Origin of the sequence: Paenibacillus sp. NEAU-GSW1 (assembly GCF_009737085.1) — a bacterium.
Classification (GTDB): domain Bacteria; phylum Bacillota; class Bacilli; order Paenibacillales; family Paenibacillaceae; genus Pristimantibacillus.
Genome location: NZ_WOVL01000001.1, coordinates 173015 through 230685, shown reverse-complemented (window position 1 = coordinate 230685; position 57671 = coordinate 173015). Strand labels below are relative to the sequence as shown.

The following is a 57671-nucleotide window of genomic DNA, read 5'->3' as shown; positions in this document are numbered from 1 at the left end:
ATTGCAGCTTCTCGCGCTGCAGGACGACATCTCCGACGACGATAACTGCAGGCGGTTGAAAGCCAGCTTCTTTTACGATCCGCTCAATCGACTCCAGCGTGCCGACAATGGTCCGCTGCTCCACCCGCGTTCCCCAGCGGATAAGAGCAACAGGCGTATCCGGCCTCTTGCCGTGGCGAATAAGCTGCTCGGCAATATAGCCGATTTTGGCTACGCCCATTAGAAAAATAAGAGTGCCCGTCGCGTTCGTCACTTTATCCCAATGAATCGAACGGTCCAGCTTGTCCGGACTCTCATGTCCGGTCACAATCGACAAGGAGGAAGCCAAATCACGGTGCGTTACCGGTATGCCTGCATAAGCCGGAACTGCAATTGCCGACGTAATGCCAGGAACAATTTCATATTCGATGCCGTTATCGCGGAGCAATTCAGCTTCCTCGCCAACCCGTCCAAAAATCGTCGGATCGCCGCCCTTAAGCCTTGTGACCGTCTTTCCTTCAAGCGCCAAGTCGACAAGCAGCTGATTGATTTCCTCCTGCTTCATCGTATGGCGGTCAGGCAGCTTGCCGACATATATTTTTTGCGCATCCGGTTTCAAATATCGGAGCAGCCTCGGGCTCGCCAGCCGGTCATAGACGACGACATCGCAGCGCTTCAAGCATTCCAGACCGCGTACGGTAATAAGCTTTGGATCGCCCGGACCCGCACCTACCAAATAGACGACACCCTTATCGCCTGACTTTCCTCTACCTGTATCCATCGCTATCCCCCGATTTCCGCCAAAATCCGATCCGCTCCTCTTGCCGACAAAGCTGCCGCGACATCTAATCCGAGCTTCTCTGGATCTGTCCCCTTTAGCATTTCTTTCAGCAATACCGATCCGTCCGGCGAGCCGACCATGCCCGTTAACTCGAGCGAAACTTCTCCGTTCTCGACTTTTTGAACCGTTGCGTAGGCGCCAATCGGAATTTGACAGCCGCCGTTCAACGCGCCAAGAAAGCTCCGCTCCGCTCGAACAGCCAGTTCCGTCTCTTCATCGTTAAATAATGCCAGAAGCTCGCGAACGCCCGCATCGTCCTCGCGGCATTCTATGCCAAGCGCTCCTTGGCCGACTGCCGGAATGGACACATCGACCGGTATCGTCGCCGAAATCCGATCCTGCCAGCCCATCCGGGTCATCCCGGCGGCGGCAAGCACAATCGCATCAAAGCCTTCCGTATCGAGCTTGCGGATACGCGAATCGATATTGCCGCGAATCGACTCCAGCTGCAAGTCAGGCCTTGCATTTTTCAGCTGGCAGGAACGGCGCAAGCTGCTCGTGCCGATCTTAGCGCCATGAGGCAAATCGTCCAAGGACCCGCCATCCTTCATAATAAGGCAGTCCCGCGGATCGACGCGTTTCGGAATTGCGCCGTTCATCAAGCCTTCCGGCAGTTCATAAGGCATGTCCTTCATGCTGTGCACCGCCAAATCGATATCGCCTTCAATAAGCGCTTGTTCGATTTCTTTCACAAACAGTCCTTTGCCGCCAACCTTGGACAACGTAACATCGAGAATACGGTCGCCCTTCGTAACAATTTTGCGGACTTCAAAAGAATAGCCGAGGCCATGCTTATCGCTTATACGTTTCAGCTCATCAATGACTTGCCCCGTCTGCGTGAGCGCAAGCGCGCTTTGTCTGGTGCCGACTACAATCGTCCGATGTTTAGTGTTCATAGTTCCCATTTGTCAATTGTTCATCCTTCCGTAATCAGCTTGCGAAGGCGGGCAAGCCATGCTTCGTCGTCTTCTTCCATCTTGAAATGAGGCGCCTCCGCTGCAGCCAGCCGAAGCAGCGTTTCTCGTTCTGCCGCATCCTTAATCACTGATTTGGTCCGCTCCCGAAGCCTTCTGAGCCGTTCGGCAGCTTTCCCGTATTCCGGTCCGTATCGTTCCTCAAGCTCCCGCTTGATGCGCATAGACAGAGCCGGGCTGGCGCCTAAAGCGGAAACGGCGATCAGCAAATCTCCTCGCCTGACAACGGACGGGCTGACAAAGCTTGAGCGGCTCGCATCATCCGCCGTATTGACCCAAGCGCCAATCCGCCTTCCATCCTCCGCAACCTTCCCATTTAATTCCGGACTGTCCGCCGCTGCAAATACAAGCCTGGCACCGGCGATGTCCTCTATGATGTATTCCCGTTCCAACGTTCTGATCATTGCCTCATTAGCCAATGCGCGCAAGCGAGGCGTCAGCATAGGGCTTATCAAGAGAACATCGTCCGCTCCAGCCTCAAGAAGCGACAACGTTTTTCTCTCGGCCACTCGACCGCCGCCGACAACAACAACCCGCTCGCCGCGAAGCTGAAGCATTACCGGAAAAAAGCCGTTCATCAGGAAAGCCTCCTTTTCCTTAGGCTCAATGGAAAGCGGATAATGTATTGGATAATAAATTAAGAATAAGAACGAGAAATGCAGCCAAATGCAAGCGCGCCAATTGTGTTCCAGGACGGTTCAAAATCGCCCGCTGCACAACATAGATAATGTACATAATCAGCGCCGCAAAGGACGAAAGCACCTTCCAGTCAAGCAGCAGCGACATTTCCCCTTCGACGAGCAGCATCGTTACCGCCACCGACAACGACATCGCAAGCAGCGGGACGCCGATTATAATCGCTCTGTCCGAGTAGCGTTCGATCGTCTCCAGGCTCGGGAAACGGCGAATATATTTAGTCCACCGTTTCCCCTTCAATTGCTTATGAAGAAACAAATACATGCCTGCAAATATGGACCCGACTGTCAACGAGGCATATGCGCACAAAATAAGACTAATATGTACGAAAAGCATTTCCCTCATCGTAGCCGACAGCGCAAAGCCCGCTTTATCGCCCGGGTTGCTGTATAAATTAAGCGCCAGAACGGCAAACCCGACAAGATTGACTAGAAAAACAATAAATTCGATTTTAAAGAAACGGCTTATTACAAGCGAAATCGTGACGAGCAGCCATGAGAATCCCAACCAATATTCAAAGGCCGATATCGCCGTCACTTCCAAATGAGTCGCTACTCGAATGACAAGAAACGCAGTTTGCAATATCCATACAAAAATAAGGAGCCCTGCTCCAATCCGTTTCGCTCTCCGGTTCGCGTCCATGAAATCGGAGAAATAAAACAGAAGGCTCAGGGCGTACATATAAATTATTGTGTCATACAACCAGTTTTGCGTTCCCATAAACGCCTCCACTTGCCTAACATCTAGTAACGGATGAGCGTCGGCGCACTTGCTCGCGAAAGCGATTTGGCTTTCGCAGCTTCCGCCACGGAATTGGAATCCGAAGCCGCATTCTTCTCGGCTTGCTTCACATGAGCAAGCTGTTCCTCAAGCGCAAACAGCTTCACAAACATTTCCATCGCTTCGTCTGAATGCTTCTCGCCCGCCATCTCTTTGATTCGCAATATCGGATCCTGCATCATTTGATTGACAATGCTTTTAGTCAGCTTGCTTATGACTTTAAGCTCATGCTCATCCAGGTCGGGAAGTTTATTTCGCATGCTGTGCATCGTTTCCTCGTGAATATCAGCCGCCTTCGTCTGAAGAGCGCGGATAAGCGGAACGACGCCCAGCGTCCGATACCATTGCGCAAATGCCTCGATTTCTTGCTCAATCATCGATTCGATTTTGGCAGCCTCCTTTCGGCGCTGTTCCAAATTGCTTTCGACAATGCCTTCAAGATCATCGATATCGTACAAAAAGACGTTTTCCACTGCGGCAATAGAAGGATCTAAATCGCGCGGAACGGCAATGTCTATCATAAACAACGGCTTCGATTTGCGCCGTTTCATCGCTGCGGCGACCATATGGCGGTCAAGCACATAGCCCTCAGCGCCAGTCGAGCTAATAATGATATCCGCTTCATGAAGCATGTCGCCCGCTTCGTCCATCGAGCAAGCAATGCCATTGAATTTATCGGCTAACTGCGCGGCGCGCTCGAACGTACGGTTTACGACGATCACTTTGCTCGCTCCGTTCGCATACAGATGCTTAGCCGTCAATTCGCCAGTCTCTCCGGCGCCGATAATCATAACCGTCTTCTTATTGAAATGGCCAAAAATCCGTTTTCCCAATTCAACCGCTGCATAACTGACCGATACGGCCGACTCGCCGATCGTCGTTTCGGTATGCGCGTGCTTCGCCATTGTAATCGATTGTTTAAACAGCATGTTAAACAGGGTGCCTGTCGTCTTCAATTGCTGAGCGAGCGCGAAAGCGTCCTTCACCTGCCCTAAAATTTGCGTTTCGCCAATGACCATCGAGTCGAGTCCGCTCGTTACGCGCATCAAATGCTCAATCGCCTTCTCATCCTCGTACATATAAAGATGATTCGTAAACTGCTGTCTAGGCAGCTTGAACCATTGCTCCATGAAACTGCGGATGTAATGCCCGCACAAATGATGCCGATCGACTACCGCATACAATTCGGTCCGATTGCAGGTCGCCACAATGACACATTCCATAATGCTGCTGGTCTGCTTCAACTGGGCCAATGCTTGCGGAAGCTCTTTCTCCGCAATTGCGAATCGTTCCCTCACTTCGACGGGAGCGGTCTTATAGTTCAATCCGACTACGATAATGTGCATGCGCGATCACCTGCCTTTCTTAGTAGTTATTGAGAAAAACTCTTATCGAAGTCCTTCGATGAGGTTCGACCGCGGAAGTTTTTATAAACTGAACTTTTTGAATTTCTATTTAAAATTTTTGTTAAGATCAAAAGACTTACTTTATCGTTTCAACGTTTGTCAACTGTTATTATAGCATAGTTCGACAAGCTGTATGTCCTCATTTATGAATAATGTTTGAAAAACTGCTAACCATTATTCCCTATCTAGACAAAGAAATAACCATGGACCGAGGTCTATGGTTATTTCTAATATCAATCATTTGCGAACTTGTTACACAAGCTCGATTTGTTTCATTGTCGGTTCTTCGACTTTCAATTCGCCCATGCCGCGCACAAGTTTCTTTGCATGCGTAGTCGTCGGCTTCAGCACTGCAATCATATAGTCGATTGCAAGCTGCGGATCCACGGTTTCACCGCAGGTGTAGCAATCAAGAGCGGCAAATCCTCTCTCAGGATACGTGTGAATCGAGAGATGACTCTCCGACAGCAGCACGAGTACCGTTGCTCCTTGAGGCTCAAATTGCTTCGATTGCACGGACAGTACGGTAGCGCCGCAAGCTTCAGCAGCCTCCACCATTTGGGCTTGCAAAAATTCAGCGTTGTTCAGTAGATCAAAATCTACTCCCCAAGTATCAACAGCAACGTGTCTTCCGAAAGTTGAGTATTCCATCTTCCGGCTCCCCCTTCCTAGGAATAAAATGTTTAAAAATTTCATCCGCTAGGACCTACGTCATTCACTTCCCGAGGGAATAATCTCTCGCAACATAACCATGTCCTGAGTGAATCCTGGTTCCTATTTTGTTACAAAACGAGCTGGCCATATTAAACGGCTTAGTCGTTTGTGCGTGGAGCAATGTTTTCAACGAGATTAAAAATAACATCTATCGTCTAGAAATGCAACTCTTTTTTTTTACAGGGATTGAATTGGCTTTGCTGCCATCGCTCCCGTATTCAACGTATGACCATTGCTCCTAATTGGTACCGAATTATTTGGCTTGTCCCGCCTAGATTTTAAGCGAAATGATGAAAAAAAAGAAGCCGCAAACAGCGGCTTCCCTCGTCGATTCTCTCGATCAGGCTTCCAGTACGAACAGCTTGCGCGTTTGCTCCGACAACCGCTCGTCGATTGCTGCGATTTGATCGCGATCGCTCGCTTGGTTGCGCAAATCAAGCAATTCGTTTATCGCACTGTGTACAAGCGATATTTCGCGTTCGATCAGCCTGCTGCGGAATACCCGCTCCAGCTGCCCGACTGTATCCTTGTACTCGAACACGACTCTCGTGCTCGTTCCTGTCGTTTCCAAAATGCGTCGAACGCTGCCGTTCATATAGTGATAGATCATCGTATATTGACTATAAATGCGATTGACGATTGCATCGCCATGAAAAGCGGATACTGCTTTGCGCATGGCATTGGTCAGCTTAGGGTGAACAAGGCGGCAGTTAAGCACACACACGTAACGGTCTTGTTGACGCTCAAACGTCAACCTCACCTCTTCCCTCCCTGCTACATCTTCGAGAACCAGCTCCTGATTGCCGTTTTCAAGCACCATTACTTGTTGTCTGACTTGTTGATCTTCAAAAAAACGGACAAATTGAGACATCTCATCATTCGATAACTGCAGTTTGGCATTTACATACTCCGTGGCTAGCCGCTGAGCCATAAAAATCTCCTCAATTCTTTGAATTGCACGCGTTTTTACTCTTTGCTTGAAATAAAGGAAAGTATATCATTTCACTCTTATACTTAGTCCTATATTTTTCGCGAAACCCGTTGTCCTTTAACATGGACAGAAAAATGGTTTCTTCTTATTGCTTTAAGTATATTATACGTGATCAGAGCATTTTATTCCTGCCGGTCAGCCTCGATATTCTCGCATATTTCTGAAAAAACCGCAAAAAAGGACGAAGAGCTTAACCTTTTTCACTGAATCCTCTTCATATTGCTAGAAGTTGCTGCGCTTTCTGCCTTATGTGCCAATCGCATCCGTAATGACGCTCCACAGCTCGTCTCGGCCAAGCCCCGTTTCCGAGGAAAATTTGACGAACTTGTCGCGCGGATCAGCCTCAAGCGTCTCTTTAATGAGACGAATATGCTTGTCCCATTTGCCTTTCGGCACTTTGTCCGCTTTCGTCACAACGATACAGGTCGGGACATTATAATGTTTTAGCCAATGATACATAAGAACATCGTCCTTGGACGGCGCATGGCGAATATCGATGATGAGAAGCTGCAGCTTGAGCTGCTCGCGGTCTTTAATATACGTTTCGATCATTTGGCCGAAAGCTTCGCGCTGCGTTTTGGACACTTTGGCATAGCCGTAGCCCGGAAAATCGACGAAATAGACGCTGTCGTTAACCCGATAATAGTTAAGCTGCTGCGTTTTGCCCGGCTGCGAGCTCGTTCTCGCCAAATTTTTGCGCATAATCATTTTGTTGATCAGCGACGATTTCCCGACATTGGAACGCCCTGCCAGAGCAATCTCTGGCAAGGCGTCATCGGGATACTGATGAGGCTTTACTGCGCTTATAACAAATTCTGCTTGTGTAATTTTCATAATACTGGCGTTCCTGCTTTCTCTTCGGTAATGACCGGCAGCAGCGCGTGCTGAAGCACTTCATCCATATGGCTTACCGGGACGAATTCGAGCTCGCTGCGGACGCTGTCCGGAATGTCGCGAAGGTCGCGTTCGTTATCCTTCGGCAGAAGCACCTTCTTAATGCCGGCGCGATGCGCGGCAAGCGACTTCTCCTTTAGACCGCCGATCGGCAGCACGCGGCCGCGAAGCGTAATTTCCCCCGTCATCGCGACTTCCTTCGATACAAGGCGATTGGTCAATGCCGAGATCAGCGCCGTTGCCATCGTAATGCCGGCAGACGGGCCATCCTTCGGAATCGCTCCCTCCGGAATATGGATATGAATATCGTTCTTTTCATGGAAGCTCGGATCGATCTGCAGTTCCAGCGCCTTTGAGCGAGTGAAGCTGAAAGCAGCTTGCGCCGACTCCTTCATCACGTCGCCAAGCTTGCCGGTAAGCGTTAATTTGCCGCTGCCCGGCATTACGGTAACCTCAATCACAAGCGTGTCGCCGCCGACCTCGGTCCAGGCGAGTCCGGTTACAGCGCCGACCTGATCGACGCTTTCGGCCATGCCGTAACGGAATTTCGCAGGTCCGAGCCATTCCTTCAACAGATCCGAATCAACGACAAGCTTCGAACCAGCTGCCATTGCCGGTTCATCTGCTTCCGCTTCATCCGGACGGGAATCGCCAAATGACGCTTCCAGCGCATGCAGGGTCGGATCGTCTTCCACAATCGGATCGCTTCCCGCTTCTTCGGAAGCTGCAGAAGCTGCGCCCGCTCCCGCCGAAACAATATGCTTCGCGGCTTTCCTGCTTATCGCCGCGATTTGCTGCTCCAAATTGCGCACTCCCGATTCGCGCGTATATTCGCGAACGAGCTGCAGCAGCACGTCGTCGCTGACCTGCAGCTGCTCCTCCGCAAGGCCGTGCTCTCTTTTTTGCTTCGGCAGCAAATAGCGGCTTGCGATTTGCAGCTTTTCCAGTTCCGTATAGCCCGGAATGTACAGCACTTCCATTCGGTCAAGCAATGGACGCGGTATGTTGTGCATTGCGTTTGCAGTCGTAATAAACATAACATTGGATAAGTCAAAAGGCACTTCGACAAAATGGTCGCTGAACGTATTGTTTTGCTCCGGATCAAGCACCTCTAAAAGCGCAGAAGCCGGGTCGCCGCGAAAATCCATCGCCATCTTGTCGATTTCATCCAGCAAAAATACCGGATTGAGCGAACCGGCCGTCTTCATCCCTTGAATAATCCGTCCCGGCATCGCGCCGACATAAGTGCGGCGATGTCCGCGAATTTCCGCCTCGTCACGTACGCCGCCAAGCGAGATGCGCACAAATTTACGTTCAAGCGATTTGGCGATCGAGCGGGCAAGCGACGTTTTGCCGACGCCTGGAGGTCCGACCAAGCACAAAATCGGCCCTTTCATTTTGCGGACAAGCTGTTGAACGGCCAAATACTCGAGCACGCGTTCCTTCGGCTTTTCAAGACCGTAATGGTCATTGTTCAAAATTTGCTCCGCTTTGTCGAGACTGAGATCGTCTTCGGTCAGCTTGTTCCACGGCAACGCCAGCAGCCAGTCAATATAATTGCGAATGACGCCGCCTTCAGCCGACGTTGCAGGCATTTTCTCCAGACGGTCGATTTCCTTCTCGACCTTCTCTTTGACCTGCTCAGGCACGCCTGCTTCCGCAAGCTGATTGCGCAGCTCCTCGACTTCGCCGGCTCTGCCTTCCTTCTCGCCAAGCTCCTTCTGAATCGCCTTCATTTGCTCGCGCAAATAATATTCCTTCTGCGTCTTCTCCATCTGCTTCTTGACGCGCTGGTTGATCTTCCGCTCCAGCTCCAGCACTTCGCGTTCATTGTTCAGCAGATCGAGCAGCCGTTCCAGACGGGCGCGAACGTCGACGGTTTCCAAAATATCCTGTTTATCTTTAATCTTCAAAGACAAATGGCTTGTGATGACATCGGCAAGCCTGCCCGGATCGTCAATATCCGATACGGCAGCCAGCGTTTCCGGCGTAACCTTCTTCGAAAGCGTAATATAATGCTCGAACTGGCTGAGCACGGAGCGCATAAGCGCATCGACTTCCGGATCGTCTGTTTCCTGCTCGGGAAGCTCCTTGACAGACACCTCGTAAAACTCGTCGTTCGAAACGTAGTCAACGATTTCGGCGCGCGTTACGCCTTCGACGAGAACGCGGATCGTGCCGTTCGGAAGCTTGAGCATTTGACGGACTTTAGCAATCGTGCCAATGCGGTAAATGTCGTCTTCTGTCGGCTCTTCAATATTCACTTCGGATTGCGAACATAGCAGAATCATATGATCGTCGATCATTGCTTTCTCTAACGCTCGGACCGATTTATCCCTGCCCACATCCAGGTGGAGCACCATGCTTGGATATACGAGCAGCCCTCTTAAAGGGAGCAGGGGAAGCCGACGGTGTTTCGTTTTTCCGGATCCCACACCAGCACCTCCAAAAATTATGTCTACCCTATTTTACCACATCGGAAAGTTGTATGCATTTTTCGTCATTCCGCCGAATCTGCCTGCAAATAGGGAACTCCCGCCGAAGGAATGTAGCGTTCGGAAGCGATATGCGCCTCCACCTCGCCAATGACCGTTTCGCCAATCGGAAAAACGAGGCCGAACACTTCGTCCACACGGTCGACCGGAATGACCTTTAGTCCTTCAAGGCCGGCAAAGATCGCCTGCCAATTCTCGCGCGGTATAATTACTGTGTTGGCTCCTGCCTGGAATGCCGCTTCGACTTTCGCCAGTACGCCGCCAACCGGCTTCACATTGCCATGAATGCCGACCTCGCCGGTCATCGCCAGCTTGTTGTCTATCGGATACTCCTTGATCGCCGAAGCGATTGCCGTCGCCATTGCTATGCCGGCTGACGGGCCGTCAATCGGCGTGCCTCCCGGGAAGTTGATATGCAAATCATAATCCTGCGGGTTTAAGCCATAACGGCGGAGCATCGTAATGACGTTCTCGACCGATCCTTTCGCCATGCTTTTGCGGCGCAGCGTGCGCGATCCGCCTCCCAGCTCCTCTTCGTCGACTACGCCGGTAATCGTAAATTGGCCGCGGCCTTGCGCAACCGGAATGGCGCTCACTTCAATCTCAAGCAGCGTGCCCATATTCGGACCGTATACCGCAAGTCCGTTTACGAAACCGATTTGCGGCTCTGTCGGCACTTTGCGGTCGGGACGCGGAGGAATTTGGCTGCTGTTGACCACCCATTCGATGTCGGCCGCCGTAATCGCATCGCGTTTTTCCGATAAGGCTACGCCAGCGGCAAGTTGAATAACATTCACCGCTTCGCGGCCGTTCGTCGCATACCGCTGCACGACCTCAACAGCGTCCGGGCATGGTCCAAAGCCAATTTTTTTAATCGCGTTCTGGGCGATTTGCGCGATTTCCGACGGCAGCAGCGGCCGGAAGTATACCTCCATGCAACGCGAGCGGATCGCCGGCGGAATTTCATTTGGCGAACGCGTTGTCGCGCCAACCAGACGGAAATCGGCAGGCAAGCCGTTTTGGAAAATGTCGTGAATATACATCGGTATATTCGCATCCTCCGAATTGTAATACGCGCTCTCCAAGAAAACCTTGCGGTCCTCCAGTACTTTTAAAAGCTTATTCATTTGAACCGGATGCAATTCCCCGATTTCGTCGATAAACAGCATGCCGCCATGCGCTTTCGTTACAGCGCCCGGCTTAGGCTGCGGGATTCCGGCAACGCCCATTGCGCCCGCCCCTTGATAAATCGGGTCATGCACCGAACCGATTAGCGGGTCAGCGATACCGCGCTCGTCAAAACGGGCGGTCGTCGCGTCGATTTCCGTAAACTTCGCTTCCTGCAGAAACGGCGAAGCCGGATTTTTTTTCGCTTCCTCCAGCACGACGCGCGCCGCTGCGGTCTTGCCGACCCCTGGCGGTCCGTAAATAATAACATGCTGCGGGTTGGCGCTGCAGAGCGCCGCTTTCAACGCGCGCAAGCCGTCGGACTGCCCGACAATATCCTGCATCGCTTGCGGCCGCGTTTTCTCAGCCAGCGGCTTCGTTAACGAGACAGAGCGCAGCTTGCGTAGTTTATCCATTTCCTTGCGCGATTCCCGGTCGACCGCAGAACGGTTCGTCTTCTGATTGCGCAGCAAATTCCAGAAATACAGTCCGATTACGACTGCAAAAAATACTTGAATCAACATCAAAACAATACTTAAATTCATCGGTTATCCGCTCCTCATATAAAGCTTCCACGCGCACAGGCGGCAATAGAGTTCGTACTTGCTAGTATTGCCTCCTCGAACTGGTAATAACCGCGGGCGGCATTTATTTCTGTGCTCCTTTACTGTGCCGATACGCCAAGCGCTCTGCCAAGCGGCTGAATAACGGATTCCAGCAATGTTACAGGCGTAACGATCGGCCATTTGAACATATTGGCTCCAAAGATGTAACCGGTCCAGATTGTCATTGCCGAATACAGCACGAACTCGCGAACTAGGCGCTTTCGTTTTCGGAGTAATAATTTTGCTCCGGCGTACAGCACAGCGGCAATGGATGTGAAAAACACGGCATTGAGCAGAATTGATTGGTTCATTTTTTTCCCTCCCGCAGCTTTTCAACATCAATCGGTTGATTGCTGAGACCCATCTGAGTCAAATGAATTCTAACTTGCGGCTTGATTGTAATTCTTGCGAATTCAGCATCCCAATCCTTTTTCCACTTGCGCCATTGCCTTGGAAAGGTTTGATGCGCGTACGCGGCAAAGTTCACGACATCCGCATTCCATTTTTGCGTTGCCCGCCAGCCGGCATTAACCGCCTTCATAATATCTTGCTCGGCCATCTGTTCCATTTTGCGCACATTATCCGGTTTATACAGCTCTTTGACACCGCTGCAGCCGGTTTGCACCATTGAAGCTTGCGCTTCGATTTTAATATCGTAAACGAGGCCGTTCTCTCCTTTTTTTGCTTTCACATCCGTTTTAGAGCTGTTGATATTCATTGACATAAACTTTTTATCATTATCGGGACAAGCAACAGTTAACGTCGTCTTCTCCAAGGTGTCCCGCAGAAATGCAACGCCAAGCGCCTCTTTTCGGGACAGCCAGCCTACCATTTTATCTCCTTTAAATACGGCCAGCCTTCCCAGCTTCAGCTTAGACGGATGACTGGTTTCCTGAAACGCCTTCATCGAGGTCGTCTCGGGACTCCCCGAAATGAACACTTCCGGCATCAGCCCCGCGCCTGAATCGCTCGCGAGATTCATCGTCATTTCATAAAGCTTAACCTGCGGCAGTACCGACGTATATTCCGACTCCAAATTGTTTAACTGTTTAATGCCGTCTCCGGGAATGCGCTGCAGCTGCATCATTTGCTCCAATACTTTTCGCGATTTCCCCGGGGTTACAAGCATGACGACAGTCTCCCGAGCGTCAGCCATCCGGAAGTATACGTCCAAAATTTCATTTATTCCTCTTCTCGCCGTCTCCTCGCTTAAGATAATGACCCTGTTATGGGCAAAATACAGCTTTCGCGGGCTTTCAGAATAGCTTTTTAACGTCGCTTCGCGTACCGTGCGTCCTCTTGTCGAATAAACGATGACCGGCGAATCGCCCGATCCCCCTCCCGCAGTGCCTAATCCAGAAGAAAGGGTAGACGGAATGACGACCTGGTACGTATTGATCCATTCCTCCTCTTCACGATCGATAGAAGTCGCAGACGTGATCGCCAGTTCGTTCAGTTCAACGCGGCTCCAGCAACCGGAAAGCAAGGGCAAGAAGACAAGTGCGCCAATGACAAGTGCTGCAGCTTTGTAAAATTTCATGACGTCTTGGACTCTCCTTTATGCTCTTTCTTTTGTTTCTTAAGCAGCAAACCCAGCCAAATCAATCCGATTATGGCGATGTTATGTATAAACAAATACAGCGTCGCGGCTTTTGCGCTATATTCAAAATTACTCGCGGTACGCGTCCAAGAATAAGCCGATGTGCCTACAAGCAATCCAGATGCAGCCAAGTAAAGCATGGGATGGTTTCGCACTCGAAACAAATAATCAAGACTTTGGAAAAACAGCAGCATAAAAATGGACATTTTTGCAAACATGCCGGCCATCCACGCCGCCGAAAAATAAATGTCGACCCGTTCAAGATAATTGCCCACATCAACAATGCTGATCATTTCGAATATCGGATAGGACATTAACGGCACGATATGGCTTCCGAAAACAGCAATGACGATCGCGACCAGCATCGAAAGCATAAGCCCTGTCAGCCCGATGCCGATATAAACTACTTTTGCTCCGTCGGACGGCTTGCTAAGAAAGGGCAACAGAAACAAAACCGTCGACGCCTCCGTCATCCAGCCAATTGGCGCAATCATTCCTTGGCCGAATGAGGCTGGGGACGTATCAAAAATAGGCAAAAAATGAGCCGGCCGAAAATCTTTAATGACAAGTAGAACATTACCCAACAGAAATGCCATGCCAACGATAAATACGATGGCGTTCAAACGAGCGACCGCTTCAATCCCTTGAGCTGCAATATAGACGGAAACGAGTACGATAAGTAAAATCGTAGCGAGCAAAGGTGTAGCCGATATAAGCTGTATGGACAAGAAATCGGCAAATTGCCTGACGATCGATGCAGATATAACAAAAAAGTAGAAGCAGAAGAAACATGCGATGACAAACGCGATCCCAACGCCAAAACGCTGCTCCAGCCATTCCAGAAACGGCTTCCCGTTATTTTGCCGGCTAATGCCGGCATAGATGATCGAAATGCCAAGGGTGACCGCCGTTGAAGCAAGAATAACGATCCACCCGTCCTGCTTCGCATTCTGAATAACGATTGACGGCAAAGCGAGCGCAGCAGTCGGTGCGATGGAATGAAAAATGATGTATATGCCTTGCCAAGCTGTAATCTTCTGCTTCATCTCGGATCCCCTCCTGACTTCCGCTGCAAATCTCCAGCCCTCTTTGTCTGCTGATCAGCCGCCGTTTGCCGCCTTGCACCGCCGAAACGCACGAAATCCGGACGTTTCTTCATTGCCCACCAAGGGACGCGTACAATGACATCGCGCCAGTTGCCCGGAACGAATGGCGACACGGGAAGCAAAAAAGGTACGCCAAACGAACGCAGCCCAGCCATATGGGCAAGGACGACCATCAATCCCGCCATAATGCCGAATATGCCGAAAGAGCCCGCCAATATAATCATAATGAAGCGAATGAGCCGCGCCGCTGTTCCCATATTAACGGACGGAATAACGAAGCTGGCGATTGCTGTAAATGATACGACGATGACCATTGCTGCCGATACAAGTCCGGCTTGTACGGCAGCTTGTCCAAGCACCAGCGCGCCGACAATCGATATTGCAGGTCCGATAATACGGGGCATCCTTACACCCGCTTCGCGCAAAATTTCAAATGTTATTTCCATCAGCAAAGCTTCTAGAATAGCAGGAAAGGGCACTCCTTCCCTCTGCGCAGCCAGACTAATTAGAAGCGGAGTCGGCAGCATCTCTTGATGGAATGTCGTAATCGCAACGTAAAGCGATGGCATGAGCATTGAAACTAAAAACGAACAAAATCGGATGAAACGTAAAAATGTTGCGATATCAAACCGTTGATAGTAGTCCTCGCTCGATTGAAAAAACTTAACGAACGTAACAGGCGCAAGCAGCACAAAAGGCGTTCCGTCTACGATTACAGCAATTTGCCCTTCAAGCAAGCCGGCCGCAACCGCGTCTGGCCGCTCCGAATTTTGCATAAGCGGAAAGGGTGTAGACGCCTTGTCTGCGATAAATTCCTCGATATAGCCGCTTTCCAATATGCTGTCGGTATCGATTAGATCCAGCCTGCGGTGCATTTCCTCAATGATATAGTCGGACGTTATGCCCTTCAAATAGACGACGGCGACAGATGTCTGCGTCTCTCGGCCAATCAGTTTATAATCAATGCGTAAATTAGGTGATTTAATCCGTCTGCGAAGAAGCGTCGTATTTGTAACAATACTTTCTGTAAAACCTTCCTTCGGCCCCCGAATAACGGTTTGCGTGGTCGACTCTTCTACCGACCTCCGATCGCCCCCCGACGTATGCGCAGCGATCGCTTCCGCCGTTCCATCCATCATAATGACGGTACAGCCCTCCAGCAAAGCAAGAATGGCTTCCTGATACTTGCTAAGCGATCGATATTCTCCGATGCTGAGCGTCCGATCCGCCAATCGTTGAAAAGCTTCCGCAGCTTCGAGCGTTTCCTGACCTCCAGAACTATTGTTTTCCGCAGCTATGCTTTGCACGATCCGATTTATCGTATCCGCATCGATCATGCTTGAAATGTAAACCAGAGCAATCCGATTTCCAGATTTCGTCAACATACGCCTAGCAACGATATCCGGACCTCCGCCCAGGTCAACCATCATTTGCTCAATATTATGCTCTAAACTCGCCGTCAGCTTATCCATCATTTTGTTTCACCTTCTTACTCCAGCCTTGACGCAGCCGCAGCACAAGGAGCAGCAGCACAGGCAGTACGATTTGAAACACTGGGAAGTGATAATTCAAATTCAATTTAAATCCGAACCAGACTTGCTCCATATAACTCGCAAAAAGCATCGAGCCGGTAAACAGCACCGTTCCGACAGGCCATATCGCGGCCGTATGCTTTACGCCAAACAAATAAGAAAGGGCAAGAACTGCCCCTAAATAATAAGCCGTCAGCTTGAAAAAGACGCCGGTAAACAGCAGAATCGCCACAAACGGATCGATTCTTTGCAGACCCGCGATTTCGATCAAGGTTGCCATTTGCATAAATGGCATCGTTGTCGCGCTGCCCAGCTTGCCCATCCCAGCTACTAGGAGCAAATTCGCAAATGCAATAAACAAGCCGCAAAATAGATACACTTGCATCGAAAGCCCGGCAGCTGCCTTCCCTTTCTGTTCGGAGAAGTTAAAAAACATAAGAAAAAGAACAAGCTCGCCGAACGGGAAGGAAATCAGTTCCGGAAGCGCAGCTTTCAATACCGGTTTGATGCCATTCTCAAGTATAGGAAATACATTCTCGTAACGAAGCAGACCCGATACCGCAATCAAAAAGAATAACAAGCCGTACATCGCGATAACAAACGGCAAAATCGCTTCCGCCATACTGAAATAAACGAAAATCCCTTTATGGACCACATAAGCAGCGAGTAGGCAAATGATCAAAACAATGATGACTAATGGTGTTCTGGGCAGCAGATACATAACAGTTAGATCAGCGAACTCGCGGACATTGCGGATCGATTTATAACAAAAATACAAAATATAAGCGTATGATAACGCAATACCGATCGGCCGGCCGAATTGGCCTGTCAGCAGCTGAACCAAATTAAACTGAGGGAAGCTTTTATGCAGCGAGAGTGTCACTAAAGAAAATAGCGCAAATCCTGCCGCTGCCCCGACCAGCACTGCAATCCAGGCGTCGCGCTCCGCATCACCAGCCAGCAAAAATAAAGAGGAACTGCCGATTAGAAACAAGATCATCGTCGACCCAAGCTGGTTTTGAGTGATTTTGTCCACCGATCCCACCCTCCCTATAATTTTCCGTACTGTTTAAGCTTTCCAATGGCGCTGTAAATTATTCCATACGAAAAAGAGACGCTTCACCGTCGTCCATAGACGAGGTGAAACGCCTCTTCCTAATAAGTTTAATAATTACGCGTGCGAATGCTGTTTGCGGCCGGGAATTTCTCCCGTTTCCTCAAAGTGGCGTACAATGACGTCGATTTCTTTCTTTAATTCGCTGAGCAGCTCCGCCTCAGGCACTTTACGGATCATTTCTCCGTAACGGAACAGCATGCCTTCGCCGCGAGCGCCGGCGATGCCGATGTCTGCTTCCCGAGCCTCGCCGGGACCGTTTACCGCGCAGCCAAGCACCGAAACTTTAATCGGCACCTTCAGCTTGGAAATATAATCTTCGACTTCGTTCGCAATCGAGAACAGATCGATATCGAGACGGCCGCAAGTCGGGCAAGAAATAAGCGTCGCTGCATTCGTAATCAATCCGAACGTTTTGAGCAGCTCGCGCGCAACTTTAACTTCCTCGACCGGATCAGCGCTCAAGCTGATCCGCACCGTATTGCCGATGCCCATCGCGAGCAACGCGCCAATGCCTGCGGAGCTTTTGATTGTGCCGGTATGAAGCGTGCCTGCCTCGGTAATGCCAAGATGAAGCGGATACTTGATTTTTTCCGCAGCCATGCTGTAAGCGGCGATGGCCATTGGCACATCGGATGCTTTAAGCGAGACGATAATATCGTGGAAATCAAGCTCCTCAAGAATGCCGATATGGAACAGTGCGCTTTCCACCATCGCTTCCGGTGTCGGATAACCGTATTTCTCCAGCAGATGGTTTTCCAGCGAGCCTGCGTTTACGCCGATCCGAATCGGAATGCCCCGATCTTTACAAGCTTTAACGACCGCTTCCACTTTCTCGCGGCGGCCGATGTTGCCTGGATTGATGCGCACTTTATCGATGCCGTTCTCAATTGCGGCAAGCGCAAGCCGGTAATCAAAATGAATGTCTGCGACAAGCGGAATATGAATCCGCTTCTTAATTTCTTTGATCGCATCTGCCGCTTCTTTATTGTTAACCGTCACACGGACGATTTGACATCCCGCTTCTTCCAGACGCAGTATTTCGGCTACCGTCGCTTCAACGTCGGCTGTTTTCGTGGTGCACATGCTTTGAATAATAACTTCGTCGCTGCCGCCAATCGTCAAATTGCCGACTTTTACCGGCACCGTATCTTTACGGTTATACATCAGTAACCTCTCCCTCTAGCAGAAAAGTCTCTGCCATTCTTAATACTCTTAAACGGCAAAGAAGGTTTCGCTTTTAAACGTCAAATTCCACCCTTTATATGGCGGCCCGAAGGCCGCCTGTGGGGGTGGAGAGTTAACGGTTATATTAGGCGCTTTCTTCCTTCTTCTTTCCTTTTTTCGCGGAAAGCTCAGGCATGATTTTGTCCTGTACCGATTTCTCGGTAATGAGACAAGTGTTCACGTCATCGCGAGAAGGCACCTCGTACATGACATCCAGCATAATGCCTTCGATGATTGCACGCAAGCCGCGAGCGCCGGTGTTGCGTTTAATCGCTTCTTTAGCGATCGCTTCAAGAGCGGCAGGCTCAAATTCAAGCTTCACGTTGTCCATCTCAAGCATTTTTTGGTACTGCTTCACGAGCGCGTTTTTCGGCTCGGACAGAATGCGCATGAGCGCTGCCTCGTCAAGCGGCTCCAAAGTCGAAATAACCGGCAGACGGCCTACGAACTCCGGAATAAGACCAAACTTCAGCAGATCTTCCGGCAATACCATCGAAAGGTATTCGCCCGGTTTCAAATCTTTGGTCGCTTCGCCCGTCGAATTAAAGCCGATTACTTTTTTACCGATCCGGCGTTTGATCAATTGCTCCAGGCCGTCGAACGCGCCGCCGCAAATGAACAAAATGTTCGTCGTATCGATTTGAATAAACTCTTGATGCGGGTGCTTGCGGCCGCCTTGCGGAGGAACCGATGCAACCGTACCTTCCAAAATTTTGAGGAGCGCTTGCTGCACGCCTTCCCCGGAAACGTCGCGCGTAATCGAAGGATTCTCGGATTTACGGGCAACTTTATCGATCTCGTCAATATAAATAATGCCGCGTTCCGCTTTCTCCACGTCATAATCGGCAGCTTGGATCAGCTTGAGCAGGATGTTCTCAACGTCCTCGCCTACATAACCGGCTTCCGTCAGCGACGTTGCGTCCGCAATCGCGAACGGCACGTTCAAAATTTTAGCCATCGTTTGCGCAAGCAGCGTTTTGCCGGAGCCTGTTGGGCCTACGAGCAAAATATTGCTTTTTTGCAATTCGACGTCTTCAATTTTGCTTCCCGTATTTACCCGTTTGTAATGGTTATACACGGCAACGGACAACGACTTTTTCGCGAATTCCTGGCCGATTACATACGAATCGAGAATGGCGCGAATATCTTTCGGTTTCGGAATGTCTTTCAGATCAAGCTCTTCCTCATGACCGAGCTCTTCTTCCACGATTTCTGTGCAAAGCTCGATGCACTCATCGCATATATAGACGCCGGGACCGGCAACCAATTTACGGACTTGTTCCTGCGATTTGCCGCAGAAGGAGCATTTCAACTGGCCTTTTTCGTCATTGAATTTAAACATGGTATCACCCCTTCAATTTAAATCGATACCGGAGATGTAATCACCTTGTCGATCAAACCGTAATTCAACGCTTCTTCGGCGCTGAGGAAATTGTCGCGATCGGTATCGCGCTCAATTTTCTCGTACGGCTGACCGGTACGATCCACATAAATTTGATTCAGCTTTTGTTTTGTTTTCAAGATCCAGTCGGCATGGATTTTAATGTCCGATGCTTGACCGCGCACGCCGCCGAGCGGCTGATGGATCATTACTTCCGCGTTCGGAAGCGCAAAACGCTTGCCTTTGGCGCCCGCTGTCAGAAGCAGGGAGCCCATGCTCGCCGCCATGCCCATGCAAATCGTAGACACATCCGGCTTAATATATTGCATCGTATCAAAAATACCCATGCCGGCCGTTACGCTTCCGCCAGGGGAATTGATGTACAGATGAATGTCTTTCTCTGGATCGTCGGCCGCCAGAAACAGCAGCTGTGCGATAATGGAGTTTGCTACGTCATCATCGATGGCGCTCCCGAGAAAAATGATACGGTCTTTCAACAGACGCGAGTAGATATCGTATGACCGTTCCCCGCGATTCGTTTGTTCGACTACGATCGGTACAAGATTCATGCGACCAACCTCTTTTCGTTTTATGACTTATACTGCAAATATTGAATCAGCATTCGCCTGCCAAAGAGCGGCAAAAGCTGTTTCAGCTATTGTAACACGTTGGAGGGGCAATGTCATTTTTCCAATAATACAGTATACGACGCATGCCGCTCGATATGTACGCCAGAACAATCTCCATTTCAACCACAATATGTTATGTAGGGTGAAAATAAGGCACGTATCTTATATGATGACGTGCCTTATCTTTCGGTAAAACCTTATATTCAGTTCAGCGCGTGCTTAAAGCTAGGCTTGTGCCGCCTCAGCCGCAACCGTTTTGCTGTTGTCGAGAAGAAGTTTGATTGTTTTGCGCAGTTCGAGATCTTCTCTCAGGCTCTCGATATTTCCGTTTTGCGTGAAAATAGTGCGAAGCTCTTCCGCTGGACGGTTATAAGCTTTCGCCAGATTTTCAAGCTCTTCGTTCACGTCAGCCTCAGTCGCTTCGATGCCTTCCGCTTTCGCGATCGCTGTCAGCACCAGGTTGTTGCGAACGCGTTTCTCAGCGTCCGAACGCATTTGCTCGCGAAGCACCGATTCGTTTTGGCCGGAGAACTGGTAGTACAGATCCAGGTTCATGCCTTGCATGCGAAGACGGTTTTCGAAGTCGCGCAGCATGAAGTCCACTTCCGTTACGATCATCGGTTCAGGAATTTCAACCTCAGCCGCATCGGATGCTTTCGTAACGATCGCATTCTCGCGCGCTTGCTCTGCTTCTTTCTCTTTGCTTGCTTTCAGCTTCTCAGCCAGGTCCTGCTTGTACTCTTCAAGCGTATCGAATTCGCTTACGTCTTTCGCGAACTCGTCGTCAAGCGCCGGCAGGCTCTTGCGTTTGATTTCATGCAGTTTCACTTTGAACACGGCAGCTTTGCCGGCCAGGTTCTCTGCATGGTAAGCCTCAGGGAACGTTACTTCAACATCCTTGAAGTCGCCTACTTGCATGCCAACGATTTGATCTTCGAATCCAGGAATGAACGAACCGGAACCGATCTCCAGCGAGTAGCCTTCACTTTGGCCGCCCTCGAATTGAACGCCGTCCACATAACCGTCGAAATCGATAACGGTAATGTCGCCGTTTTGAGCTGCGCCTTCGTCGATAACGGAAAGCTCCGCATGACGCTGTTGCAGACGCTCCAGCTCAGCGTTGATTTCTTCTTCGCCTACAGCGACTTCAACAGCTGGAACTTCAAGACCTTTGTATTCGCCAAGTTGAACTTCAGGGCGAACGATAACTTTTGCTTTAAATTTGAACGTTTGACCTTTTGCGAATTGCTCAACGTCGATCTCCGGACGGTCAACCGGCTGCAGATCGTTCGCTTTTACCGCTTCGGAGTAAGCGTCCGGAAGCAGAATGTCAATTGCATCTTGATACAAGCTCTCGATGCCGAAACGGGATTCGAAAATGCCCCGCGGCACTTTGCCTTTACGGAAGCCAGGCACATTAACCTTTTGTACGACTTTCTTGAATGCTTGGTCAAGCGCGACTGTTACTTTTTCCGCTTCAACCTCAACGTCGATGGAAACGACGTTCTTGTCTATTTTTTCCCAAGTTGCTTTCATTTTATGCTTTCCCCTCCAAAATACGCATGCGTCCTAAATTTTCACGTTCATGTTTCATAAACCATTCTATTATAAACATAATGCGCCAGCTTTTCAAGGCTGAGGATCATCGCCTTCTGCACGCTGCAAAACGGCTACCTGCCGAAGCGCCCGGCAAGCTTGCTCATACCGGAAACGGAGCGAGTCCGTAATTCCGTACATGTCGCGAATATCGTCATCGTTAGCCGAACCGTATACGGTCAGCAGCAGCGTGAGATGCAGCGCCGCCGCCCAGCAATCGACCGTATCGTCATCCTCCCGCAGCATCCACGCATACGCCGAGGAGCCGTACAGAAATTGCAGGCTTTCCTTCCACAATTCCCTGGCAAAATGAGGCAGCGTCGGATCGTCCGCTTCCGTCACCTGCTCGACGCGCTCCAAGATCCGGCCGATCGGCTGCGGAAAATCGTCCATCGCCAGCGGCGTCGTCTCGATATCGAACTGGACCCGTTCGCCCATTCGATCCAATTCAAGCGTTCCGCTCATTTCGCGCCTTCGCAAGCACTGAAGCGCTTTAAATTGCAGGAGCGGATGCAAATCCCGCGCAGTCGTCAGCCAATCCACGATCGCCGTATCCACTTCTGGCGATTGAATATATGCTGCGCGCTCAAGCGCAAGCAATTGCTGATCGAGCATCGGATGATGCTCCATAATATAAAGCACCTGCTTAATATAAGCTTCGTCTTGTCCGGAAGGATTCAGCATCTGCTCGCGAAGCGCCGTTTCATCCGCTTCACTATCGTTGTCCTTGCCGCCGCTGTCCGCTTCGCCGTATGCGTCTGCCGCTAAGTCTGGAAACGCCATATCGAGCCACGTAAGCAAGCTGCCCCACTCTTCGTAATGGCGTACGTCTTCGCCCTTGCATTGCAGCAGAAAACGAAGAAGCCGCTTCGCTTCGCTGTATTGCTCCGACTCCAGCATGCGGGTTAATTGAATTTGATAATGGTCCAGCATTTTGGGGAATAAGTAGACGTTGTTGTCATTGCTGCTGTTATGTATTTCGTCACCAGTTGTTATGGTTTTCACCGCCTTATAGCTCAAGCCTCATTGCTTAAGCCTCATCTGTCGCTTCAGTCAAGGTCTTGCGTTCGATTATAGCACGTTGCCGTTCATATACGAAACGAAACGGAAAACTATTGATTTTCTACTCGATAATATGCTATATTATCCAAGCGCAATGCAGCATCTGCAAAAATATAGATTTAACCGTTGCAATTTCAACATTAATCATGCTATAATCTTTCTTATGTGTCCCAGTAGCTCAGCTGGATAGAGCACACGCCTTCTAAGCGTGCGGTCGGGGGTTCGAATCCCTCCTGGGACGCCATTTAAACTTCAAATAATCCGATAACAACCCCGATAACCCGCCAACGGTTTTCGGGGTTTCTTGTCTGATCATGTCGAACGTGGACGTCTCCCCCTTATTACTATCGGGATCACGTCCACTTTTTTTTAATTGTTTTGCCAAGAAGTCGTAAACATTCCCGCAATGTACCGCCGCAGCCTCTGCTCCATCTCTTGTTTGACGACGTGTCGAACAAGACCGTAGTCGCTCACATAGCCGCGCAATTTAATTTGGTACAGTATCCCTTCGTCGCTGCGTCTAACTTCCGTAATTTGCGCTTTAAGCTGGCGGACAGCACGGCGCGCTTCATAAATATCGCGATCAATTACTTCGAGCAGCGCCTCCCCGCTTCGAACATAAAGCGGCTTCATCGAATGTTTGTCCTTCTTAATAATTTCATTGTTTCTCAGCACCATATCCCGAATAAAAGGCAAAATACAATAGTCTTTAATGAGCCGGTATTCTTCCTCCGATATTGTTGCACTGCTCATTTTCGCACCACTCCATAAGAACGTTTGTTCCTATTGTATACGAAAAAGCAAAAAAAATGCACCCCCTGTTATTTCATCGGATCAGCTGTCGCTTGCTCCAATGACAATTCCAGGGGGTGCGCTTCGAATTTTATTCTTTTATTCCGCAGATAAGGCAGCTAGTGGCGTCCGGACCGGCGATTGCCGCCGGCATTGCCGCTCGGATTGTTTTGCGCGTCATGCTTTTCGTTTTTGGCAAGCACTTCTTCCGCAAACTCGGAATTAATTTTGTATTTCAAGCTTTTATTTTTTGGAGATTGGCTCATGCCGTCTTTGCACCCCCTTTCTTATTCTGCAACAATCGATGCGTCAGAGTATCTCCATGCCCTCGATATGCCGCCTCGTCTCGTCCGTGCCGTGATCGTAAACAAACTGATAAATTTGCTGAATGATACTGTCATAGCCGTCATTGATGCGGGCATCGTTATTAATTTCCATCGATTCCGGCACGAAATGAAACATTTGCGCCTCATCCATGCTCGATAAATCGTTGAACAGCTGTTTTAGCTCATCCGCTTCCTCATCGGTTGCGTTTATGACAAGCTCGTACGCTGCGGCGTCTCCATCCTGCAGCACCTGACCCGCTTGAACGGACACATAAAATGTTTTGCGCCCGCTGCCGGAAAAATCGTTTTCATGCATTTGTGCCTTCAACTCCTTGCTCTCGTCGTTAACAAACCATAGCAACGTCCCGTATAGCTTCCCCATTCGGACAGACATTTTATTACTTTTTTCAGCATATAACGGTTATTATCGCTACTCGCGCCCAGCAGAAGAAAGGAATGAGAAAAGATGTGCGGAATTACAGGCTGGATTGATTGGACCCGCGACCTCACCCATGACAGCAATAGTCTGGAACGCATGACGGAGACGCTATCGCTGCGCGGTCCCGATGCCTCAGGCACTTGGATTTCAGCGCATTGCGCGCTCGGCCACCGGCGTCTCAGCGTAATCGATCCGGAGAATGGCGCACAGCCGATGATCAGGCAATCAGGAGACGACACCTGCGTCGTCGTCTATAACGGAGAATTATATAATGCATTGGAATTGCGCGCGGAGCTGGAAAGCAGAGGCCGCCGCTTCACGACCAACTGCGACACCGAAGTGCTGCTAATCGCGTTTATCGAGTGGGGAAAAGCTTGCGTGGAACGCTTCAACGGCATTTTTGCCTTTGCCATTTGGAATGTGGCGGAGCAGGAGCTGTTTCTCGCGCGAGACCGCCTGGGCGTAAAACCGCTCTTTTTCAGCACCTCGGAAGGGCTGTTCCTCTTCGGCTCCGAGCCGAAGGCGATACTTGCGCATCCTGCCGTTAAAGCTGAGGTCGGCGCCGAAGGTCTTGCCGAAGTCTTCATCCTCGGGCCGGCGCGCACGCCAGGCCAAGGCGTATATAAGCAGCTAAGCGAGCTGCTGCCCGGCCAGTGCATGACCGTGAACCGCGAAGGCATTCGCAAAGCGAAATATTGGAGCCTGGAGAGCCAGCCCCATGAAGAGGATATCGCGGCTACGGCCGAACATGTGCGCGAGCTGCTCAAGGATACGACGGAGCGCCAGCTCGTCTCCGATGTGCCTGTATGCACATTGTTGTCTGGCGGCCTCGATTCAAGCGCGCTGACGACGCTTGCTGTCCGCTACTATGAACAGACCGGTCAAGGGAATGTTCATACGTATTCGGTCGATTACCGCGATAACGACAAACATTTTCAGGCGCACGCGTTCCAGCCGAACAGCGACGCTCCCTGGATCGAAAGAATGACGACGCATCTGGGCACTGTCCATCATCCGATCCAGTTCGATACGCCGGAACTCGTCTCGGCGCTGCGCGATGCGACTTTAGCGCGCGATCTTCCGGGCATGGCAGATGTCGACGCTTCGCTCCTGCTGTTCTGCCGTGAAATCAAGAAAGGCGCGACCGTAGCCATTTCAGGAGAAGCCGCAGACGAAATTTTCGGCGGCTATCCATGGTTTCACCGGGAGGAAGCGCTAAATGCGAACACCTTCCCATGGTCGCTTGCCTCCTCCATGCGCGCAGAACTGCTCGCTCCTGACGTCGCCGCATGGATCAAGCCGCTCGACTACATCGGCGACCGTTATTCGGATGCGATCGCCGAAGTGCCGCATCTTGACGGCGAGTCGGAGCAAGTAAGGCGTATGCGCCAAATGTCTTACCTGAACATTACGCGCTTTATGCCGACGCTGCTGGACCGCAAAGACCGGATGAGCATGGCGGCCGGGCTCGAAGTGCGGGTGCCTTTCTGCGACCATCGGCTCGTGCAATACGTTTGGAACATTCCGTGGGAAATTAAAACGGCTGGCGACCGCGAGAAGGGCATTCTCCGCAAAGCGCTTAAAGGCGTTCTTCCTGACGACGTGCTGACCCGCAAAAAAAGCCCGTATCCAAAAACGCACAACCCGAACTATCTCGCTGCCGTTAAAGGGCTGCTGCTTGAAGTGCTGGACGATCCGTCTTCGCCGCTGCTGCCGCTCATCAATGTCGCCAAAGTGCGGGAATTAGCGGAATCCGCCTCGGCGAGCTCGAACATTCCATGGTTCGGGCAGCTTATGTCCGGCCCGCAGCTCTTCGCTTACTTGTATCAAGTCAACTTATGGCTCAAGGAATATAAGGTAACGATCAAATAATAGAAAGAGACCTGCCTCTCGCGTGCCGAGGCAGGTCTCTTTCTATTAAGCGCTCCTCTTATGTTCTAAAGCGAGGACAGCTTCTGCAACAATTGCTCCAACGCATGACCCCGGTGGCCGATTTGCCGCTTCTCTTCCTTCGACAACTCCGCCATCGCGCGGTTAAGCTGCGGGAGCCAGAACAGCGGATCATAGCCGAAGCCGCCGTCGCCTCGCGGACGATCGGCGATAAGCCCGTCCACTGTGCCTTCAGCTTCGGTGAACGATCCGGTTGCCGGATCGTAGAGCGCCAGCGCGCAGACAAACTGCGCGCCGCTGAGCAGCCGCGTACCGTCATTCAGCGGCTCCGCAGCGGCGGGTGCGTCGAGCGCTGCAAGCTCTTTAAGCAACTTGGCGTTATTGTCGCTGTCCGAAGCGCCTTCGCCCGCGTAACGCGCGGAATAGACGCCTGGAGCGCCGCCCAAAGCTTTCACCCGCAAGCCGGAATCGTCAGCAAGCACTTGCACGCCGAAAGCGTCGCCGGCTGCCTTCGCCTTTATTCTTGCATTCGCGGCGAACGTATCTCCGTCCTCCACAATGTCCGGAAAAGCCGGAAAGTCGTTCAGGCTCACAACCTCTTTGCCCAGTTTGCTGAGCGCATGAGCGAACTCCCTTACTTTCCCTTCGTTTTTGGTTGCAATTAAAATTTTCGTCTCCGCCATCTACTCTCCACCGATCCGTCCCGCATCGTCGCCAAGCGCTTCTTGCTGTATCTCGATCAATTGCGCAATGCCGCTTTCGGCAAGTTCCAGCAGGCCGTTCAGCTCGCTGCGCGAGAACGGAGATTCTTCGCCGGTGCCCTGCACCTCGACAAATTGGCCGCTGCCGGTCATCACTACATTCATGTCTACTTTAGCCTTGGAATCCTCGTCATAGTTCAAATCAAGCAATGTCCGATCCGCAATGACGCCTACGCTGACCGAAGCAAGATAGCTGGTAATCGGGTATTTGGCAAACGCAACGTTCTGCGACAGCTTGTTCACTGCAAGGCAAAGCGCGACAAAAGAACCGGTAATCGAAGTCGTGCGCGTGCCTCCGTCTGCTTGAATAACGTCGCAGTCGAGCGTAATCGTCCGCTCGCCAAGCGCCTGCAGGTCAACAACCGAACGAAGCGCGCGGCCGATCAGCCGTTGAATCTCCATCGTTCTGCCCGTCAACTTGCCTTTGGCCGACTCCCGCTGATTGCGGGAATGCGTCGCCCGGGGCAGCATTGAGTATTCGGCCGTAATCCAGCCCTTCCCTTGTCCTTTCATGAATGGCGGAACGCGTTCCTCGACGCTTGCCGTACAGATTACCTTCGTCTCTCCGACCTCGATCAGAACGGAACCTTCCGCATATTTGTTAACGCCGGTCGTAATTTTAACCGGCCGCAATTCGTTTGGCTGACGACCATCCACTCTCATTTTTCGTTCCTCCTGGAATCCATTAATACTGCTATGTAGCGTACAATCTTTCCTATTTTACCAAAGTACATGGCGAAAATCACTCCTCTGCGCAGCGCAAGGAAAAACGCGTACTGTTGTATTCTGCCCTTTGCACAAAAAAAGGAGCCTTGCGGCTCCTCTCTCGTGCTGCTAAGCAGCGTTTATTTAGCTCTTGATCGCATTCACGTGATGCGGACGCGATACCGGCTTATTGTATTCATTATTGTTTTCGTCAATGATGTTGGATTGGCCGTTAAGCAAAATTTGAACCTGCGAAGCGCCTGTGCTTTCCGTAATCGACAGCACGAGAGCTTCCAGCATTTCTTGCGGAGCCGGCTGTCCTTCCTCGTACAATTGATCCTCAAGGTCAACCGTTATGATTCCGTCCTTCACTTCTACTTTGGAAACAAGCACGTCAGTCGTAATAACGGCCGTAAGTTCTTTTTTGTTCAGCGGGCCGGAGATCAGCTGCTCCAGCGCAGCTTTCGCTTTCGACTCCGGACGGGCGATAAGGCGCGTTACTGGAACATAATACTGCTCATCGTTTGACGTATGCGAGGAGAAGTATAGCGTAACCGGCGTTGAGTTGGCATAGTTGACGCCGTCAGCCGCCTCCAGGTTGATGCCTACCGAGCGCGTGAGAGGCTCGTCAAGCGGAAAGCCGTCAACCGGCATTTCATTCAGCCGTTCGCCCTCTGTATAAATTTCTACGCCTTTAATTTCAGGCAATGCCGTCAGAGTCCAAGTGATTGCCTCGACAATTGTACGCTCATCCGTATTCGTGTAGTTGTTGAACGCTTCGGAGAAATCAATTTTGGCCAAACCATTCTCGATCGCAAACGATTTGATTTGCGTGCCTTGCGGCAATACAGCGCGGAAATCCTCAGGAAGCTGGCTTGCGTAAACGCCGCCGTCTACCATAATTTCCAATGCTTTCTGGCCCGGTAATTCTTTTTCTCCAAATGTCGTTTGCAGCGCCACCGGCGCCAAGTAACCATTGCGGTCCTGAAGATAAACTGTAACAGAATCGCCGTCTTGTCCAGGCTCTACAGCCTGTCCGGTATTCGTGCCTTCGATACTGTTCGTTGCGTTCGTCTTAGGCGGGTCGATCGCCCCGTTTGTTTGCTTTGAGAATAGCCCGCATCCCGAAGCGATGATCGGCAGTACGAGCAAGCAGCCGATTGCGGCGCGTCGAATCCATCTTGTTTGAACCATTTCCATTTCCTCCCCAATCGATTATTGCCTCGCGGCTTTTTACATTTGCTTGTTTGTTTAGTAATATGTATACGAGCCCTTCCCTGTTTTAGACCAGTTTTGTCCACAAAATATGAGGGGGAAATCGAATGATTTTTAATAACCCATACAGCCTGAATAGCCGCAAAGTTGCAGAAGCGACAGACGAGTGGCTGACGAAACGCGGCGTAAGCAAGACGCAAATCGGACAACTCGTACATTTTTTGCAAAAAGATTATTTTCCGGAATTGTCGTTGGATGAATGCGTCGTTCACGTAGAAGCAGTGCTATCCAAGCGCGAGGTGCAAAATGCGGTGCTGACCGGCATTCAGCTCGACATATTGGCTGAAGAAAACAAGCTTATCGCTCCGCTCCAAGACATGATTAAGAACGATGAAGGGCTTTACGGCTGCGACGAAGTGCTCGCGCTGTCGATCGTAAACGTGTACGGAAGCATCGGCTTTACCAACTTCGGTTACATTGACAAGCTGAAACCTGGCATTCTGAAAAAACTTAACGAGAAAAACGGCGAGCATACGCACACCTTTCTCGATGACATCGTAGGCGCTATAGCCGCATCCGCCGCAAGCCGAATTGCGCACCGGAAGCAGGCTGAACGAGAGGGCAGCACGACACCGCCTCTTGATTAATTGCATGAAAAAAGCCTTTCGCGCCCGCGCGAAGGCTTTTTTTCTTTTGTACTGCCGGGAGGTTTAGAGATGCTGTACATCGGTTGGGTGCAGCTTTAACATAAACCTGCAAAAGTGCAGCTTTTATGAACTGTTATTCGTCTGAGTCAGCCTATTCCTGCAAAAATACAGTTTTCGGCGGCCCGAAATCTACTTTGCGAGGGACAAAAGCAAAACAACTGCACTTTTGCAGGCATTGGAGTACCATTCTAAACGAAAATAGGATAAAGATGTACGATTGCAGTTTTGAAATACAGTTATCCAAAAAAGAAGCCGAGTCAGCGCATCAGCGCCTTCCCGGCTTTTCGTTTTATTGTTTTCTAAAGCGAAGCATGAATCCTGCAGCTGCCAGCAGTAATCCTGCTGCATAGAATGGAAGCGCGCTGGACTCGCCCGTTTTTGGCAAGTTGTCCACCTCAACCGTTCCAAGCGGCTGCTCCTCTTGATCGACGGTCAATTCACTCTCATCGTCTGTTTGATCATCTCCTGTTTGCGCATCTTCTCCGTCAACATTGCCTTCCGGAATTGGACTTTCGTCAATTTCCTCTTCAACAGGTCCCAGCGGCGTAGGATCAGGCGTAATTTCGATTTCTTCTTCCGGCGTTGCGCTTGGCGTTGCCTCTGGCGTTACAGACGGTGTTGATGTTGCAATAGGTGTGCTTGTTGGACCTGGCGTAACGCTTGGCGTGCTGCTCGGCGACTCGCTCGGCGTGCTGCTCGGCGACTCGCTCGGCGTGCTGCTCGGCGACTCGCTCGGCGTGCTGCTCGGCGACTCGCTCGGCGTGCTGCTCGGCGACTCGCTTGGCGTGCTGCTCGGCGACTCGCCCGGCGTGCTGCTCGGCGACTCGCCCGGCGTGCTGCTCGGCGACTCGCTCGGCGTGCTGCTCGGCGACTCGTCCGGCGTGCTGCTCGGCGACTCGCTCGGCGTGCTGCTCGGCGACTCGCTTGGCGTGCTGCTCGGCGACTCGCTCGGCGTGCTGCTCGGCGACTCGCTTGGCGTGCTGCTCGGCGACTCGCTTGGCGTGCTGCTCGGCGACTCGCTCGGCGTTTCACTCGGTGTTTCGCTTGGCGTTTCACTCGGTGTTTCGCTTGGCGTTTCACTCGGTGTCTCGCTTGGCGGCGTCGTATCGCCGTTAAACGGGAAATCATGAGCTTCTACATATCCAGAAAGCGATGCTGCAATAATATTGCCTGCGATATTGGAGTAAGTTGTTTGCACGCTTGCATAGGGTGCCAGCAATGTTCCGCGCATTCCAGCATATTTAACATCCAAATTCGTCGCTTCGGGGAAATTGAACAGCAGTCGTTGAACACGTTCCGGATATGTATCCTCATGCAAATTATGATTTTTATCCGGCCAGAATGTGTTCGCCGTTCCAAAAGTTCTGCTCGTCCCGCGAACATTGATAACAACCGTAGAATCGACCGGCACGTTTATGACCAATTCGCTCCAGTCCTGATTAATGCTAAATACGTTCAGTTCGCTGTCTGTACCCGTCAACGTCAAAGTTCCGTATTTTTCTTCTGCCGTTCCGTTCGTTTTCAAAGCGGAAAGCTTAGCGGAATAGTTTTTCAAATAAGCGGCTTCTTTATCGAAATCGATCGGATTTCCCTGTTCCGGTTCCGTGCCGTTTGTTACGGTAACATTGCCTGAAATGCTGCCTCCATAGACGACTTTCCCGTTTTTAACCGTTCCGTTGTTATACGAAAGTGCTCCGCCGACAACAAGGGCATTCTCAACCGCAACTCCACTGCTGTTTACCGTATAGTTGTTGAAAGTTGCTGACCCGCCCACCGCTACCGGGCCCTCCGAGTCCGTTGTAGACAAGTTCACAGTGCCAAGCACGAAAATATTGTAATCTCCCGCAACGCCCAGACCCGAATAGGAAGATGAGGACGAAGAAGCATTAGCAATTGCGTTGAGACCCGCTCCTAAAATAACGATCGACGACAAGACCATCAGGAAAGCAGATTTAAACTTCTTTCTCATAAATTTTCCTCCCCACTTGGTATAAACAAAAAAATCCGACTGCCATGAAAGAATCATCATGGCAGTCGGACGATCATTGTACACTTATGTACAGAAGACTCCTGACTTTGCGTCCCGCCCTTTCGAACGGTTTGCGTTTTACATGTAATTGTTACTATATGTAGCAACTTATTGTTCAAGTTTATTACGAAACAAAAAGCTCGTCAAGAAGAAAAATAGTTAATTTTTCCATTTGGCAGTCATCTCAACAGGATATTGACGAATACAGCCAAACCCGAGCCTCATCACGCTTCCGGCTAGCGTCGCCGCGCCGTTCTAAATAAAAGAGATGCGCCAGCGTCTCCGACATAGCAAATCGCAAATTGTGCGGATTGCTGCGCAAGCTCGCGCCAAACAACGCTTCGCATACCGTGAAAGCGGACATAGGCTGTTCGAGCAGCCCTTTCATTTTCTCCAACCGGCGGATATGATGCCCCTTCAACTCTTCTATTCTGTTTGAAAAGCTGTCAAAAGGATCACGATGCCCCGGAAAAGCAAGCTTCACCTCATATTGCAGGAGCTCGTCCAAATTGGCTAAAAAATCACCAAGCGGATCTTCTTCCTCTCCTGGGACGACGCTAATGTTGGGCGTTATGCGGGGAAGCACCTGGTCGCCGCAAAATAGCCATCCGTTGCTTTCTTCATAATAAAGCAGTTGACCATAAGCGTGTCCTGGAGCGTTAATCAGCTTCCAGTCGTAGCCTCCGAAGGCAATCGTTTCTCCCGCTTCTATATAAGTAATCTGAGGCTGCGGACTTACGCGCCCTTTGAACAATGCCAAATTCCCGGCAATTGACGAGCGAAGCTCCTCTGGCATGCCATGCTCTTCAAATTGGCTCAGCAGCTCATCGGCATAATGGCTGTGCTCTCCCCACAAACGAACCGCATACGCATGCGATCTTCGCGATAGATATACCGGAGCCCCGCTCAGCTGTTGAAAATACCCGGCCAAGCCATAATGATCGGGATGTTGATGAGTTAGGATAATCCGCTTAATCCGGCTGGCTTCCAACTGATGGCGAGAGAAGACCTCGTTCCAGGCTGCAATCGCATCCTCCGTACGAAGCCCCGGATCAATGATCGTAAAACCGCTCGCATCCGGCTCGGGTATGACATAACTGTTAACCCATTTCAATGAAAAAGGAAGCGGAACTTTCACCTGAATCCAGCCTTCATTCCAAATGGCCGTTTCCGCCTTCTGTCCTGACTCGTTCATTGTTCATAGCCCTCCTGTAATAGCCGCTATGCTTTCTCCACAAGCCGATTTGTCGTGCGAAGCGCATCAATTGAAGCCGCTCCTATGCCGAACATGGCGGTACGCAGCTCAAATTCAATACGCTGAAATTGTTCGATCAGCTGCTCGACGGATACTCGAGTATCCGTTTGCGCCGCGCGCGGCAGGAGCACTCTTCCGAAGCCGGCAATCCGTGCGCCTAGCGCAATCGCTTTCGCCGCGTCTACTCCGTGGCGCAATCCCCCGCTGGCAACGACAGGCAGATCTGGCACACTGCTCCGAACCTCGCGAATGCTCTCGGCCGTCGGAATCCCCCAATCCGCGAACGCTTCCGCAGCTTGCTTCCGCATCGAATCGCTGAGGCGATACTTCTCCACCTGGCTCCACGATGTACCGCCTGCGCCGGCTACGTCGATGAAAGCAATGCCTGCCGATGCGAGCCGGACAGCGGTTTCAGCATCAATGCCCCAACCAACCTCTTTTATGCCAACCGGTACGTTAAGAGTGCGGCAAACCGTTTCGATTTGCGCCAGCAAGCCTTCAAAATTCGTATTTCCTTCCGGCTGAAACACTTCCTGCATGCTGTTCAAATGAAGAACGAGAGCATCCGCCTCCGCAATTTCAACAGCACGGATACAGTGATCAGCACCAAAGCCGTAATTCAGCTGAACGGCTCCCAAATTGGCAATTACCGGAACTGTAGGCGCTTCCTTTCGAATATAGAATGAAGCGGCTAAATCCTTTTGCTCGATCGCCGCTCTCATTGAACCTAAACCGATCGCCCAGCCGCAATGCTCAGCCGCTTCCGCCAAACGCCGATTGATCGCTCCCGCTTCATCTGTTCCGCCGGTCATGGAACTGACGAGCAGAGGCGCCCGCAGCTTGCGGCCCAGCCACTCCGTATTCAAGTTTATGTTATGAAAAGAAAGCTCCGGCAGCGGGTTGTGCCAAAACCGAAAACGGTCAAGTCCCGTTTCGACGCCGTTTCCGCCGACTTCCTCCTGAAGGCAAATGCGTATATGCTCGCCCTTTCTTTTCGCTGTGACTGCCGCTTCCTCAGCCACTATCTTTTGCTCGTTCATCGTGAACCTCCTAAAACGTTATGCGCTCCGTCCATCATAACGCAGCGCTCGGTCACCGGGCAACAACGTTCATATCCATCATTAATTATGATGTTTATAATCATAATAATGAAATTTCCAATCATTTTTATTGTTAAAAAGATATTTATAGCATATGATAGAATCATCAGATGAAGTTGGAGGACAATAATTATGGATATTAAATTGTTTGAAACAACTCAAGAGCTTGATGCTTATGCTGCAGCACTCATCGTAAGCGCCGTTCGCGGCAACCCTGAGGCGGTTCTTGGCCTTGCAACCGGGTCGACGCCAATCGGCATTTATGCCAAAATGATTGATATGCACCGCAGCGAACACATATCGTTCAAACGAGCGACGACGTTCAACTTGGATGAATACGTCGGCTTGCGGTCAAGCAATGACCAGAGCTATGCTTACTATATGAATCAACATCTATTTGCACATATCGATATTCCGTCCGAACAAACCCATTTGCCTAACGGCATGGCGGAGGATCTGCCAGCGGAATGCGAGCGCTACGATCGCATGCTGCAAGAGCAGCCGATCGACATTCAGCTTCTCGGACTTGGCCATAACGGCCATATCGGCTTCAATGAGCCGGGCGATAAGCTGTCGGGAGGAACGCATGTCGTTGAGTTGAAGGAAGAAACGCGCGAAGCGAACGCCCGCTTTTTCGCCTCGATGGACGAGGTTCCTGAGTATGCGGTAACGATGGGCGTAGGATCGATTTTGAAAGCAAACAACATTTTGCTTGTCGTGCGAGGTGCAGATAAAGCGGATATCGTGAAGCAAGCGTTGACCGGACCGATTACGACCGATGTGCCGGCTTCGCTGCTGCAGACGCATCCGCGCGTAACTGTGCTGCTCGACCGCGAAGCCGGAAGGAAGTTAGCGCAATGACATCGCATGAACAAGATTGGCTTATAGAGAATGTCAAAATTGTATTAGAAGAAACAATTGCAGAAGGCGCTGTTCACGTCAAAAATGGCGTGATCGCCGCTATACATGAAGACGCAGCGTCAATTGCAAGCGCAGCGGCGGAAGCGGCTGTTCGCATCGACGGCCAAGGACAATGGCTGCTGCCCGGTTTTATCGATATCCATGTCCACGGCGGCGCCGGCGGCGATTTTATGGACGCAACGAAACAAAGCTACGAAGCGATTACCCGTTATCACGCATCGCAAGGAACGACTGGCATGCTGGCAACAACGATGACCGCCTCAAAAGAGGCGATCGATGCGGTATTGGATGCCGCAAGCAGCTTCATGGCCGAAGAGATGCCCTATGCAGCTTTGTACGGCGTTCATACGGAAGGACCATTTATTAGCTTGAAATGGATCGGCGCGCAAAATCCCGCTTACTTGTCGCCGCCTCGCGTCGATTGGCTCGAGGATTGGGAGCGCCGGTACCCCGGATTAATAAAGCTCGTCACGCTTGCCCCGGAAAACGAGGGAGCGATAAATGCTATTCGCTGGCTCTCCGATCACGGCATCGTCGCCGCGTGCGGTCATACGGATGCGACCTATGCCGTGTTGCAAGAAGCGGCCGATGCCGGTTTGACGCATGCTGTCCATACGTACAACGCAATGCGGCCGCTCCATCATCGGGAACCGGGAACGGTCGGCGCCGTTTTGTCAGACAATCGCATATGCGCCGAGCTGATTGCAGACGGCTTGCATGTCCATCCCGGTGCAATCCGTCTGCTTACGGCCTCGAAACCTGCCGACAAACTAATCCTCATTTCCGATGCGATGTCCGCTGCCGGCATGCCCGATGGCGAATACGATCTCGGCGGACTCCCGGTTATCGTCAAAGACGGCGTCGCTCGGCTCCAGGAAGGCAATTTGGCAGGCAGCACGCTCACTATGATCGGCGCTTTCCGCTTTATGCTCGAGCAGACGGACATGTCCGTAATGGACGTCAGCCGCTGCGCAAGCGGCAACGCCGCCAAGCAATTAGGAATGTTCAATGCGACCGGGTCCATCGCAATCGGCAAGCGCGCCGATCTGGTGCTTGCCGACACAACTTTCAATCGCGTGCTGCGAACTTGGGTCAACGGCAAATTGGTATTCGAGCTCGAACAGCAATAATTTGAACTTAATAGATTAAGCAGTCCAGTCTTCGACTGGCGGATGCACCACACTCTGCTGAATAAGGCCATATTGGCCTTATTTTTTGTTTTCGGCCAATAAACTGATCTAAGACCGATTTGGGCCGTAGATCGCTCTCTTCCCCTCGACTGCCGCCCTGTCCCGCCATTTAAGCCGATATGCCTTACCTTTCTAACGGATTTCTCTATGAAGTTCAGACAAGGTGGTGCTAATTGGGTATTTAGGTTAAAATAGGTTGGACTTACTTAAGCTCAATCGCAGGAAAGGAGCAACTATGATTGCCGATAGATTAACCGTTATTAGTTTCAGAACACTTCTCGCAATCGGCTGCATTCTGTTCGGAGTGGCCGCTGTCTCATCCTTCTTTAATTCCGCATTTATCCTAGGTTCGCCCATAACCGCCACTTTTGGAGCAATTTTTGCATTTGCCGTCGCCATCGGCGCCGCTTTCGGCATAAATCGTCTAGCGGCCAGCCGTCCTTCTGCCAAAGTTTGGCCGATTGCAATTGTTCTGACTTCTGCGTTTTCCGTTCGTCTGGCGTGGATTTTGTGGATTGACACGCCTCCGGCATCGGACTTTTTATTTATGTATAACGCTGCGCTCAGCGCCGCAGCCGGCGATTTTTCCTTCAACAACACCGAATACTTCTCGGCATGGGTATACCAGATGGGCTTTACGATGTATGAAGCACTGATCATCTCGGTATTCAACGATCCGATGCTCGTATTGAAGCTTGTAAATGTTATGCTCGGCACAGGCGCCGTCGGTCTTGTCTATGCTGCTGCAGCTGCCGCATTTAATAAACAAAGCGCGCTGATCGCCGCACTATTCTGCGCTTTTTACGTTCCGAATATTATGATGAGCTCCGTCTTGAGCAATCAGCATTTATCTATGTTTTTCTTTATGCTAGGCTGTCTGTTGGCGGTCAAAAGCTGGCGTAACCGCAGTGCCTGGCTCTTCATCGGACTATGCTTCGGACTCGGACAGCTGTTCCGCCCGATCGGCACTATCTATTTGATCGCGCTAGTGATCTTTGTATTGCTGTACGAGCTCCTTCCGAAACTGAAAATAAAGGAACCGCGCTTATGGCTGGCAACCGTCTCAAAGCTGGCGGGAGCGGTCGCCATTTTTTATTTGCTGCAAATGATCGTGAGCGCTTCATTCATGCAAGCCGGCTACACGGAATATCCGTTATCCAGCCGGGAGCCGTATTGGAAATTTGTCGTTGGTCTCAACACGGAAACGGACGGGCAATGGTCGCTTGAGGACGCAAAGCATGTGCTCAACTACAAGCTGGGCGAGGAGCGAGATCAGGCGGAGCTCGCTATCGTAAAGGAAAGGCTTGCCGACAAGGGAGCGGTCGCCGCGCTATTTGCGAGAAAGCTGTACTTGTTCTGGGGAGCCAAAGACGATGCGGCTTACTGGAGCCTTTCCGAGATGAACCGACCGGCTCTGAACAATACCGTTGTTGCCATTGAACGAGCAACCTATATTGCAATGAGTGTCTTTGGCTTGTTTGCGCTTCTGTTTCTTTTCCGGGAACGAAAAGTATCCGCAGCTGCGCTTTTTTTGCTTTTGGCGATCGGATATGCGCTCATTCATTTAGCAATCGAAATTCAAGCCCGATACAGACTCGACATTATGCCCGCTTATATTGTGCTTCAAAGCTACGGAGTGTTCCGATTGCAGCTGTGGATGCAAAGGAAATTCAACAAACAGCCGTCAACGCATAGTTAACCGCAGTTGACCGAAAACGTAAAAATGGCGCCACAGATATGAAATCTGTGACGCCATTTTTACTAGTCGCTATTTTCAGCTACATAGATGCTGATATGATGCTGCTCGGCCGCCGCCGCAAGCTCTGGCGGAACGGCGACGTCCGTAATGAACGCCTGAAGCTCCGACAAAGCCGCAATAGAGAACAGCGACATTTTGCCTACCTTAGACTGATCAAACACCGCATACGTCGTATGGGAACGCTTGATTAGCGCTTTCGCGATTTGCGCTTCCTGCTCGGAATAGGTCGTAATTCCGCCGACTGCAGAAATGCCGTCGACGCCGATGAACATTTTGCCAATGTTCAAATGGGCAACCATCCCTTCGCCGAGCGGTCCGCACAGCTCAAAGCTGTTATGGCGCATAATGCCGCCGGTCACGACGACCTGAACCGCGCTGCCGGCAAGCTCCATTGCGATGTTGACCGCGTTCGTGACAACCGTAATGCCATTGCGGAATTTGAGCTCCTTCGCAATGAGATAGTTGGTCGTGCCGCCGGACAAGCCTACGACATCGCCCTCCTCAATTAAGGAAGCCGCTTTGCGTGCAATCCGTTCCTTCTCGAAAATCGACAGCCCTTCACGCTCGGCAAATCCGACATCGCGCACCGCATTCATGCCGTCGTACATCGCTCCGCCGATTGTACGAATGATCGGATACAGCGACTCCATCTGCTCGAGATCCCGTCTGGCCGTCGCTTCGGAACAGTCAAACCGCTCCACTATATCCTGTATGGTAATACGCCCCTGCTGCTTGAGCAGCTGTAGAATCGCTTCCCGGCGGCGCTGGCCCTTCGACGCGGTTAAACCCGGATCCGCCATAATTAACGCTCCACCCACACTTTGGAAGACATCCGCTGCTCAACAGCGCTCCATTCCGGAAGCGCCTCCCAGTCACCGCGCATTTGAACGACTAGCGAACCATTAATACTCGCCAAGCCAACTGCTTGCGCAGGCGTCATTCCCTTCATGATGCCCGCCAGAAATCCGGCGCAGAAGCCGTCTCCGGCACCGACCGTATCAATGACCTTCTCCGCAGGATAGAATGGAACCGACGTCTCCGTGCCGTTGTCCAACACGAGCGTCGTATCGCCAAAACCTTTGACAACCGTTACAGCATTTAATCCGAGCAGCTTTTCTTTAATGACTTCAAAGCTATCCGTGTTGTACAGCAGCTTGAGCTCGTCCCAACCGGGAAGGAAATAGTCCGCTTGCTCCGCTAATGGAAGAAGCGTTTCGCGTGCTTCTTCAATCGACCATAGCTTCAGTCGCAGGTTTGGATCGAAACACACTTTGACCCCGGCATCTTTGGCAATCTCAATCGCGCGGCGGACCGTGCGGCGCCCGCTTTCGCTGATCGCTGTCGTAATGCCCGTCACATGAAGCAGCTTTGCTCCGCGGATGTAGTCCTCGTCCAAATCTTCAGGCTCCATGCGGCTCGCTGCAGAGTGCTTGCGGTAATAATGAACGGCCATGCGTCCTGCAACGCTCTCGCGAAACATCATGCCTGTCGGCGCTTCGCTGCACAGCTTCGCGCGCGATACGTCAACGCCTTCACCGCGCAGCGTTTTCAGAATCATTTTGCCAAACGGATCGTCGCCAAGAACGCCGAACCAGCCCGCCGATCCTCCAAGTCTTGCAATGCCGATCGCCACGTTGCTTTCCGCACCGCCAAAACCTTGCTCCAGCGTTGTCGCCCGCTCCAGCGCTTTATGCTCCTGTGGCATGAACAACGCCATCGATTCCCCAAAAGTAACAATATCCGGTGATGTCTTGTGCACGCATTTCTCCCCCTAAACGACTGTAAGGTATAAGCTCTGATGCCTAGAACGGATTGTTCATAAAGTAAATAATAACAACGTACAGCACAAGCACGATTAAGCTGAATACGCGTGCTTTCGCAATGTGCGACGTTGCGCTGTTGCCATCTTGAATGGCGCTGACAATCCGTTTAAGCGGCTTCGTCATAATTCCGGAAATCGCTGCGATTGCCAAGAACAGAACCGTTATAATGACCATCCAAGCGACAGCATAGTCGCTTTGCGACAGCATATAACCGCCCGTCAACAGCTGAACGATTAAAAAATACTGCGCAATCCGATTAGCGACAACAAGGCCGTCCGCCAATCCGCTTTGGCCGCCGCCCGCCAGTTTAGACGCTCTGCCGACCATGAACGGGAGCACGATATAAAATCCCATACCCGTTGCGCCGAGCACATGCAAAAACGAAAAAATTGAATCCATCATATTGCCTCCTAGCAAAGTTTTTCTAGCAATAAGTATACTAAATGAAAGCTGTAATTACAAAAAGAAAGCGTTATCCGCCTTGAGCCGCCTTAAAACCATACTTCGCGATCACGCCGTGGATCGCAAAGTAATCCACCTCCTCCGGCAGCGCATCCTTTATCGGACGAAGCTTGTCTGCGCTTAGCTCCTCAATCGTCCTCGCAATGAGCTCCTCGTACTGCTCCGGTATTATCCGGCTCCAATCGAGCTGAAGCCCTTCCTCCGCGCAGCGGATTATGTGTCCTTCAACGGTAACGCGGCTTAGCCCGCGCTCCTTGGCGACATCCTGTGGCGACAGACCGGCGTTGAACAACTGCAGCGACAGCAAATGACTCGGACCTTCATCTGCCGTATTGGATGCTGTACGCGCTGAAGAGACCGATGCTTGCGCTTGGCGTTCCGTCTCCGCTGGGGACTCGCCTGCAAACTTCCCGATGATCGCCAGCAGCTCGGCTCCGTATTTGCTCGCTTTTGCCCCGCCGATGCCTTTCACTTGCAGCAACTGCTCCTCTGTCGCAGGCCGCGCGTCGGTCAGCTCTTTCAAAGTCGAGTCAAAAAACAGCATAAACGGCGGGACATTTTCCCGTGCCGCTGTTTCTTTGCGCCACTGCTTGAGCGCCTCGAACATCGGCGAGGAGACGACTGCTCCTCCGGATGAAGCGCTGCGCTTGACGGTTGTCCTCAAACGCTGCATGACCTGCTCTTTGCCCTCCAGCACGGGCAACGCGCTGGCCGCAAGCGATACGGTCGGATATTGGCCGTCGCTCATTCGCAAATAGCCTTCGGCAACGAGCCAATACAGCCAGTCGGCAATTTCTTTTTCCGGCCAATTATTGAACAGCCCATACGTGGTAAGCCGGTCAAGGCCGAATTCAAGCAGACGCTTGTCCCTTGAGCCCTTAAGCACTTTAGCCGCCATCGTAACGCCAAAGCGGCCTTTCATCCGCCCGACGCAGGAAAGCGCCTTTTGCGCTTCCGAAGTCCGATTGACGAGCTCGCTCTTATCGAGACAGCTGCTGCATTTGCCGCAAGGCTCAACGCCTTTCTCGCCGAAATAGTCAACGATGAACTGCTGCAGGCAGCGCTGTGTCCGGCTGTAATTCATCATGGTGTAGAGCTTGTTCAACTGAATGTTTTTCCGATCCGTATCGCCGGTTCCCTGTTCAATCAGAAAACGCTGTACTTGAACGTCCGCCGGCTCAAACAGCAGCACGCATTCGCTCTCCTCGCCGTCGCGTCCTGCGCGCCCCGCTTCCTGGTAGTAGGATTCGATGTCGCCGGGCATTTGCCAGTGGACGACAAAACGAACGTTAGGCTTGTCGATGCCCATTCCGAAAGCATTCGTCGCAACCATGACGCGCAACTCGTCGAATCGGAATTTCTCTTGTGCGGCAGCCCTATCGTTATCGGAAAGGCCGCCGTGATATTTTCCTGCAGCAATACCTTTACGGATTAGCAACTCTTCTACTTGCTCCGCTTCTTTACGGGTAGCCGTATAAATGATGCCGGACTGATCCTCCCGCTCGGCTAGAAACTTGTGGAGGAACTGCTTTTTGTCCGTGCCGCTAACGACGGACAACGACAGGTTCGGCCGCGCAAATCCGGTAACAAACACGTTCGGCTGGCGCAAGCCCAACATCGCGGATATGTCCTCGGCCACTTCGTTTGTCGCCGTCGCCGTAAAGGCGGCGACAAGCGGGCGATTCGCGAGCCTGCCGATCCAACCGGCCAGTTGACGGTAGCTTGGACGGAAATCATGGCCCCACTGGGAAACGCAATGCGCTTCGTCGATGGCGATAAGCGGGATGTTCAACTGTTCCGACAAAGAATCGAACATTGGCGCGTCAAGCCGCTCCGGAGCAACGTACAGCAGCTTGTAGCCGCCGTTCATTGCGTTCCGCAGCACATCCCGGTACTCTCCCGCGCTTAGGGAACTGTTCAGAAAGGCAGCCGGAACGCCTAGCCGGTTCAAGGTGTCGACCTGATCCTTCATAAGCGAGATAAGAGGCGAGATAACGAGTGTCGTCCCCGGCAGCAGCATCGACGGAATTTGATAGCAGACCGATTTGCCGCCGCCCGTTGGCAAAATGGCCAGCGTATCGCGGCCTTCCAAAATGCCGGATATGATGTCCTCTTGTCCTGTGCGGAAGGAATTATAGCCGTACACCTTTTTGAGCATTTCTCTAGCCTGCTGCAGCATCAATCTTCCCTCCGATCCGTATAAAAAATAAGTCTATATACTGAAGGAAGACCCTGCAGCGAGCTGTCAGGGTCCTCCCGAACGAATCAAATATGTTCGTCTATTCAACGGTTAAGCCGTTACGATCTTAATGACATTACGCACCGATTGTGCGGATTTATCAAGCGCCGCTTTCTCTTCAGGTGTCAAATCCAGCTCGATGACCTTCTCAATGCCGTCGCCGCCAATGACGGTCGGTACGCCCATGAACAAGTCTTCGTAGCCATATTCGCCTTCCAGCAAAGCGATAACTGGCAAGATGCGCTTTTTGTCCTTCAGAATCGCTTCCGTCATTTGTACGAGCGATGCCGCAGGCGCATAATAAGCGCTGCCGTTGCCAAGCAGGTTGACGATTTCCCCTCCGCCTACGCGGGCGCGCTGGACGATCGCTTCGATGCGGTCAGCCGGAATCAGCTTCTCGATCGGTATGCCGCCAACGTTGGAGTATCGAACAAGCGGCACCATATCGTCGCCGTGGCCGCCAAGCACGAAGCCGCGAACGTCCTCGACCGACACGTTCAGCTCTTGTGCGATAAACGTGCAATAACGAGCCGTGTCAAGTACGCCGGATTGGCCGATTACGCGGTTTTTAGGGAAACCTAGCGCTTGATATGCGACATAAGTCATCGCGTCAACCGGGTTGCTCAATATAATGACATAAGCGTTAGGGCTTGTTGCTTTCACGCTCTCACAGACTGATTTCACAATGCCTGCATTCGTGTTCACAAGATCATCGCGGCTCATGCCCGGTTTGCGGGCAATGCCTGCCGTAATGATGACAACGTCGGAATCTCTCGTATCTTCATAGCTCGAAGTGCCGATTATGCTTGCATCAATTCCTTGAACCGGAGTTGATTCCAGCATATCCAATGCTTTACCCTTCGTTGGGTTTTCCAGCTGCGGAATATCGACGAGCACAATGTCGCCAAGTTCCTTCTGGGCTGCCATCAGGGCAGTCGTAGCGCCGGTAAAGCCAGCGCCAACGACTGTAATTTTTCTTCGTTTAATAGCCATTTGAATGCCTCCGTTGCCGTTCGAATGAGAAGAAAACTACATGTTGTTAATAACTTCGTCTGCAAACGCGGAGCACTTCACTTCAGTCGCGCCTTCCATCAGGCGTGCAAAGTCGTACGTTACCGTTTTATTGTTAATGGATGTTTCCATACCTTTGTAGATCAGGTCAGCCGCTTCTTGCCAGCCGAGATGCTCAAGCATCATAACGCCGGACAGGATTACCGAACCTGGGTTAACGACGTCTTTGTCCGCATATTTAGGAGCCGTACCGTGTGTTGCTTCGAAAATCGCATGGCCAGTCAGGTAGTTGATGTTCGCGCCTGGAGCGATGCCGATGCCGCCTACTTGAGCAGCCAGAGCGTCGGACAGGTAGTCGCCGTTCAGGTTCAGCGTTGCGATAACGTCAAAGTCAGTTGGGCGAGTCAGTACTTGCTGCAAAGCGATGTCGGCGATTGCATCTTTAACGATGATTTTGCCCGCTGCTTCAGCGTCTGCTTGCGCTTTGTTAGCCGCGTCTACGCCTTCAGCTTCTTTAATGCGGTCGTATTGGCCCCAAGTGAACGTTTGCGCTGCAAACTCTTGCTCAGCCACTTCGTAGCCCCAGTTTTTGAACGCGCCTTCTGTAAATTTCATGATGTTGCCTTTGTGAACGAGCGTAACCGATTTTTTGCCATGTTTGATCGCGTACTCGATCGCAGCGCGCGCCAGACGTTTCGAACCTTCAGCGGATACTGGCTTGATGCCGATGCCGGAAGTTTCAGGGAAGCGGATTTTGTTAACGCCCATTTCGTTTTGCAGGAACGCGATTACTTTTTTCACTTGCTCGGAGCCTTCTTGATACTCGATGCCGGCATAGATATCTTCTGTATTTTCACGGAAAATAACCATGTCAACGAGCTCAGGGCGTTTAACCGGCGAAGGAACGCCGTCAAAGTAACGAACTGGACGCAAGCATACGTACAGGTCAAGCTCTTGGCGAAGCGCAACGTTCAGGGAACGGATGCCGCCGCCGATTGGCGTAGTCAACGGACCTTTAATCGCAACGATGTATTCGCGGATTGCAGTCAGCGTATCAGCCGGCAGCCACTCGCCGTATTCGTTGAATGCTTTTTCGCCTGCGAACACTTCGTACCAAGCGATTTTTTTGCTGCCGCCGTAAGCTTTCTCTACTGCAGCGTCAAGAACGCGTTTCGAAGCGCGCCAGATGTCGCGGCCTGTGCCGTCGCCTTCGATGAAAGGAATAATCGGGTTGTTAGGTACTTGCAGTACACCGTTGTCGATCGTAATTTGCTCGCCTTCAGTTGGAAGTGCGTATTTTTCGAATTGTGCCATTTGTTTAGTTCCTCCTAAGTATGGTTTAAAATGCGGTATAAGTAAGGCATTCATGCCAAGTGCCGCAGAAAAGGAGAACGAACGCCTGTCCGTTCTCTGCTATCGGCTTCTCCGACTCAGCAACGATTAGCGTTGCTCGATCGGAATGTATTTTGCGTTAACTGGACCGACATAATCGGCGCGAGGGCGGATCAAGCGGTTGTCTTGGTATTGCTCCAAAATGTGCGCGCTCCAGCCGGATACGCGGCTAATAGCAAAAATCGGCGTGAACAGGTCGCGAGGAATGCCCAGCGTCGTGTAGACCGATGCCGAGTAGAAATCGACGTTTGGTTTCAGACCTTTCTGGCCCGTTACCAGCTCTTCGATCTTGATCGACATTTCGTACAGCTCCATATTGCCTGTCAGTTTGCCCAGCTCGCGGGACATCTTCTGGAGATGCTTAGCGCGAGGGTCGCCGTCTTTGTAGACGCGATGGCCGAAGCCCATAATTTTTTGCTTGTTCGCAAGCGCGCTGCTGATGTAGCTTTCAACGTTGTCAAGCGAACCGATCTCTTCAAGCATAACCATAACCGCTTCGTTTGCGCCGCCGTGCAGAGGGCCTTTCAAAGCGCCGATTGCGGAAGTCACGCCGGAATAAATGTCGGAGAGCGTTGCGACTGTAACGCGGCCAGCGAACGTCGAAGCGTTCAGCTCGTGGTCGGCATGCAGCACAAGCGCTTGGTCAAGCGCTTTTACAGCTACTTGCTCAGGCTCTTGGCCTGTCAGCATGTAAAGGAAGTTGTAAGCGATGGAAACGCCTTGTTTAGGAGCAATAGGCTCTTTGCCTTCGCGAATGCGGGAAAAAGCTGCGACAACAGTCGGCAATTGCGCTTGCAGCTTAATCGCTTTCAGCTGATTCGCTTCTGGCGTCATATCGTTAGCGGAAGGATCATACAGAGCCAAGCTCGAAATCGCTGTGCGAAGCGCAGCCATCGAGTTGGAATTTTGCGGATACAACTTGATTTGCTGGATCACTTGCTCAGGAATAGCCGCATATTGATCCAATTTCTTCTGCAGCTCGCCAAGCTCGGAACGATTAGGAAGTTTACCGTACCAAAGCAGGTAAGCGACCTCTTCAAATGTTGCATGTTCTGCAAGATCATCGATATTAATACCGCGATATGTCAATACGCCATCAATGATGGAACTGATGGACGAAGCTGCGGCAACAATGCCTTCAAGACCTTTAGTAGCTGTCATCGTTCTCTCTCCTTTAACTTATACATTGTCAAATATAACACGAAATATATTTGGATTCGAGTCAATCTTCTCGCTATTAATCATAATTGATTTCGCTAGTGAAGTGAACAAATCCGCACATAAAATTGCTTTATCGACGCCATAAATGTTTTTTTCACCATTAGGTTCGACTACGCGCGCACTGCTGCATTTTTCCCTATTGCAGGAAAAAATAATCATGATTAAGAAACGTAAAAAGTATCTTTTTTTACATGCATGCTCCCTTTAGACGATTGTGTTAAAATAATGAAATATGAAATTCAACTTGCGCGGAGGATCCACTCATGACAGAAAACCGGATCGGCATTATTGACATAGGCTCCAACTCCGTCAGGCTCGTTATTTACGAAAGAACAGCCGGCGGGGCGCATCGCGTAATCGACGGAGGCAAACGGCCTGCGCGGCTTAGCGAACGCATCGACGACAACGGCGCCCTAACCCGTGAAGCGCTCGTCGAGCTTTTTGCGACACTCAATCATTTTCGCCTTATTTGCGCTCATAACCAGGTTGGCCATGTGCGCGCTGTAGCCACCGCCGCCATCCGCAACGCAACAAACCAGCAGGAAGTGCTTTCTGCGATCCGTTCCGAATGCGGCTTTGAAGTCGAGCTGCTTTCTGGAGAAGACGAAGCTTCCTTCGGATTTCTCGGCATGATCAACGCCATGGATGTGCATGACGGCTTTCTTGTCGACATTGGCGGCGGCAGTACGGAAGTTTCACTGTTTCGAGGACGCGAGCTCGTCCGCTCCATTTCGTTTCCATTCGGATGCGTCAGCCTGCACCGCCGCTTCGCCGGCAAAGGGGAGCTGAACGCCGAGGGGCTTCAATCTCTTGAACGAATGGTTGCCGAAGTTGTCAAGTCAGCCGGCTGGCTGACCGCTTCTCCCGGCCTGCCTCTTATCGGCGTAGGCGGAACGGCGCGCGCGCTCGGCAAAATCCATCAAGCGGCGGTTAAATATCCGTTCTCCCAGACGCATAACTATCCGTTAACGGGATCAGCGGTGGATGAACTGTTCACCGAGCTTTTCAACACGCCGCTCGATAAGCGGCGGAAGTTTCCCGGCTTGTCCAAGGATCGTGCGGACGTAATCGTGCCGGGCATTGCCGTGCTTCGCGTGCTGTTCCGCAGTCTGAAAACGACTCATTACCGCATTTGCGGCTCCGGCCTGCGAGACGGCTTGTTCCATGCAACACGCTTTCCGGGAAGGCCAAGGCATCAAGACCCGCTGTCTTTCAGCGTGCAGAACATTAGCGCGCTTCATCAGGCTGCTCCGCCGCAGCATACGATGCAAGTAAACCGGTTAGCGCTTCAGCTCTATGATGAATTACGGCCGATCCATTTGTTTGCCGGACGCGAACGGCTGCTGCTGGACGCCGCTTCGAGCCTGTTTCGCATCGGCGCGTCCATCGATTATTACGACTACGCGAAGCACACGTTTTATTTAATTGTCAATTCGCATCTGAACGGTTTGTCGCATCGCGAAATTTTGATGATTGCGGCAATCGCATCCTATAAAAGCAAAAGCCGCGTCCGTCAGCAGCTGGCTGAATACAAAGAGCTGCTTAACGATTCCGACTTCGAAGCGATCTACAAGCTTGGCATGCTGCTGCAGCTGTCCGCAGCGCTGGACCGCAGCGAAACGCAAGCAATCGGCAGGCTGGAAACCGAATGCAAATCGAATCAGATGCTGCTGCATCCGGTTCGATTCAACGGCTCGCTGACGCTGGAAAAAAGAGAAGTCGACGGACTGGCCGCCGACTTCAAAAAGCAATGGGGCGTCGCCCCGCAATTATGCGTTTCCGACTACATGTAGTTCTTCCATTGCGGAATCGCTCGCGCTGCAAACTGGCTCCGGAACGGAAGCATATCATTTTGCACTCGAACATACGAACCATTCGGCTGCAGCTCACGTGATTTGACGTTGTCGTTCAAGTTGAGCTGCAGCATATTGATCAGCGCACGGCGCAAGTCCGGATCAAATACCGGGCACATCAGCTCGATGCGTCTCGTCAAGTTCCGCGTCATCCAATCCGCGCTAGACAAATACACTTCCTCGTCACCGTTGTTGTGGAAATACATGACTCGCGCATGCTCCAAATAACGGTCAACGATGCTTATCACCTTTATGTTCTCGCTTCTTCCCAGCACGCCCGGCCGCAAACAGCATACGCCGCGAACGATCAGCTCGATCTTCACGCCGGCAGCGGAAGCTTCGTACAGCTTATCGATCATCTCCTGATTCGACAGCGAGTTCATCTTCGCAACGATGCGAGCCGGAAGTCCGGCAAGCGCATTATTCCGTTCCCTGTCGATCAAGCGGAACAGCTTTTCCTTCAGATCGGTCGGCGCGACGCCGAACGCCTTCCAGTCGTACGGGGAGGAATATCCCGTCACTTCATTAAATAACGCAGAAGCATCGCCGCCGATGATCGGATGCGACGTAAACAACCCGATATCGGTATACAGCGTTGCGGTGCTGTCGTTATAATTGCCCGTGCCGACATGAACGTAACGGCGCAGCGTTCCTTGCTCACGCCTTACGACAAGCATAATTTTGGCATGTGTCTTTAGTCCAACGAGTCCGTATACGACGTGGCAGCCCGCTTTTTCAAGCTGGCGCGCCCATGCAATATTGCGCTCCTCGTCAAACCTCGCTTTCAGCTCCACAACGACCGTCACTTGCTTGCCCGATTCCGCCGCTTTCGCCAAAGCCTGCACGAGCGCAGAATGGCCGCTTACCCGGTAAAGCGTCATTTTGATCGCCAACACATCGTTGTCATATGCCGCCTGCATAACAAAATCATTTACAGCTTCAAACGATTCATACGGATGGTACATAAGCACATCGCGCTGGCGAATGACTTCGAACATATCGTCCGTCTCATCGAATTCTTGCGGATATATAGGCTCCGTTTTCTCATAGCGCAAATTATCGTAACCCGGCACCGCATGGGCAAATTTCATCAAAAAGCTTAAGTCCAAAGGCCCGTCAATTTCAATTAAGTTGTCCTCGATTTCGAGCTCTTCCTTAAGCAGCTCAAGCGAATACGGATGCATGCCGCGATCGACTTCCAGACGGACGGGAACGCCCCAGCGCCTTCTGCGAAGCTCCTTCTCAATCTCTTCAAGCAAATCTTCCGCTCCATCCTCATTCAGCGAAAGATCGGCATTGCGCGTCAATCGGAAAGGATGCACAGCGAATGTCATATAACCGTTAAATAACGTATCGATAAATTGCTCTATAAGTTCTTCAAGCAGAACAAATTCGGTTTTCTTGCTGTTAATGCGTCCGGGAACAGGCACGAATCGCGGCAAAATCGAAGGCACTTGCACGATGGCAAACAGCGGCTCCTCATCCTCCGGATCGTCCTCCCGTTTAAGCAGAACAGACAAATAAAGCTCTTTCGTATGTAATAACGGAAACGGTCTGCTCTGGTCAACAGCCATCGGCGTTAATACCGGAAACACAATTTCGTGAAAATATTCGGACACCGTCTTCTTCTGGCTCGCGTTCAGCTCTTCAAACTCGCGAATCGCGATGCCTTCCTTCCCTAGAGAACGGAATACTTCGCGATAAGTTTTATATTGATCCTGAACCATTTGCGTCGTTCGCTTGATAAGCCGTTTCCATAAGCCGGCAGGCGTATATCCGGTAAAATCGATTTTCGTATAGCCTGCGCGAAGCTGGTCCTGTATGCCGGCTACTCTAACGCTCATAAACTCATCAAGATTGCTCGACACGATCGCCAAAAATTTAACCCGTTCCAGCAGCGGATTGTTTAAATCCTGAGCTTCTTGCAGCACTCTTCGATTAAATTCGATCCAGCTTAAATCCCGGTTCACATAGTGGGACAGTTGCTTGTTCATGAAAGGACGCCTCCCTAATTTGTCCCTATTATGCAGGATGACTATTATAGGTATGTTAATGAATTGTAAATATGAAGTAAAAATTACCACTTTCTTATCGTGAAATTGTCGCTGCGCATCCTTTTTTCCAGCCAATTGAGCAGCCGTTGCCGATACCAAGGCCTTGTAAATGGAAGCAACAGCGTAATTCCGACAATATCGCTGAAAAATCCCGGTATGAACAGCAGCACGCCGCCTGCCAGCACGCATAGCCCGTCGAGCAGCATCATGCCGGGAATTTGCCCCTGTCCCATAAGGCGCTGCGCTTCAAACCATACCTTTCGCCCTTCGGCCTGTGCTAAATAAGCTCCAAGCAAGCTGATGAGCACCAGCAGGCTAAACGTGTTCCAGCCGCCGATCCAGTCAGCAGATTGGACGATACCCCACAATTCGATAAACGGAATGATAATGACAGCTGCAATAATCCATTTAGCCATTAAGCATCCTCCTAAATAGTGCTCAAACCGAAGCGCATTCACTTCGCTGACCACTGCTTACTTTAACGCAATAGAATGAAGCAGCTCATATAGCTGAGGCATGACTTTATCCAGCCGCGCCGGACGAAAACGGTCATTCACCCATACGTGGCGCGTGCCTCCGCTTACAAGCTTTGCCCCAGGCAATTGCCGCTCCGTTTCGTAAATATCGGCCCGCCAATGCTCGTCATCAACTCTTCTGATCTGGGATTCGAAGGCAAGGCGGACCGGCGAAAATTCCGATACGCGCGTACACACAATTACTTTATCGTCATAACGGGCAGGCGTTTCAAATCGGCACTGCAGATCGACGACAGGAAGCAGCAAGCCTTCCCGCTCGATTGATTTATAATCGACACCTGCCGTGCGAATCAGCTCTGTCCGCCCTATCTCAAACCAGGTCACATAATTTCCGTGAAAAACGACGCCCATCTGATCGGTCTCTTGATATCTTACCCTGAGGGGATGGACATACCACCGCGACGGCTCACTTTGCTCCGGCATGATCGAATCGCTCCTTGCACTGTAAATCGCCTAATAGGTTGAACAAAAGCGACGATGCTCCGCATCCTCGCTTTTGTCCGTTCTACTGTTCGTAGAAAATATTTAATTTGAATTACATCACTTTGGATTGACCGGAGTAAATAACGCCAGTTTCGCCGTAAAGCGTTACTTCCGTTCCGTCTACCAGCAGCTCAGTCGCATTGTTAACGCCAAGAATAACCGGAATGCCGAGGTTAATTCCGCATACAGCCGCATGGCTCGTAATGCCGCCTTGCTCTGTAATGACTGCCGCCGCTTGTTCGAAAGCAGGCATATATTCACGATCCGTCGATACCGTAACGAGAATCGCGCCTTTTGTCATTTTTGCATTAGCTTCTTCAGGCGTGCGCGCAACAACGACTTTGCCCGTAGCTGTTTGGCTGCCGATGCCTTGTCCTTGCGCAAGAAGCTCGCCGATATGATGAATTTTGATCAGGTTCGTCGTTCCGGAGCGGCCTACTGGCACGCCTGCTGTAATAACGATCGTATCGCCAAGGCTGATCAGGCCAGTGCTTTGCGCGCCGGCAACAGCGATTTCAACCATTTCGTCTGTCGTTTCAGCATTCGAGCCGAGTACCGGCGTTACGCCCCAAATAAGCGCAAGACGCTTCATCACCTTCACATCGTTCGTAACCGCAATAATTGGCGATTTCGGACGATATTTCGACACCATGCGAGCCGTAAAGCCGCTTTGCGTCGAAGTAACGATCGCTTTAGCGTTCAAATCCAAAGCGGAGTTGGCAACCGCTTGGCTGATTGCTTCCGTAACCGTCGTTTGTTGTGCATCAGCTTGCTTTTTGAAAATTTCGCGGTATTCAAGCGCCGCTTCCGCGCGTTCAGCGATGCGGGCCATCGTTTGAACCGATTCGACCGGGTATTTGCCGGCAGCCGTTTCGCCGGACAACATGATCGCATCCGTGCCGTCGAATATCGCATTCGCAACGTCGCTCGCTTCAGCACGAGTCGGACGCGGGTTGCGTTGCATCGAATCAAGCATTTGAGTTGCTGTAATAACCGGCTTGCCAGCGCGGTTACATTTCGCGATCATTTCTTTTTGAACCAAAGGCACTTCTTCAGCAGGAATTTCTACGCCAAGGTCGCCGCGGGCAACCATCAGGCCGTCGGACAATTCAAGAATTTCATCGAGATTGTCAACGCCTTGCTGGTTTTCGATTTTGGAAATGATTTGAATATGGCTAGCGTTGTGGCGCTCCAGCAGCTCGCGGATTTCAAGCACGTCGCTCGCTTTGCGGACGAACGAAGCAGCGATGAAATCGATGCCTTGCTCGATGCCGAAAATGATGTCGTTCGCATCTTTTTCCGTGATGCCTGGAAGCGAGATGTGAACGCCTGGAACGTTAACGCCTTTTTTGCTTTTAATTGGACCGCTGTTTACGATACGGCAAACAATTTCCGTGCCTTTTACTTCTTCAACCGTCAAACCGATCAAGCCGTCGTCGATCAGAATCGTCGAGCCGACAGTCACATCGTTAGGCAAGTTGCCGTAAGTAACAGGAATGCGGTTCTTGTCGCCAAGAATCTCTTCCGTAGTCAACGCAATCACTTCGCCTTGAATCAGTTCGATCGGCTCTTCTTTAAGCTTGCCGAGACGAATCTCTGGACCTTTCGTATCCAGGAGAATCGCTACGGAAGTACCCAGCTCCTCGTTGGCCAGCTTAATGTTCTTGATGCGGTTGCCGTGCTCTTCGAAGTCGCCGTGCGAGAAGTTCAGACGGGCAACGTTCATGCCTGCTTTAATAAGCTTTTTCGTGTTTTCCAGCGATTCGCTGGAAGGTCCTATTGTACATACGATTTTCGTTTTGCGCATTGGTTTCGTTTCCTCCGTTAAATCTTACATTTATCAAAATTAAAGTTACAATATTCGACGCAGCTTGTACAGCAAAATTAGCTGGGAGCTCCCTTTAGACCTGCGCAGACTCGGTCACGCTGTCTTTAACGTCCTCAGCCGCTTGCCGCGATTGACCGCCGGCTTGCTCTTCGTCAGGCTGCTTCACTTCTTTTGCAGGCTCGGCAATTCGAAACTCGCCGATTTTGCGGAATTTATGGTAACGGTCCTCAATCAGCTCCTGCGGCGAAAGCTTGAGCAGCTCCTGCACATGACGCCACAGCATTTCTTTCAGGTGCTCCGCAGTAAAGTCGAGGTCGCGATGCGCCCCGCCTTGCGCCTCCGGAACAATTTCTTCGATGACCTGAAATTCGAGCAAATTTTTAGCCGTAATTTTCATAGCCTCGGCCGCAACGTCCGCTTTGGAAGCATCCTTCCACAGAATCGACGCCGCGCCGTTTGGTGAAATAGCGGAATAAATCGCATTTTCCAGCATGAGCACACGGTTGCCTACGCCAAGCGCAAGCGCTCCGCCGCTGCCGCCTTCGCCGATAACGACGCACACGATCGGAACGCCAAAGCCGGCCATTTCTCTCAAGTTGCGCGCAATCGCTTCCGACTGGCCGCGTTCCTCGGCCGTATTGCCGGGATAAGCGCCCTTCGTATCAATGAACGTAATAATGGGACGCTTGAATTTGTCAGCCTGCTGCATAAGCCGGAGCGCTTTGCGGAAGCCTTCCGGATGGGGGCTGCCAAAGAAACGGGCGATGTTGTCGCGCGTATCCTTGCCCCGTTGATGCCCGATAACGGTTACAGGCATGCCGTTCAGCTTAGCCAAGCCGCCTACGATCGCCAGATCGTCGGCGAACAGGCGGTCGCCGTGCAATTCGATAAAATCAGTAAAAATCGCTTGAATGAAATCAAGCGAGGTCGGACGCTGATGATGACGCGCCACATGCATTTTTTGCGCAGGCGTCATTTCGCTGTACAGCTCTTCTTCAAGCTGCTTGCAGCGTTCTTCAAGACGCATTATTTCTTCCGAGAAGTCCATGCCGTTGCTTTCAGCCAACGTTTGCAGCGTCTTGATTTTATCGCGCAAATCGCTGAGCGGCTTCTCGAACGGAAGCTTTTGATCACCCGCCATGAGTCATCCCCTCCCTTACAACGTGCATATCGAGCAATTTAGTCAGCATTTGCTTCATATCTTTGCGATGGACGACCATATCGAGCTGTCCATGCTGCAAATTGAATTCAGCCGTTTGGAAGTTATCAGGCAGCTTCTGGCGAATCGTTTGCTCGATAACGATACGGCCGGCAAAACCGACCAGCGCGCCAGGCTCGGCCAAATTGAAATCGCCCAGGCTTGCAAAGCTCGCCGATACGCCACCCATCGTCGGATCTGTAAATACCGAGATGAACAGGCCGCCCGCTCCTTGGAATTTCGCGAGCGCCGCGCTTGTTTTCGCCATCTGCATCAAGCTTAGAATGCTCTCTTGCATGCGCGCTCCGCCGGATGTCGAGAAAATAATGAGCGGCAGCCCTTTACTATGAGCCGACTCGATCGCTCTCGTAATTTTCTCCCCGACGACCGAGCCCATGCTTCCGCTAAAGAAATCAAAGCTCATGACGCAGACGACGACCGGGAATCCGCCGATTGCTCCTTCGCCTGTGACGACCGCATCATTGAGATTCGGGTTTTTCTCGTGCTGCTGCTTCAGCTTGCCCGCATAACCGGGAAACGAAAGCGGATCGACCGATACCATATCGGCGTCGTACTCATACAAACGCCCGTCATCTAGCGTCATTCCGATCCGTTCCCAAGCGTTCAGACGGTAATGATGCCCGCATGACGAGCACACTTTCAAGTTTTTATCCAATTCTTTACTGTATTGAATATTGCCGCATTTGGAGCACTTATTCATTAGACCCTCGGGAATGTCCCGCTTCGGGCGTTCGGCAGCCGGCGCTGCTCCCGAAGGAATGGTCGCATACTTCTTTTTCGAAAATAAATCCTTAATTTGCACAGTAACGACACCTCTCAAGGCGCAATAGTATATGGCTGTCCACTATGGCTGCATGATGGAATTAAAAACTTCCTGCACTTCCTCCAGTTCACCTGATGGAACCAAGATCTCATATTGCTGTTTAGACAGATTAACAGGACGGACCTTTACGAGAAATCCTTCTTCCGTAAGCCGCTTCTTGATGTTCTCCGCGATTTTAGCGGTTGGTGCGATGTAAATGACCGTCCACATTATGGAACCCCCTGAAAACGTTGCGCCGGACGCCTTAAGTGCAAGGAGCGCTAAAGACGTCGGCAACAGGCCATATGATCTCATCATCATATCATAATCATAGGGATTACGGCAAATCATATCGTTGCGCTTTTGGGTCCTGATGCGCGATTCTAGCCGATGCCGCGGCGGCCAGACCCGCAACCAGATCGTCGAGAAAGACATGAATTTTCTCGCCTTTTAAATTCAATTGACGAATGATTCCGGGCTTAACTTTATCCAAATAGCCGAAACTCGTCAAGCCAATCATGCCGTATACATTCGTAATGCCGAGCGCCAGCGTCTCATCGACGCCATAAAGCGACTCGTCGGTTTCCATTATGGCTTGAAGCGGCTCCGGCAGCAGTCTCCGTTCCGCCAGCTCATCGAGCGCGATGCCCGTAAACAGCACATATTGCACCTCGCGCTTGCCAAGTACCGCTAGCACGCTTTCCGTACATTGCGCAATTGTGAGATCCGCATTATAGGGCCTCTGCAGCGAATATACGATCTCCGCAATATCGTCTACGCTGACTCCGCGCTTCAACAGCCAATTCTCGATTCCGGACGTCATGTCCATCCCTCCCGCATATGCTTGTACGTCCTGTCTTGGGCGTAGTCGGCCGGTACAGGGCTGCTGTCTCTGGCAGCATTCGCCCTTTGCCGTTTGTATCTCAAATGTATGCGGGAGTACGGCAAGTTGTGCATAAGATTGAAAATAAATCGGACAGGCCGGTTTGGCTGTTGCCGACCAGGCGGCAGTCAATAGCTTACTTGACCGCTACTGTTCCTGCGCCGAGCAGCTCCTCGATCGCCGCGAACAGCTCCGGCGACGGCTTCACTTTATACATATCGCTTAGCGCAATCAGCTTCTGATTGCGTTCATAGAACAGCACCGTATTGAGCGCTCCTGAATGACCGGCGAGCAGCGCCTGAAGTCGTTCAAGCGCGCCCGACTGCTCGGTTGCAGCGCTGATTTTAATATACACGCGCTGCTGCTGTCGCTGGCGCGGAGCAGCAGAAGCCGGCTTGCGCTCCGCCGTTTCCGTTTGCCGTTCAGTAGCTGTCTCCACTGTACGCCTCTCCCCGGACCCCGAATATGGCCGGGACCGTTGCTCTGGCTGAGGCTTAGACTGCAATTGCAATTGCGATTGCGGCGAAGCGGTCCGCGCTGCGCGGGACGCCAGCTGACGGCGCATCTGCCGCACTCGATCAGCCAGACCCGGCGCCGCCTCTCCGCCAATCGGCAGCACATCCTCGACGATAAGCTTCAATTCCTCCTCCTGATGCTGTACCGTTGCCGATACAATCGCAAGTCCGCCCTTCTCAAGCTTATCCGAGACCCGCTTCCACACAGCCGGAAAAACTACCGCTTCCACACGCATGATTCGATCTTCAAGTTCCAAAAAGCCCATCGCATTGCCTTTTTTGTTCGTAAACGGCTTTAACGACACGATGCGCAAGCCCGCTACGGAGCCTGCGCCTTCCGGAGCTTCAGCCAGATCGACGAGACGATCCAAGCTAAGCGGAGCAAGAAGCTCCTCCGCGGCATCAAGCGGGTGGCCGGACAAATAGAGGCCAAGCAGCTCGCGCTCCAGCTCCAATTGTTCTCCTGTCGTATAAGGCCGAATATCAGGCATTTCGATATCCCAGTTTTGCACCTCGTCGAAACCGAACAGCTCGATTTGCAATTCCTCGCGCTCTTTGCGCCATTTAAGCGCAGCTTCTACGGTTTCATCCAGCGCGGCAAGCTGCTGCGCGCGGTGTCCGGGCAGCGAATCCAGCGCGCCGGCTTGAATCAGTGATTCAAGCACCCGCTTGTTGACGACGCGCAAATCAACGCGGCGGCACAGGTCCAGCAGACTTTCAAACGGCTGCTCGGCGCGTTCCCTCTCCAGCGCTTCGATCGCTTGCGTACCGACGTTTTTCACCGCGGCAAGCCCGAAGCGGACCGCCCCTTCCACCGGCGTAAACGTCACGCCGCTTTCGTTGACATCGGGGGGCAGCACGCCGATCCCCATGCGGCGGCATTCATCCACATACTCCGCTGTTTTGCGCTGATTGCCGGTTACCGAAGCGAGCATCGCCGCCATAAACGGAACGGGGTGATGGGCTTTCAACCAAGCGGTCTGGAAAGCCAGCACGCCGTAAGCTGCGGCATGGGCGCGCGGAAAACCGTAATCGGCAAATCGGACGATCATGTCATACACTAGGTTCGCATCTTCCTCCGCATAGCCTTGGCTCAGGCTTCCCTGGACAAAATGCGAGCGCTGCTCGTCAAGCACCTCGCGCTTTTTCTTCGATACCGCGCGCCGCAGCAAATCGGCTTCGCCGAGTGAAAAGCCCGCCATTCGAGAAGCAATTTGCATAATTTGCTCCTGATAGACGATGATGCCGTACGTATCGGCCAAAATCGGCTCAAGCGTCGGATGCGGGTATTCCACTTGAATATCGCCATGTTTTCCTTGAATATATTTCGGGATAAACTCCATCGGACCCGGACGATACAACGCCAGCACCGAGACGATATCCTCGAAATCGGACGGCTTCATCTCCCGCAGCACGCGGCGGACGCCTGTCGACTCCAATTGGAAAATGCCCATCGTATCGCCGCGCCCGAG

The 57671-nt window shown here is 51.5% G+C and carries 51 protein-coding genes, 1 tRNA gene and 1 riboswitch (2 of these 53 running past the window's edge); of the genes, 7 read left to right on the top strand and 45 right to left on the bottom strand.

From position 1 onward, the window contains the following. The 20 genes from cobA to GOM71_RS00905 form a co-directional block, all read right to left on the bottom strand. Positions 1–760 carry the 5' end (the start) of a uroporphyrinogen-III C-methyltransferase gene (cobA, locus tag GOM71_RS01000; protein WP_156277472.1) on the bottom strand. 818 nt of this gene lie to the left of the window's left edge, so the window shows 760 of its 1578 coding nt (coding positions 1–760); its start codon is at positions 758–760; its stop codon lies beyond the left edge, outside the window. 2 nt (positions 761–762) lie between these two features. Next, positions 763–1716 (bottom strand): hydroxymethylbilane synthase, encoded by a 954-nt coding sequence (gene hemC, locus GOM71_RS00995; RefSeq protein ID WP_156277569.1) that lies wholly within the window; start codon positions 1714–1716, stop codon positions 763–765. A gap of 20 nt (positions 1717–1736) precedes the next feature. Next, positions 1737–2372 (bottom strand): precorrin-2 dehydrogenase/sirohydrochlorin ferrochelatase family protein, encoded by a 636-nt coding sequence (locus GOM71_RS00990; RefSeq protein ID WP_156277464.1) that lies wholly within the window; start codon positions 2370–2372, stop codon positions 1737–1739. Between the two features lie 25 nt (positions 2373–2397). Beyond that, positions 2398–3210: a cytochrome C assembly family protein gene (locus GOM71_RS00985; RefSeq protein WP_156277462.1), complete on the bottom strand. Its 813-nt coding sequence runs from the start codon at positions 3208–3210 to the stop codon at positions 2398–2400. A gap of 23 nt (positions 3211–3233) precedes the next feature. Beyond that, positions 3234–4616, bottom strand: coding sequence for a glutamyl-tRNA reductase (gene hemA / locus GOM71_RS00980; protein WP_156277460.1), 1383 nt, complete (start codon positions 4614–4616; stop codon positions 3234–3236). A gap of 312 nt (positions 4617–4928) precedes the next feature. Next, entirely contained in the window at positions 4929–5327 is a 399-nt protein-coding gene (gene speD, locus GOM71_RS00975; protein WP_156277458.1) for an adenosylmethionine decarboxylase, read from the bottom strand. 403 nt (positions 5328–5730) lie between these two features. After that, positions 5731–6321, bottom strand: coding sequence for a non-ribosomal peptide synthetase module (locus GOM71_RS00970; protein WP_156277456.1), 591 nt, complete (start codon positions 6319–6321; stop codon positions 5731–5733). Between the two features lie 306 nt (positions 6322–6627). After that, entirely contained in the window at positions 6628–7215 is a 588-nt protein-coding gene (gene yihA, locus GOM71_RS00965) for a ribosome biogenesis GTP-binding protein YihA/YsxC (protein WP_156277454.1), read from the bottom strand. Further along, the gene (lon, locus tag GOM71_RS00960; protein ID WP_367649412.1) at positions 7212–9710 is read right to left on the bottom strand and encodes an endopeptidase La; all 2499 of its coding nucleotides are present in this window, start codon (positions 9708–9710) and stop codon (positions 7212–7214) included. Before lon ends, yihA begins: the two co-directional genes overlap by 4 nt. 65 nt (positions 9711–9775) lie before the next feature. After that, positions 9776–11482 (bottom strand): ATP-dependent protease LonB, encoded by a 1707-nt coding sequence (lonB, locus tag GOM71_RS00955; protein WP_156277452.1) that lies wholly within the window; start codon positions 11480–11482, stop codon positions 9776–9778. Positions 11483–11601: 119 nt separating this feature from the next. Continuing rightward, complete coding sequence (locus GOM71_RS00950) at positions 11602–11853, bottom strand: hypothetical protein (protein WP_156277450.1); 252 nt, start codon at positions 11851–11853, stop codon at positions 11602–11604. Further along, positions 11850–13082 (bottom strand): Ger(x)C family spore germination protein, encoded by a 1233-nt coding sequence (locus GOM71_RS00945; protein WP_156277448.1) that lies wholly within the window; start codon positions 13080–13082, stop codon positions 11850–11852. The genes GOM71_RS00950 and GOM71_RS00945 overlap by 4 nt, the downstream gene beginning before the upstream one ends. Then, positions 13079–14188: a GerAB/ArcD/ProY family transporter gene (locus tag GOM71_RS00940; protein WP_156277446.1), complete on the bottom strand. Its 1110-nt coding sequence runs from the start codon at positions 14186–14188 to the stop codon at positions 13079–13081. Before GOM71_RS00940 ends, GOM71_RS00945 begins: the two co-directional genes overlap by 4 nt. Further along, positions 14185–15723, bottom strand: coding sequence for a spore germination protein (locus tag GOM71_RS00935; protein WP_156277444.1), 1539 nt, complete (start codon positions 15721–15723; stop codon positions 14185–14187). The genes GOM71_RS00940 and GOM71_RS00935 overlap by 4 nt, the downstream gene beginning before the upstream one ends. Further along, a complete protein-coding gene (locus GOM71_RS00930) occupies positions 15713–16816 on the bottom strand; it encodes a GerAB/ArcD/ProY family transporter (RefSeq protein ID WP_367649411.1) in 1104 nt (367 codons plus the stop codon). Before GOM71_RS00930 ends, GOM71_RS00935 begins: the two co-directional genes overlap by 11 nt. Before the next feature lie 135 nt (positions 16817–16951). Next, the gene (gene ispG, locus GOM71_RS00925; protein WP_156277442.1) at positions 16952–18061 is read right to left on the bottom strand and encodes a flavodoxin-dependent (E)-4-hydroxy-3-methylbut-2-enyl-diphosphate synthase; all 1110 of its coding nucleotides are present in this window, start codon (positions 18059–18061) and stop codon (positions 16952–16954) included. A gap of 145 nt (positions 18062–18206) precedes the next feature. Then, entirely contained in the window at positions 18207–19463 is a 1257-nt protein-coding gene (clpX, locus tag GOM71_RS00920; protein WP_156277440.1) for an ATP-dependent protease ATP-binding subunit ClpX, read from the bottom strand. 17 nt (positions 19464–19480) lie between these two features. Then, entirely contained in the window at positions 19481–20071 is a 591-nt protein-coding gene (gene clpP / locus GOM71_RS00915) for an ATP-dependent Clp endopeptidase proteolytic subunit ClpP (RefSeq protein ID WP_156277438.1), read from the bottom strand. Between the two features lie 285 nt (positions 20072–20356). Continuing rightward, complete coding sequence (gene tig / locus GOM71_RS00910) at positions 20357–21667, bottom strand: trigger factor (RefSeq protein WP_156277436.1); 1311 nt, start codon at positions 21665–21667, stop codon at positions 20357–20359. Between the two features lie 93 nt (positions 21668–21760). Next, the gene (locus GOM71_RS00905) at positions 21761–22732 is read right to left on the bottom strand and encodes a hypothetical protein (RefSeq protein WP_367649410.1); all 972 of its coding nucleotides are present in this window, start codon (positions 22730–22732) and stop codon (positions 21761–21763) included. Positions 22733–22956: 224 nt separating this feature from the next. Between GOM71_RS00905 and GOM71_RS00900 the strand changes: the two genes are divergently transcribed. Then, positions 22957–23033 (top strand) — tRNA-Arg (locus GOM71_RS00900). Between the two features lie 125 nt (positions 23034–23158). Here the strand turns inward: GOM71_RS00900 and GOM71_RS00895 are convergent. The 3 genes from GOM71_RS00895 to GOM71_RS00890 form a co-directional block, all read right to left on the bottom strand. Continuing rightward, the gene (locus GOM71_RS00895) at positions 23159–23542 is read right to left on the bottom strand and encodes a YhjD family protein (protein WP_156277434.1); all 384 of its coding nucleotides are present in this window, start codon (positions 23540–23542) and stop codon (positions 23159–23161) included. A 158-nt stretch (positions 23543–23700) separates the two neighbouring features. Beyond that, entirely contained in the window at positions 23701–23847 is a 147-nt protein-coding gene (locus GOM71_RS23665; RefSeq protein ID WP_173275027.1) for a hypothetical protein, read from the bottom strand. Between the two features lie 43 nt (positions 23848–23890). Beyond that, positions 23891–24223, bottom strand: coding sequence for a hypothetical protein (locus GOM71_RS00890; protein ID WP_156277432.1), 333 nt, complete (start codon positions 24221–24223; stop codon positions 23891–23893). 150 nt (positions 24224–24373) lie between these two features. On the opposite strand from GOM71_RS00890, the gene asnB reads away from it, so the two are divergent. Further along, complete coding sequence (gene asnB, locus GOM71_RS00885) at positions 24374–26218, top strand: asparagine synthase (glutamine-hydrolyzing) (RefSeq protein ID WP_156277430.1); 1845 nt, start codon at positions 24374–24376, stop codon at positions 26216–26218. Between the two features lie 65 nt (positions 26219–26283). Here the strand turns inward: asnB and rdgB are convergent, their stop codons facing one another. The 3 genes from rdgB to GOM71_RS00870 all read right to left on the bottom strand — a co-directional run bounded on the left by rdgB (position 26284) and on the right by GOM71_RS00870 (position 28896). Beyond that, positions 26284–26919 carry an RdgB/HAM1 family non-canonical purine NTP pyrophosphatase gene (rdgB, locus tag GOM71_RS00880; protein WP_156277427.1) on the bottom strand — a complete coding sequence of 212 codons (636 nt, stop codon included), beginning with the start codon at positions 26917–26919 and terminating at the stop codon, positions 26284–26286. Continuing rightward, the gene (rph, locus tag GOM71_RS00875) at positions 26920–27660 is read right to left on the bottom strand and encodes a ribonuclease PH (protein ID WP_156277425.1); all 741 of its coding nucleotides are present in this window, start codon (positions 27658–27660) and stop codon (positions 26920–26922) included. A gap of 186 nt (positions 27661–27846) precedes the next feature. Further along, positions 27847–28896 (bottom strand): GerMN domain-containing protein, encoded by a 1050-nt coding sequence (locus tag GOM71_RS00870; protein ID WP_156277423.1) that lies wholly within the window; start codon positions 28894–28896, stop codon positions 27847–27849. Positions 28897–29024: 128 nt separating this feature from the next. Between GOM71_RS00870 and GOM71_RS00865 the strand changes: the two genes are divergently transcribed. After that, positions 29025–29564, top strand: a complete 540-nt coding sequence (locus GOM71_RS00865) for a phosphatidylglycerophosphatase A family protein (protein ID WP_156277421.1) — start codon at positions 29025–29027, stop codon at positions 29562–29564. A 349-nt stretch (positions 29565–29913) separates the two neighbouring features. On the opposite strand, the gene GOM71_RS00860 is transcribed toward GOM71_RS00865, so the two are convergent. From GOM71_RS00860 to fni, 3 genes are all read right to left on the bottom strand, one after another. Then, positions 29914–31593, bottom strand: a complete 1680-nt coding sequence (locus GOM71_RS00860) for a choice-of-anchor A family protein (RefSeq protein WP_173275024.1) — start codon at positions 31591–31593, stop codon at positions 29914–29916. A 57-nt stretch (positions 31594–31650) separates the two neighbouring features. Next, a riboswitch (cyclic di-GMP riboswitch) is annotated at positions 31651–31739 on the bottom strand. Between the two features lie 98 nt (positions 31740–31837). Further along, complete coding sequence (locus tag GOM71_RS00855) at positions 31838–32848, bottom strand: MBL fold metallo-hydrolase (RefSeq protein WP_156277417.1); 1011 nt, start codon at positions 32846–32848, stop codon at positions 31838–31840. Positions 32849–32874: 26 nt separating this feature from the next. Beyond that, positions 32875–33948 (bottom strand): type 2 isopentenyl-diphosphate Delta-isomerase, encoded by a 1074-nt coding sequence (gene fni, locus GOM71_RS00850; RefSeq protein WP_156277415.1) that lies wholly within the window; start codon positions 33946–33948, stop codon positions 32875–32877. Positions 33949–34140: 192 nt separating this feature from the next. On the opposite strand from fni, the gene nagB reads away from it, so the two are divergent. From nagB to GOM71_RS00835, 3 genes are all read left to right on the top strand, one after another. Further along, the gene (gene nagB / locus GOM71_RS00845; protein WP_156277413.1) at positions 34141–34869 is read left to right on the top strand and encodes a glucosamine-6-phosphate deaminase; all 729 of its coding nucleotides are present in this window, start codon (positions 34141–34143) and stop codon (positions 34867–34869) included. Beyond that, positions 34866–36059 carry an N-acetylglucosamine-6-phosphate deacetylase gene (nagA, locus tag GOM71_RS00840; RefSeq protein WP_156277411.1) on the top strand — a complete coding sequence of 398 codons (1194 nt, stop codon included), beginning with the start codon at positions 34866–34868 and terminating at the stop codon, positions 36057–36059. The genes nagB and nagA overlap by 4 nt, the downstream gene beginning before the upstream one ends. 295 nt (positions 36060–36354) lie before the next feature. Next, the gene (locus GOM71_RS00835; RefSeq protein WP_156277409.1) at positions 36355–37818 is read left to right on the top strand and encodes an ArnT family glycosyltransferase; all 1464 of its coding nucleotides are present in this window, start codon (positions 36355–36357) and stop codon (positions 37816–37818) included. A gap of 62 nt (positions 37819–37880) precedes the next feature. Here the strand turns inward: GOM71_RS00835 and GOM71_RS00830 are convergent, their stop codons facing one another. From GOM71_RS00830 to citZ, 7 genes are all read right to left on the bottom strand, one after another. Further along, a complete protein-coding gene (locus GOM71_RS00830) occupies positions 37881–38678 on the bottom strand; it encodes a DeoR/GlpR family DNA-binding transcription regulator (RefSeq protein ID WP_156277407.1) in 798 nt (265 codons plus the stop codon). A gap of 2 nt (positions 38679–38680) precedes the next feature. Then, positions 38681–39637, bottom strand: coding sequence for a sugar kinase (locus GOM71_RS00825; protein ID WP_367649409.1), 957 nt, complete (start codon positions 39635–39637; stop codon positions 38681–38683). Positions 39638–39680: 43 nt separating this feature from the next. Beyond that, the gene (locus GOM71_RS00820; protein ID WP_156277405.1) at positions 39681–40100 is read right to left on the bottom strand and encodes a hypothetical protein; all 420 of its coding nucleotides are present in this window, start codon (positions 40098–40100) and stop codon (positions 39681–39683) included. A 73-nt stretch (positions 40101–40173) separates the two neighbouring features. Next, positions 40174–42342: a DNA helicase RecQ gene (recQ, locus tag GOM71_RS00815; RefSeq protein WP_156277403.1), complete on the bottom strand. Its 2169-nt coding sequence runs from the start codon at positions 42340–42342 to the stop codon at positions 40174–40176. Between the two features lie 111 nt (positions 42343–42453). After that, a complete protein-coding gene (mdh, locus tag GOM71_RS00810) occupies positions 42454–43395 on the bottom strand; it encodes a malate dehydrogenase (RefSeq protein ID WP_156277401.1) in 942 nt (313 codons plus the stop codon). Positions 43396–43431: 36 nt separating this feature from the next. Then, complete coding sequence (icd, locus tag GOM71_RS00805) at positions 43432–44727, bottom strand: NADP-dependent isocitrate dehydrogenase (RefSeq protein WP_156277399.1); 1296 nt, start codon at positions 44725–44727, stop codon at positions 43432–43434. A 126-nt stretch (positions 44728–44853) separates the two neighbouring features. Next, on the bottom strand, positions 44854–45966 hold the full coding sequence (gene citZ, locus GOM71_RS00800; RefSeq protein WP_156277397.1) for a citrate synthase: 1113 nt from the start codon (positions 45964–45966) through the stop codon (positions 44854–44856). A 323-nt stretch (positions 45967–46289) separates the two neighbouring features. On the opposite strand from citZ, the gene GOM71_RS00795 reads away from it, so the two are divergent. After that, a complete protein-coding gene (locus tag GOM71_RS00795; protein WP_156277395.1) occupies positions 46290–47819 on the top strand; it encodes a Ppx/GppA phosphatase family protein in 1530 nt (509 codons plus the stop codon). Here GOM71_RS00795 and GOM71_RS00790 read toward each other — a convergent pair. The 9 genes from GOM71_RS00790 to GOM71_RS00750 form a co-directional block, all read right to left on the bottom strand. Continuing rightward, positions 47810–49873, bottom strand: a complete 2064-nt coding sequence (locus GOM71_RS00790) for an RNA degradosome polyphosphate kinase (protein ID WP_156277393.1) — start codon at positions 49871–49873, stop codon at positions 47810–47812. The genes GOM71_RS00795 and GOM71_RS00790 overlap by 10 nt on opposite strands. A gap of 83 nt (positions 49874–49956) precedes the next feature. Next, the gene (locus GOM71_RS00785; RefSeq protein WP_156277391.1) at positions 49957–50349 is read right to left on the bottom strand and encodes an FxsA family protein; all 393 of its coding nucleotides are present in this window, start codon (positions 50347–50349) and stop codon (positions 49957–49959) included. Between the two features lie 57 nt (positions 50350–50406). Further along, positions 50407–50892: an acyl-CoA thioesterase gene (locus GOM71_RS00780; protein ID WP_156277389.1), complete on the bottom strand. Its 486-nt coding sequence runs from the start codon at positions 50890–50892 to the stop codon at positions 50407–50409. Positions 50893–51004: 112 nt separating this feature from the next. Then, complete coding sequence (pyk, locus tag GOM71_RS00775) at positions 51005–52759, bottom strand: pyruvate kinase (protein ID WP_156277387.1); 1755 nt, start codon at positions 52757–52759, stop codon at positions 51005–51007. 94 nt (positions 52760–52853) lie between these two features. After that, positions 52854–53921 (bottom strand): acetyl-CoA carboxylase carboxyltransferase subunit alpha, encoded by a 1068-nt coding sequence (locus GOM71_RS00770; protein WP_156277385.1) that lies wholly within the window; start codon positions 53919–53921, stop codon positions 52854–52856. Continuing rightward, positions 53911–54801, bottom strand: a complete 891-nt coding sequence (gene accD, locus GOM71_RS00765) for an acetyl-CoA carboxylase, carboxyltransferase subunit beta (protein ID WP_367649408.1) — start codon at positions 54799–54801, stop codon at positions 53911–53913. The genes GOM71_RS00770 and accD overlap by 11 nt, the downstream gene beginning before the upstream one ends. Before the next feature lie 42 nt (positions 54802–54843). Beyond that, a complete protein-coding gene (locus GOM71_RS00760; protein WP_156277381.1) occupies positions 54844–55032 on the bottom strand; it encodes a glutamate decarboxylase in 189 nt (62 codons plus the stop codon). A gap of 106 nt (positions 55033–55138) precedes the next feature. Continuing rightward, positions 55139–55624, bottom strand: a complete 486-nt coding sequence (locus GOM71_RS00755; RefSeq protein ID WP_156277379.1) for a phosphatidylglycerophosphatase A family protein — start codon at positions 55622–55624, stop codon at positions 55139–55141. Positions 55625–55820: 196 nt separating this feature from the next. Next, positions 55821–57671, bottom strand: the 3' portion of a protein-coding gene (locus GOM71_RS00750; protein WP_156277377.1) for a DNA polymerase III subunit alpha. The gene runs 1821 nt beyond the window's last position; 1851 of the gene's 3672 nt are visible here — the last part of the coding sequence; the start codon falls outside the window, past its right edge — the gene reads right to left on this strand; the stop codon is at positions 55821–55823.

Excerpts from the sequence above, each read along its gene's own strand:
- hemC (WP_156277569.1), bottom strand. The coding sequence starts at position 1,716 with ATGAACACTAAACATCGGACGATTGTAGTCGGCACCAGACAAAGCGCG.
- GOM71_RS00990 (WP_156277464.1), bottom strand. The coding sequence starts at position 2,372 with ATGAACGGCTTTTTTCCGGTAATGCTTCAGCTTCGCGGCGAGCGGGTT.
- GOM71_RS00985 (WP_156277462.1), bottom strand. The coding sequence starts at position 3,210 with ATGGGAACGCAAAACTGGTTGTATGACACAATAATTTATATGTACGCC.
- hemA (WP_156277460.1), bottom strand. The coding sequence starts at position 4,616 with ATGCACATTATCGTAGTCGGATTGAACTATAAGACCGCTCCCGTCGAA.
- speD (WP_156277458.1), bottom strand. The coding sequence starts at position 5,327 with ATGGAATACTCAACTTTCGGAAGACACGTTGCTGTTGATACTTGGGGA.
- GOM71_RS00970 (WP_156277456.1), bottom strand. The coding sequence starts at position 6,321 with ATGGCTCAGCGGCTAGCCACGGAGTATGTAAATGCCAAACTGCAGTTA.
- yihA (WP_156277454.1), bottom strand. The coding sequence starts at position 7,215 with ATGAAAATTACACAAGCAGAATTTGTTATAAGCGCAGTAAAGCCTCAT.
- lonB (WP_156277452.1), bottom strand. The coding sequence starts at position 11,482 with ATGAATTTAAGTATTGTTTTGATGTTGATTCAAGTATTTTTTGCAGTC.
- GOM71_RS00950 (WP_156277450.1), bottom strand. The coding sequence starts at position 11,853 with ATGAACCAATCAATTCTGCTCAATGCCGTGTTTTTCACATCCATTGCC.
- GOM71_RS00945 (WP_156277448.1), bottom strand. The coding sequence starts at position 13,082 with ATGAAATTTTACAAAGCTGCAGCACTTGTCATTGGCGCACTTGTCTTC.
- GOM71_RS00940 (WP_156277446.1), bottom strand. The coding sequence starts at position 14,188 with ATGAAGCAGAAGATTACAGCTTGGCAAGGCATATACATCATTTTTCAT.
- GOM71_RS00935 (WP_156277444.1), bottom strand. The coding sequence starts at position 15,723 with ATGATGGATAAGCTGACGGCGAGTTTAGAGCATAATATTGAGCAAATG.
- ispG (WP_156277442.1), bottom strand. The coding sequence starts at position 18,061 with ATGTATAACCGTAAAGATACGGTGCCGGTAAAAGTCGGCAATTTGACG.
- clpX (WP_156277440.1), bottom strand. The coding sequence starts at position 19,463 with ATGTTTAAATTCAATGACGAAAAAGGCCAGTTGAAATGCTCCTTCTGC.
- clpP (WP_156277438.1), bottom strand. The coding sequence starts at position 20,071 with ATGAATCTTGTACCGATCGTAGTCGAACAAACGAATCGCGGGGAACGG.
- tig (WP_156277436.1), bottom strand. The coding sequence starts at position 21,667 with ATGAAAGCAACTTGGGAAAAAATAGACAAGAACGTCGTTTCCATCGAC.
- GOM71_RS00895 (WP_156277434.1), bottom strand. The coding sequence starts at position 23,542 with ATGAGCAGTGCAACAATATCGGAGGAAGAATACCGGCTCATTAAAGAC.
- GOM71_RS23665 (WP_173275027.1), bottom strand. The coding sequence starts at position 23,847 with ATGAGCCAATCTCCAAAAAATAAAAGCTTGAAATACAAAATTAATTCC.
- GOM71_RS00890 (WP_156277432.1), bottom strand. The coding sequence starts at position 24,223 with ATGCATGAAAACGATTTTTCCGGCAGCGGGCGCAAAACATTTTATGTG.
- asnB (WP_156277430.1), top strand. The coding sequence starts at position 24,374 with ATGTGCGGAATTACAGGCTGGATTGATTGGACCCGCGACCTCACCCAT.
- rdgB (WP_156277427.1), bottom strand. The coding sequence starts at position 26,919 with ATGGCGGAGACGAAAATTTTAATTGCAACCAAAAACGAAGGGAAAGTA.
- rph (WP_156277425.1), bottom strand. The coding sequence starts at position 27,660 with ATGAGAGTGGATGGTCGTCAGCCAAACGAATTGCGGCCGGTTAAAATT.
- GOM71_RS00870 (WP_156277423.1), bottom strand. The coding sequence starts at position 28,896 with ATGGTTCAAACAAGATGGATTCGACGCGCCGCAATCGGCTGCTTGCTC.
- GOM71_RS00865 (WP_156277421.1), top strand. The coding sequence starts at position 29,025 with ATGATTTTTAATAACCCATACAGCCTGAATAGCCGCAAAGTTGCAGAA.
- GOM71_RS00860 (WP_173275024.1), bottom strand. The coding sequence starts at position 31,593 with ATGAGAAAGAAGTTTAAATCTGCTTTCCTGATGGTCTTGTCGTCGATC.
- GOM71_RS00855 (WP_156277417.1), bottom strand. The coding sequence starts at position 32,848 with ATGAACGAGTCAGGACAGAAGGCGGAAACGGCCATTTGGAATGAAGGC.
- fni (WP_156277415.1), bottom strand. The coding sequence starts at position 33,948 with ATGAACGAGCAAAAGATAGTGGCTGAGGAAGCGGCAGTCACAGCGAAA.
- nagB (WP_156277413.1), top strand. The coding sequence starts at position 34,141 with ATGGATATTAAATTGTTTGAAACAACTCAAGAGCTTGATGCTTATGCT.
- nagA (WP_156277411.1), top strand. The coding sequence starts at position 34,866 with ATGACATCGCATGAACAAGATTGGCTTATAGAGAATGTCAAAATTGTA.
- GOM71_RS00835 (WP_156277409.1), top strand. The coding sequence starts at position 36,355 with ATGATTGCCGATAGATTAACCGTTATTAGTTTCAGAACACTTCTCGCA.
- GOM71_RS00830 (WP_156277407.1), bottom strand. The coding sequence starts at position 38,678 with ATGGCGGATCCGGGTTTAACCGCGTCGAAGGGCCAGCGCCGCCGGGAA.
- GOM71_RS00820 (WP_156277405.1), bottom strand. The coding sequence starts at position 40,100 with ATGGATTCAATTTTTTCGTTTTTGCATGTGCTCGGCGCAACGGGTATG.
- recQ (WP_156277403.1), bottom strand. The coding sequence starts at position 42,342 with ATGCTGCAGCAGGCTAGAGAAATGCTCAAAAAGGTGTACGGCTATAAT.
- mdh (WP_156277401.1), bottom strand. The coding sequence starts at position 43,395 with ATGGCTATTAAACGAAGAAAAATTACAGTCGTTGGCGCTGGCTTTACC.
- icd (WP_156277399.1), bottom strand. The coding sequence starts at position 44,727 with ATGGCACAATTCGAAAAATACGCACTTCCAACTGAAGGCGAGCAAATT.
- citZ (WP_156277397.1), bottom strand. The coding sequence starts at position 45,966 with ATGACAGCTACTAAAGGTCTTGAAGGCATTGTTGCCGCAGCTTCGTCC.
- GOM71_RS00795 (WP_156277395.1), top strand. The coding sequence starts at position 46,290 with ATGACAGAAAACCGGATCGGCATTATTGACATAGGCTCCAACTCCGTC.
- GOM71_RS00790 (WP_156277393.1), bottom strand. The coding sequence starts at position 49,873 with ATGAACAAGCAACTGTCCCACTATGTGAACCGGGATTTAAGCTGGATC.
- GOM71_RS00785 (WP_156277391.1), bottom strand. The coding sequence starts at position 50,349 with ATGGCTAAATGGATTATTGCAGCTGTCATTATCATTCCGTTTATCGAA.
- GOM71_RS00780 (WP_156277389.1), bottom strand. The coding sequence starts at position 50,892 with ATGCCGGAGCAAAGTGAGCCGTCGCGGTGGTATGTCCATCCCCTCAGG.
- pyk (WP_156277387.1), bottom strand. The coding sequence starts at position 52,759 with ATGCGCAAAACGAAAATCGTATGTACAATAGGACCTTCCAGCGAATCG.
- GOM71_RS00770 (WP_156277385.1), bottom strand. The coding sequence starts at position 53,921 with ATGGCGGGTGATCAAAAGCTTCCGTTCGAGAAGCCGCTCAGCGATTTG.
- GOM71_RS00760 (WP_156277381.1), bottom strand. The coding sequence starts at position 55,032 with ATGTGGACGGTCATTTACATCGCACCAACCGCTAAAATCGCGGAGAAC.
- GOM71_RS00755 (WP_156277379.1), bottom strand. The coding sequence starts at position 55,624 with ATGACGTCCGGAATCGAGAATTGGCTGTTGAAGCGCGGAGTCAGCGTA.